Below are 52,876 nucleotides of genomic sequence, written 5' to 3'. Positions count from 1 at the left end.
CCCCCCCCCGGCGCGGGGCGTCGCTATTTCCGCAGGTGCCCCGTCGGCCGGGACTACGCGAATCCCGCATGCGCCCCGGCGTCCGGGACTAGGCGAAGTATTCCTGCACGTACCCGCGGGACGCGAGGCCGATCGCCTCGAAATGGCGCGCGAGTTCAACTTCCCCCTCGAAGAAGTCGATGCCCTCCTCGGGTTCCTCGTCGGCGGCCCGGGCGGCCGCCAGTTCGTCGAGGGCCGTCTGCAGTGCGTGGCTCTGCCATACCGAGACGCCGATGCCCGCGTACACGTAACTGGCGGGGGCCTCGTCCTCGTTGACATCGGCGTCACCATTGACCTCGCGCAGGTGGCGGGCGCATTCGATGGCGTCGAGTCGGGCGAGGTCGACGCCGCCGAGCTCGATGGCGGCACCGGGTTCGTCGGCGGCGAGTTCGATGAATTCCACTCCGCCGTCGCCGATGGAGACATGGACGAACGGTTCATCGAAGGTGATCCGCGATGAGCCGGGGGTCCGGGTGAAGTCCGGGCCCAGCACCGCGGCGACGGCATCGAGATCGTCGCCGAAGCGCACCATGCCGGTACCGGACGGGGTGGGGAACTCGACGCCTTCGAACGGGTGCAGAACGATCGTTTTCGCCATGATGGGTCTCCCTATTTGGAAATGTGGTTTTGCTTGCTCGTCGACCCTATCGACCGCGGTGACGCCCGGCGACCCGAGGTTTTCCACACGACGCGATTCATCCACAATCCGGGCTTTTCGACGGCCCTTCCGCAGTGCTGCAGCCGGCGTGCCCGGGCATGGTTCGGGGCATGGACGAGCAGACGACCGGTCCCGCCGGGCCGGAGGACGTGATCATCGCCGTCGGGGATCCCGAACTGGAGCAGGAGGCGGCGACGATCATCGCGGCGACCGGGCGGCGGGCGGTGCGAGTGGATGCGCCCGACCCCAGTGACGCGGCGTGGCGGCGGTGCGCGGCGATCCTCGTCGATGAGGGACGGGCGGTGGGGGTGCTCGACGTGGCGGAGGCGGGCGACGGCGCCCGGGTGGCCAGGGAGGGGCTGTACCTGCTGCATTCCGACGACGCCGATCCGCCCGATGAGGTGGCGCGGCGCCTGGGGTGCGGCGGCCCCGTGGCGTTGCCGTCGTGCGGCGCGGAGTTGGTGGGGTGGATCGGACGGCCGGGAGTGGTCGGGGCCGGTCGCGTGATCGCCTGCGTGCCGGCGGTAGGGGGAGCGGGGGCGTCGACGGCCGCGGCGGTGCTGGCGATGGCGGCGTCGCGGACGTCGGATGCCCTGCTCGTCGACGCCGACGAGTTTTCCGGAGGCGCGGACCTGCTGCTCGGGGCGGAAGCGGAACCCGGCGTGCGGTGGCCGGACGTCCGCGCCGAGGCGGGGGCGCTGGACGCCGGGGCCCTGTTCGGGGCGGTGCCGAGCGCACGCGTGCGCGGTGCGCTCGGCCGCGCCGGCGCCGGGTTCCTGCATGACGACGACGGCCCGGGCATCCTCACCGGCCCCCGTTCCCGCGCCGACGACGGGTGGTCGATCACCCCGCGTGCGGTGTCCGCCGTCGTCGATGCGGTGGTCGGATCCGGTGGTACCGCGGTCGTCGATCTGCCCGGTGCGGGCGCGATCGCCGAGGTCGTCGCACCCCGCGCCGACGTGTTGGCCGTCATCGTCCCCGCCACGGTGCGCGGGTTGGCCGCCGCCGCACGCCACGCCGCCGTGCTCCGGGGCATGGGCGGCGATCCCGTGGCCGTCGTCCGGTGGCCCGCACCGGGCGGGGTGACCATCGATGACGTGTGCTTCGCCACGGGCCTCGACGTCATCGCGGAGATGCCCCACCTCCGCGCCGTGCCCCGGGAAATCGAGGTGGAAGGGTTGGGGCGGAGCGTCGTCAAGCTCATGCGGTCCCTGGCCCCCGTCCTCGACGCCGCCGACGGCGCCCGCGCCGGGGACCCGGGCCGGGGATTGCGGTGATCGGAGTGGGGATCGACGCGGGGATCGACGCGGCACTGCTGGACCGGGTGCGGCGCAGGCTGGTGGAGTCGTCGGCGGGCGTGGGCGCCGATGAGATCGCGCGGGCGGTGCGGGAGGAGACCGGCGGCGTCGTCGGCGATGCCCAGTTGTTGGCGCTGCTGCGGACGTTGCGCGGGGAGCTCGTCGGCGCGGGGCCGCTCGATCGACTGTTGCGCATGCCCGGGGTGACGGATGTGCTGGTCACGGCGCCGGATGAGGTGTGGGTCGACCGGGGCGCCGGACCCGAACCCGCCGACGTGGGTTTCCGCGACGACGCCGAGGTGCGCCGCCTCGCCGTCCGGTTGGCGTCGGCGTGCGGGCGGCGCCTGGATGACGCGCAGCCCTTCGTCGACGGCCACCTTCCCGGTGGCGCGGGGGATGCGGGCGTGCGCGTCCACGCGATGCTGTCGCCGCCGGCCGATCGTGCGACGCTCATCAGCCTCCGCGTCCTGCGTCGGGCGTCCATGGGCCTCGATGACCTGGTGGCCTCGGGTTCGGTGGCGGGTGCGGCCGCGGACATGGCCCGCCGGGTCATCGCTTCACGACGTGCCTTCGTGGTCGTCGGAGGAACGGGCGCCGGCAAGACGACGTTGTTGTCCGCGCTGTTGGGGGAGGTGCCGCATCGCGAGCGGTTGCTGTGCGTGGAGGACACCCCGGAGCTGCACCCCGATCATCCGCACGTGGTCAAGCTCGTCGCACGGCCCCCGAACATCGAGGGGGCGGGTGAAATCACGCAACGCGATCTGCTGCGGCAGGCGCTGCGCATGCGGCCCGATCGGATCATCGTCGGCGAGATCCGCGGCGCTGAGGTGGTGGACCTACTCGCCGCGCTCAACACCGGCCATGACGGCGGCGCCGGGACCGTGCACGCCAACACCGCCGCCGACGTTCCCGCCCGATTCGAGGCGCTCGGGGCGTTGGGCGGCCTGGGGCATGCGGCGCTGCACGCACAGCTGGCGCCGGCCCTGCGGGTGGTGCTCGCGGTGGAGAAGGTCGCGGGCCGGCGGCGATTGGCGCAGGTCGGGGTGCTCGACGGCAATCCCGTGCGGGTGCGCACCGCCTGGCACCACCGCGACGGCGAGGGGGAGGCGATGGGGCTGTTCCGTCAACTGACCCGCGGGGCGGAGCAGGGACGCGGGGCGGAGCCGGGATCCGGGGAGGCGGCGTCATGACGCAGGTGTCCATGACCGCCGGTGCACTGCTGCTGGCCGCAGCGGTGTGGGGTTGGCCGGCTCCGTCCCCGCGGGACCGGATTCCCGAGTTGGACGCGGCGGCGGGGCGAAGCGGAAGCCGAGGGGGCGTCGTCACGCTTCCCGGATGGGCGTGGTTTCTGGCCGCGGCGCCGTTGTTGTTGGCCGGGCCTCATGTGGCGCTGGCGGCGGTGATGGTGGCGCGGACGGCGATGTCGTTGGTCGGCCAGGCCCGGAAGCGGCGGGAGTTGGATGCGGGAACCGCGTCTGCCGCGCGGGCGGCGGAGGTGCTGGCCGCGGACCTGCGGGCCGGGGCGACCCCGGTTGCCGCGTTGACCGCTGCGGCGGAGGAAGCCGGGCAGCCTCTGGCCGGGGCATTGGCGGAGGCGGCGTCGCGGGCCAGGCTGGGCGGGTCTGTCTCGGCGGCGTTGGAACGGGCGGTGGAGGACGCTCCCGCGATGCTGGAATTGCGCAGGCTCGCCGCCGCGTGGCGGGTGGCGGAGACCCACGGATTGCGGTTGGCCGACGTCATCGACCACGGGCGCGGGGACGTCGTGGCGCGCCGGGCGCACCGGTCGCGGACCGCCGCGGCGTTGGCGGGGCCGCGGGTGACCATGCTGATCCTCATGGCGCTGCCGGTGCTGGGCGTGGCCATGGGACAGGCGCTCGGGGCGGGACCGGTGGGATTTCTGTTCGCCGGGAGCCTGGGTGGTGTGGTGCTCATCGTCGGAGTGGGGCTGACCTGCGCCGGGGCGCTGTGGGGCAACCGGATTTTGGCGACGGCGGAGGGGACGCGATGATCCTCGCCCTGGTGCTGATGGCGGCGGCCGCGCTCGTGCCCACGGGGGTTCGGGTCGCCGAGAGATGGCCGGAGCTCGCCGCGGCCGACGGCGGGACGGCGGGCGCGGCGGGCGCGACGGGTGCGAAAGACGGGGCGGAACCGCTCGTGCGGTCGCACATCGGTCGATCCATCCGCCAGTGCATCCGCCGTCGATTCGGCGGGGGCGAGCGGGCGGCCGATCCGATGCGGCTGCTCGACGCGGCCTCCGCGCTGGACCTTCTCGCCGCCTGCTTGAGCGCCGGCATGCCGCCCGGGGAGGCGGCCTCCGCGACCGCGACCGCCGCGTCACCACGATTGTCGGGTCCGCTTCACGACGTCTCGATGCGCATGGCGCTCGGCGTCTCCTCGCCGTGGAAGGTGCTCGAGGACGAGCCCGAATTGTCCGATCTGGTGGCTCTGGCCAGGCGTTCCGGGGACTCGGGCGCGGCGATGGCGGCGGGCGTCGCCGAACTGGCCGTGGCGCGCCGGACGGAGGCGGGTGACGGGGCCGAGGCGACGGCCGAGCGGGCGGGCGTGCTCATCGCGGGGCCGTTGGCGCTGTGCTTCCTGCCGGCGTTCGTGGTCCTCGGGCTCATTCCGACGATCGCCGGCTTGGCCGAATCGATGCTCGGATCGCTGACGGTGGGGCCGACGTGAGGGGCGGGTGGGAAGCGTTGGCGCGGGGACCGCCGGGGAGACCGCGCCACCACCGCGGGCAACCGACGCGGCACGACATCAACCACGTCAACCAGCTGAAACACATCAATCCAACCAGGAGGAACCATGATCAACGTCGACCCGGACATCTGGCTCGAAAACCCCTACGACACCAATTCCCCCGCGGCCACCGCCACCGGCGGCACCGCCCGCTTCGGCGCACCCGCGATCGCCGACACCGCCGATCGGTGCTCGCAGACGTGCATGTGCGCCGATGCCGACGACTGCGCCGACACGGGAGGGGCGGAACGCACGTCGGACAATCCCGTCGCAAAGCTGTTCCGCACCATCCGCCGGCGTGCGATGGGCGTGGCCGTCGACGACCGTGGGATGAGCACCGTCGAATACGCCCTGGGCACGGTCGCCGCGGCGGCGTTCGGTGCGTTGCTCTACACCGTGGTCACCGGCGGCCAGATCACCGATGCGCTGACCGACATCATCGAGCGGGCGCTGAACACGCAGTGATCCGCCGCGTGCGTCGTCTGCTCGCCGACGATGACGGGCAGGCGACGGTGGAGACGGCCTTCGCCCTGTCCACGCTCATCGCCGTGCTGATGGTGGCGCTCGGGGCGATTGCGGTGGTGGCCATGCATGTGGCGGTCACCGACGCCGCCGGGCACATCGCCCGCGCGGAGGCCCGGGGCGACGTTGCGGCGGCTCAGTCGGCGCGCGGAGCCATTTCGGGTGCGGCGGTGAGCGTCACCACGAGCGGCGAGACCGTTCGGGTCACCGTCACCAAACGCCTTCCGCTTTACGACGTCGTCGGCCACGCGACCGCCCTGGTCGAAGAATGAGCCGGAAGGACATTCGCCCGTGGCCGGGTGATGAGCGCGGTTCGACGACGGTGACCGGGGCGTTCATCACCGCACTGGTGCTGACGCTGACGATGGCGGCCATCCAGGCGGGTGCGGTGCTGGTGGAACAGCGTCGGGCGGCCGTCGCCGCGGACCTTGCGGCGGTGGCGGGTGCGGTCGACGCGCAACGAGGGGGAGGAGGATGCGATGCCGCGGCCCGGATCGCGGCGGCCAACGGCGCGACCGTCGACGGTTGCGTCCGCGATGGCGAAGACGTGCAGGTCACCGTTGCGCGCGGGCAGCGGTCGGCCGTGGCGCGGGCGGGACCCGCGGAGTCGGCGGGACCCGAGGAATGAACGGGCCCCGAGGAAAGCTCGGGGCCCGAAGGAGGAAAGGAGGTGACGTTTACTCGACGGCGGCGATGGGCAGGTCGTGATCCTGGGCCCACCGCAGGACGGTGGCGCGCTTGCGGCTGCGCAGGTAATCGGCCAGCGACTCCTGATCCGTGGCGCCGGTGAGATCGTGCAGACGCGAGTGGAAGTGCGGCTCCAGGGCGGCGACGGCGACCCACCCGTCCTCGACCTCGTAGAGACCGTAGGTGGGCACGGCACCGCCGAGCAGACCACCCTCCGCCGTCATTCCGTGACGGTGGCCGGCGGCACCGGCGTCGGCGGCCTGACGCAGGCCGATGCGGGCGTGGCCGCCGTGACCGGTCTTCGCGCGACGCAGCAGCAGAGCCAGCGCGGCCGACACCGCGCGCTCCGCGCCGAGCAGATCGCCGAGCAGCACGCGCGGCATCGTCGGCGGCGCCAGCGTGCCCGCCGCGGCCTGGTACGTCAGGTCGTGGCCGGGATGCTCCGGGTCCTCGGAGTCGCCGACGATCTCCACGTGGCACAGATGCTGGTGCGCCTCGACCGCATCGGTGAGACCCATGCGCGCCAGCGCCGACGGGCGGACGGAGGTGATGAGGACATCGGCGCCGTCGAGAAGCTCGTTCAGACGCTCACGGCCCTCGGCGGTCTTGGCGTCTACGCGCTCGACGGTGACGTTGGCCGCCATCTCGCCGTACCAGGACGGGCACCACGTCTCCAGCGCATCGCCCACGGGCGGTTCGACCTTGGTGACTTCGGCTCCGAGCATCCCCAACCGGGCAGCCGCCCACGGGCCGGGGACGTTGACGGCGAGATTGAGGACCTTCAGGCCCTTCAGGGCGTTGGTGGGGATCTGGTCGGCGTCGATCATGTTTCCGGATACTAACGGTCGCATGGCCCGCCCGCCCGCGGATCGGCCAAAAGAAGGCGCCGTCGTCGGCGTCATTCCTCCGGTGCCGCCGGCCTCGTCCTTCCGACGACTCCGGCCTCAGCGCCTTCAGTTCCCTCCGGCGCCGCCGTCGGCCTCAGCCTTCCAGCGCCGCCGCCAGCCCCGACAACACCTTGATCGCGCCCGCCTTGTCCAGCGGCTCGTTGCCGTTTCCGCACTTCGGGGACTGGATGCACGACGGGCAGCCGGTCTCGCACTCGCACGCGGCCACGGCGTCGCGGGTGGCGCGGATCCACGCGGCGAAGGCCTCGAAACCACGGTCCGCGAACCCCGCCCCGCCCGGGTGGCCGTCGTAGACGAACACCGTCGGCTGGCCCGTATCGACGTGCAACGCGGTGGACACGCCGCCGATGTCCCACCGGTCGCACGTCGCCACCAGCGGCAACAGGCCGATCGCCGCGTGCTCCGCCGCATGCAGCGCGCCGGGCACGTCCGCGACGTCGACGCCCCACCGCCGCAGCACCGCCGGCGACAGGGTGTACGCCACGGCGCGGGTCTCCAGCACCTCCGGCGGATAATCCAGCTCCACCGAATCGAGGACCTCGCCCGACGGCAGCCGCCGCAGATACGACGTCACCCGGTGCTCCACCTCCACGTCCACCGACGCGACCTGGACGCCGGGCGCCACGTCGCGCACGACGTCAACCTCCAGAATCCGAATGTCGGTGTCCATCCGCGAATGCGTCGACCACTCCGGCTCCTCCGGGTGCGCCAGCGCCAGCAGCGAATCCAGATCGAGGTGGTCGATGACGAAACTCTCGCCCCGATGCAGGTAGACCGCCCCGTCATGGACCTGCTGCATCGCCCGGCCGACGTCGATCGTGCCCAGCAGCCGCCCGTCGGTGCCGTCGACGATGGCGACGTCCTGCCCACGCCCGCCCCGCAGATCCACGGCCTCGTGCGCGCCGGACATGCGCGGCCCCTCGTCGCGGTCGGTGGGGTACCAGCGGTCGCGGCGCTTGCGCAGCCAGCCATCCTCGGACATCTGCTTTGCGACGTCCACCGCACCCCATGCGGCCAGAACATCATCTGTGAGCGGCAATTCAACCGCCGCGCAGTAGACGTGGCCCCGCAAGACATGGGGGTTGGCGGGGTCGAAGACGGTGGCCTCCACCGGCCGACCCAACAGCGCGTAAGGATGGTGGACCAGGTAGGTGTCCATCGGGTCATCGCGGGCGACCAGGATCACCAGCGCCCCCTGGCCCCGGCGGCCCGCCCGTCCGGCCTGCTGCCAAAACGACGCGACCGTACCCGGGAACCCCGCCTGCACCACGGCGTCGAGACCGCCGACGTCGATGCCCAACTCCAGGGCGTTGGTGGTGGCCACGCCCAGCAGATCACCGTCGTCGAGGCGACGCTCGATGTCGCGGCGATCCTCGGCCAAATACCCGGCGCGGTAGGACTCGACGCGCTTCCCGATGTCGGCTCTCCCGCGCTTGTCCAACCGTTCGCGCACGCCCAGGGCGATGGTCTCCGCAGAGCGCCGCGACCTGGTGAATGTCAGCGTGCGGGCGCCGTCGTCAAGCAAATCAGCCATGATGTCCGCCGCCTCGACGGTGGCGGGACGCCGCACCGGGGCACCGTTTTCACCGGTCAGATCCGGCAGCAGCCCCGGCTCCCACAAAGCGATGGTGCGCTCGCCGACGGGGGCGCCGTCATCGAGCACCGACTCCACCGGCTCGCCGATCAAACGCGCCGCCTGCGCGGCGGGATCGGCCGTCGTGGCGGAGGCGAACACCACCGTCGGCTCGGCGCCGTAATGCCGCGCCATGCGCAGCAGCCGCCGCAACACCAGAGACACGTTCGCCCCGAACACCCCGCGATAGGCGTGGCACTCGTCGACGACCACGTACCGCAGCTTCCGCAGCACCCGCGCCCACCACTGATGCCGGGCCAGCATGCCGATGTGCAACATGTCCGGGTTGGTGAAGATCCAGCGTGCCCCTTCCCGAACCGCCCGACGGACATCCTTCGGAGTGTCGCCGTCGTACGAGGTTACGGCGACCGGATGAGGCCCCGCATCCGCCGGGCCGCCCGCGACCGGGGCGCCGGCCGCATCCGCCGAGCCGCCCGCGACCGGGGCGCCGGCTCCATCCGCCGGACCGCCCGTGCCGTCCGCGTCGCCGTCCCGCCCCCGCCGCACCGCGTCGACGGCGATCTCGCGTGCCGCAGCCAACTGATCCGCGCCCAGCGCCTTCGTCGGCGACAGGTACAAGGCGGTGGCCGTCGGATCGGCCATCAGCTCGGTGAGCACCGGCAGCAGATACCCCAACGACTTGCCCGACGCGGTTCCGGTGGCCACGACGCAATGCCGCCCCGTCCACGCGTGATCCGCCGTCTCGGCCTGGTGCGTCCACGGCGCGTCGATCCCCCGCTCCGCCAGCGCAGCCAACAGATGCGGCGGCACCCACGCCGGCCAATCGGTGGTTCGGCCGACGCGCGCCGGCAAATCCGCGATGTGCGTGACCGTCGCCCGGGGGTGGGCCGCAATTACCGGTTCGAGAAGTTCCCGCCCGAAACCATGCACCTGACCACCCCCTCCGTCATTTCGGCGGCCGCCGGGCCGCTCCGCTCACTCGTCGTCGCCTAACCCCGAAAGCAGAACATTCGGGCGATACGTGGCAGACTGACGGATTGAATCGTCGTCTGCATGGCGGCGCGCTCACGTCCAACAACCTAAAGGGGTACATCAACAATGGCACAGGGCACCGTTAAGTGGTTCAACTCGGAGAAGGGCTTCGGGTTCATCGCCCCGGCCGACGGAGGCAACGATGTCTTCGTCCACTACTCCGAAATTCAGGGTACCGGCTTCAAGACCCTCGAGGAGAACCAGCCCGTCGAGTTCGAGATCGGCGAGGGCCAGAAGGGCCCGCAGGCCCTCAACGTCCGCGGTCTCTAAGCGACGCATCCGAAGCGTCGCATCTACATCGGTTGTGGGCGTTCGCGCCTGAGCTGAACAGACGCCGGCTCCGCTGAAGTTCAAGCGGAGCCAACGGCCCGTCGTGGACGCCACCGCAAGGTGGCTTCACGACGGGCCGTCGTCTATTTCCGCGGCCCCCGAACCAGGACTCTCCGTCGCAGGTCACGCCCGGGTGAGGGGGGAGCGGCAGCCCCCGTGAGGGGGATTCCGGTCGCACCCCTACTCGACGATTCACCGTCCGGGCATGTGTACGGTGTCCCAATAGATTCAGGTGAAGGCATTGCGCCGGACCCGGGGCCCGGCACGAAGGGCCTCGAACCGACCCCGAAAGTTGCAGGGCAGATTCCAGGTGGCAGACGACAAAGCAAAGAAGCGACTCGTCATCGTCGAGTCGGCGACCAAGGCACGGAAGATCCAGCCGTACCTGGGCGACGACTACATCGTCGAAGCTTCCGTCGGCCACATCCGCGACCTCCCCCGAGGCGCCGCCGACATCCCCGCCAAATACAAGAAGGAACCCTGGGCCCGGCTCGGCGTCGACGTCGACCACGGCTTCCAGCCCCTGTACCTGGTCAGCCCGGACAAGAAGAAGAAGGTCACCGAGCTGAAGCGGCTGCTCGCCGGCGTCGACGAGCTGTACCTCGCCACCGACCCCGACCGCGAAGGCGAGGCCATCGCCTGGCACCTGCTCGAAGTGCTCAAGCCGAAGGTGCCCGTGCGCCGCATGGTGTTCCACGAGATCACCAAGCCCGCCATTCTCGAGGCCGCCAACAACACCCGCGAACTCGACCAGAACCTCGTCGACGCGCAGGAGGCGCGGCGCATCCTCGACCGCCTGTACGGATACGAAGTGTCGCCCGTGCTGTGGAAGAAGGTCATGCCGCGGCTGTCCGCCGGTCGCGTGCAGTCCGTGGCCACCCGAGTCATCGTCGAACGCGAGCGGGAACGCATGGCGTTCATCTCCGCCGGCTACTGGGACCTCGGCGCGACGCTGGACACCGGGTCCGAGCCCGTCGACTCCACCCAGCCGCGCATGTTCGACGCCCGCCTCACCGCCGTCGAAGGCAAGCGCGTCGCCGCCGGCCGCGACTTCGACGACCGGGGTCAGCTGAAGAAGCCCGAGGGCGTCACCGTCCTGCGCGAGGCCGACGCCCGTTCGCTCGCCGACGGCCTGACCGGAGCCACCCTGTCGGTGGCCTCCGTCGAGGAAAAGCCCTACACCCGCCGGCCGTACCCGCCGTTCATGACGTCGACGCTGCAGCAGGAGGCCGGGCGCAAGCTCCACTTCACCTCCGAGCGCACCATGCGCATCGCCCAGCGCCTTTACGAAAACGGTCACATCACCTACATGCGAACCGACTCGACGACCCTGTCGAAGTCGGGCATCGAGGCCGCGCGTCGTCAAGCCCGCGACCTGTACGGCCCGGAGTACGTCGCCGACGCTCCCCGGCAGTACCAGCGCAAGGTCAAGAACTCCCAGGAGGCGCACGAAGCCATCCGCCCCGCCGGCGAGCGCTTCGCCACGCCCGGCGAGCTGGCCGGAGCACTGGATGCCGAGGAGTTCAAGCTCTACGAACTGATCTGGCAGCGCACCGTCGCCTCGCAGATGTCGGACGCCCGCGGTACGTCGATGAAGGTCGTCGTCGCCGGCACCTCCGCCACCGACGGCGGCGCCCGCGAGGTGGAACTGTCCGCCACCGGCCGCACCATCACCTTCCCGGGCTTCCTCAAGGCCTACGTCGAGGTGTCGCAGCTCGGCGACGGACGCAACGTCGCCGACAACGCCGAACGCCGCCTGCCGCGCCTGGAAACCGGCCAGTCTCTCGGCGTCGACTCCGTCACCCCGGAGGGCCATTCCACGAACCCGCCGGCCCGCTACACCGAAGCGTCGCTCGTGAAGAAGATGGAGGACCTCGGCATCGGCCGCCCGTCGACGTACGCGTCGATCATCAAGACCATCCAGGACCGCGGCTACGTGTACTCGCGCGGCAACGCCCTGGTGCCGTCGTGGGTGGCGTTCGCCGTCGTCGGCCTGATGGAGGATTCCTTCGCCGACCTGGTCAACTACGACTTCACCTCCGACCTGGAAGACGAGCTCGACGAGATCGCCGCGGGCTCCGAGGACCGCACCCGCTGGTTGACCGGCTTCTACTTCGGCGACTCGGAGGAGCACGGTTCCGGCGGCGCCGACGCCATCGCCGCGCGCGGCGGCCTGAAGAACATCATCGACGTCAACCTCGAGGCCATCGACGCCCGCCGCGTCAACTCGCTGCACGTCTTCGACGACGCCGACGGAAACCCGATCGTCGTGCGCGTCGGCCGCTACGGCCCGTACCTGGAGCGCGTGCGCCCGGGCGCAGGCGAATCCGGCGCCGACCTGGTGCAGCGGGCCAACGTGCCGGAGTCGATGACCCCGGACGAGCTGGACCTGGAAACCGCCGAGAAGCTTCTGGCCATGCCGCAGGGCGGCCGCGAGCTGGGCCTGAACCCGGACAACGGCCGCATGATCGTGGCGAAGGACGGCCGCTACGGCCCATACGTCACGGAGATCGTCACCGACGAGGAGAAGGCCGGCGTCGAGGCCAAGGCCGAGCAGATCGTCGCCGAAGAGCGCGCCGCAGAGGACAAGCAGCGCGCGGCCGACGGCATGCGCAAGAAGAACTGGGAAACCAAGACCGCGGCGAACCAGAAGGCCAAGCGCATCGCCGCGATCGTCGAGGAGACCCTGAAGCCGAAGACGGCGTCGCTGTTCGCGTCGATGGAGCCGTCGACGGTGACGCTGGAGGAGGCGCTGAAGCTGCTGTCGCTGCCGCGCGAGGTCGGCGTCGACCCCACCGACGGCGAGGTCATCACGGCTCAGAACGGCCGCTACGGCCCGTACCTGAAGAAGGGGTCCGACTCGCGTTCGCTGGCGTCCGAGGAGCAGCTGTTCACGGTGACCCTCGACGAGGCCCGCCGCATCTACGCGGAGCCGAAGCGCCGTGGCCGCGCCGCCGCGAAGCCGCCGCTGAAGCAGCTGGGCGACAATGACGTCTCCGGCAAGCCGATGACGGTCAAGGACGGTCGTTTCGGCCCGTACGTCACCGACGGCACGACGAATGCGTCGCTGCGCAAGGGCGACAACCCGGAGACCCTGACGGACGCCCGCGCCAACGAGCTGCTGTCGGAGCGCCGCGCCAAGGAGGCCGCCACGGGTGGACCGGGGGCCAAGAAGACGGCCAAGCGATCGACGAAGAAGACGACCAAGAAGACCGCCAAGAAGGCCACCAAGAAGTCGACGAAGAAGACGGCCAAGAAGACCACCAAAAAAACGGCCAAGAAGACGACGAAGAAGCCGTAAAAGTCCGAAAGTCGTCGCGCCTCCGGGCGGTCCCGTTCCGCCGCCTACGAGCGGTCGGCCATGGTGGGGCGGATCGGCCGCGCCAGCTGGGTCATGTGCGTGCGGCCGCGGAGTTCGACGGACTTCAGGGACGTCCAGCGGGCCTGCTCGTCTTCGTTGGCCAGGCGGACGGTCGACGCCGTCGCGAGCACCTGGCCGGGGGTGTCCTTGGCCAGGTCGGTCAGTCGGGCGGCCTGGTTCACGGCGTCGCCGATGACGGTGTATTCGAAACGGTCGTGTGCGCCGATGTGGCCGGCGACGACCCGCCCGGCGGCGACGCCGATGCCGGCGGACAGCCTGAGGTTGCGCAGTTCCTGGCGCAGTTCGCGGGCGGCGGTCAGAGCGTGCCCGGCGGTGTCGTCGAGGGGCAGCGGGGCGCCGAACACGGCCAGCGCCGCGTCGCCCTGGAATTTGTTGATGATTCCCTTGTTGCGGTGCACGCAGTCGACGACGCGCTCGAAGAACTCGTTGAGCTCGCGGACGACGACTTCCGGCGGGTTCTGCACGGCGAAGGTGGTCGATCCGATGACGTCGACGAACAGCACCGCCACGAGGCGATCCTCGCCGCCCAGCGTCGGCTTCTCCTCCAGCGCCTTGCGTGCGACTTCCGACCCGACGTAGCGGCCGAACAGGTCGCGGACGCGTTGGCGTTCCTGGAGTCCGCGCATCATTTCGTTGAAGCCGGCCTGCAGGACGCCCATTTCGGATCCGTCGTAGATGGGCACGCGGGTGTCGATGTCGCCGCGGCGGACGCGGTTGACGGCGCCGGTGAGGTCGCGGATGGGGTCGACGATGCTCATGGCGGCGAGCATGGTGCCGGCGTATCCGGTGACGAGCGCGAGCACGGCGAGGGCGAGGATGGCGGGCAGGATGTCGTCGAGGTCGTCGGTGAAGTAGCCGAGGCGCTGCGCGAGGAACATCAGCAGGATGGCCACGACGGGCAGGCCGGAGGTGAGCACCCAGGTTTGCAGCAGGCGTTGGCCGATGGGCGGTTCGAGGGAGGAGTCGGGGGCCCGTCGCGCGAGTGCTTCGGCGGCGACGGGGCGGACGAGTCGTTCGGCGATGAGGTACGTCATCAGCGCCACGATGGCGCCGCCGAACACGGCGGTGATGACGACGACGAGGCCGAGCCTGGGGGAGTGGACGAGTGCGACGATGCCGAACACGAGCACTCCGACGCCCCAGATGATCGCGCCGAGTATCGCCTGGTAGGAGGGGATGCGCATGATCAGGTAGCGCACTCGCCGCGGGTCGTGGCGGTCGGGGTTGCGCTGCCATCGCAGCACGGGTTTGAACAGCAGCCAGGTGGTGCCGGTGCCGGCGGCGACGGCGGCGGCGAGGTAGACCACGAGTCCGATGAACGCGGGTCCGGGCAGTTCGGTGAATCCGGACAGTCCTTCCAGGGGCAGCAGGACGCCGAGGAAGAGCCCGACGCCTACGGCGCCGATGAGGTTGCACAGGAACACCGCCGCCGCGTACGCGGGCCAGGGCGTGCTGCGCAGCCACCGGAGGTTCCTCCACAACCGTTGCATGACGTCCACCTTATCGCCCCGGGCGGATGGGCGGGCCGGGTCCGGGTGGAGTCGACGGGAGGGTGGCTTTTTGCTTTGCGACGGTCGATCCGCGTCGCCAGCTATCGTGGTGCCCATGGAACAGGCCAGCGTTTTCGACCGTGTGACGGAATCGGGGGGCGTGCGGGCGACGTTGGTGGCCGCGGCACGTGCGGCGCGGGCGATCGTGCGCGCGGGGGATGACCCTGCGGCGCGGGCGGCGGCGGATCCGAAGGGGGAGATGACGCATTCGTGGTTGTTCACGGGGCCGCCGGGTTCGGGGCGGTCGACCACGGCGAAGGTGTTCGCCCAGGCGTTGTTGTGCACGGACCCCGAGATCGTCGGCTGCGGTCGCTGCCGGGGGTGTGAGACGGCGAAGGCGGGCACGCACGCGGAGATTCAGATCGCCGAGACCATGGGCGTGTCCATCGGCGTGGAATACACGCGCGAAGAGCTCGTCCGATGGGCATATGCGCTGCCCACGACGGCGGACTGGCGGGTGGTGATCATCAAAAAGGCCGATCGACTGACGCCCGAAGCCGCCAATGCCCTGCTCAAGGCGGTGGAGGAACCGCCGGCGCGCACCGTGTTCCTGATGTGCGCCCCGACGACGGATCCGGCGGATTTTTCGGTGACGCTGCGGTCGCGGTGCCGTCACGTGTACGTGCCCACGCCGACTTCGGAGGAGGTCGTCACCGCACTGAGGATCGAACATCCGGAGCTGACCGTTGAACAGGCCGAGTGGGCGGGCACCGTAGCCAACGGTCACATCGGGCGAGCCAAGAAGCTGGCCACCGATGAGGGGACGCGGGAGTGGCGCGGGCGGGCGCTGGATCTGGTGGAGGCGGTGTTCGATCCGGCCACGTCCTATCTGCGCACCCGTGAACTCGCGTCGAAGGCGGAGGCGGAGTCGAAGCGAAAAAACGAGCCCATCGAGGAAGTCGAGCTGGAGAAGCTGAGCAATGCGCTGGGCCTCGGTGCGAAGGGCAAGGGCGCGCAGGCGGCGACGCGAGGAGCGGCCAAGGAGATCAAGGACCTGGAGGCAGATCAGAAGCGCCGCCGGAAGCGGGACACGCTCGAATTCGTGGACATCGCGCTCATGGACATGATCGGGCTGCTTCGCGACGCCCTTTTGGTGTCCTCGGGAATCCCGGCCGATGGCGGCGATGCGGTGGCCGGCGGTGCCGGTGGCGGCGGTTCGATGCCCACACCGATCAATCCGGACCGTCGGCGCACGGCGGCGGAACTGGCGCGCCGGGTCCCCGCGGAGGGGCTGGTGGCGAGCATCGATGCCGTCATGGACGCCCGCCACGCGATGGCCCGCAACGTCCGCCCCGCCGTCGCCCTCGACGGAATGATGGGCGCGATGCAGGTGGCGTGCCGGGTGGGCCAGCGGTGACGCAGCCGTCGTAAAGCACACGCGCACGGGCCACGGCAACCGCGTTTGGCCCGGTAGGCGGCGGATTTTGGGGTGCGCGGGTGGTGCGATAGGATTTCGTCGGTAACCACGCGTGTCGTGGCGACTACGCCGCCTTAGCTCAGTCGGTAGAGCGCTTCACTCGTAATGAAAAGGTCGCGAGTTCGATTCTCGCAGGCGGCTCCACCAAAACCCCAGGTCAACCAGCCGGTTGGCCTGGGGTTTTCTCGTTTCCGCCGGACGGGGCCCGACGTGGCTGAGCTTGGGCCGTCAAACGCCGAAACCCGCCGCCCCAAGGGGAGGGGACGGCGGGTTTGCTCGGACGACGTGCGCGGCCCGCTCAGGGATGCGGGATCGCGATCACGGGGTGCGCGCCGGCATGGGCGGCGTTGAAGGGGCCTAGGCCTCTTCGTGCTTCAGGTTCAGCAGGTCGCGCTCCTCGAGGCCCTTCGGGAGCAGGAACAGCGCGATGAACGCCGGGATGGTCAGTGCGATGAGGTAGACGCTCACCTTCCAGGTGTCGCCGACGTACGTCTCGGTGGAGGAGGCGTCGAGAATCATCTGGGTGATCATCGGGGCGAACGCGCCGCCCAGGATCGCGCCGAGCGCGTAGGCGATGGACACGCCCGAGTAACGGACGTCCGCCGGGAACATCTCGGCGTACATGGCCGGCAGCGGGCCCAGCGTCAGGGCCAGCGGCAGCGCCAGGAAGGCGAGGGTGGCCAGGTAGATCGCCGAGTTGCCGGTGCCGATGAGGGTCCACATGAAGATCTCGCCGATGATCAGCAGCACGTAACCGATGATGAACGTGCGGGCGCGGCCGATCGAGTCGGAGATCATGCCCGACAGCACCATGAAGATCATCCAGCACACGCCGGCGACCAGGGTGCCGGTCCACGCCATCTCGGGGCTGATGCCGGGACCGCCGTTCTCCTTCGGGATCTGGGCGAACTTGCCGAAGAACGCGATGACCAGGTATCCCGGGGCCTGCTGGGCGGCGAAGATCAGCGCGCCCTGGATGACCTTGCGCCAGTGGTTCTTGAACAGCAGCGGCAGCGGTGCGGAACGCTCGGCGGACTCCGACTGCATGGCGCGGAAGACCGGGGACTCGTCGACGGCCCGGCGGATGAGGTAGCCGATGATGATCAGCACGAAGCTGAGCAGGAACGGAATGCGCCAGCCCCACTCCAGGTACGCATCATGGCCGATGGCGGCCTGGACGATGACGAGCACGGCGGTGGACAGCACCAGACCGGCCGGCACGCCGACCTGCGGCGCCGAACCGAACAGGCCGCGACGCTCCTTCGGGGCGTACTCCACGGCCATCAGCGCCGCGCCGCCCCACTCGCCGCCGGCGGAGATGCCCTGGATGATGCGGAGGAGAATCAGGATCAGCGGGGCCGCGATGCCCCAGGTGGCGTAGGTCGGCAGCACGCCGATGAGGAACGTGGCCAGGCCCATGCCGATGAGGGTGAACACGAGGACGCCCTTGCGGCCGAAGCGGTCGCCGATGTCGCCGGCGATGACGGCGCCCAGCGGGCGGAAGAGGAACGAAATACCCAGCGAGGCCCAGGAGATGATCTGGCCGACGGCGGCGTTCTCGCCGCTGGCCGGCTCGAAGAACTGGCTGCCGAAGATGAGGGCGGCGGCCTGGGCGTAAATGAAGAAGTCGTACCACTCGACGGTGGTGCCGATCAGCGTGCCCGACAGGACGCGCCGGCGCTGAGAGGTCTCAGCGGCGATGATGGACGTGGTCATGAAGTCTCCGGCTTTCGGATCTGTTCTGGCGCGGCGATCGGGCCGAACCAAGGTGGCGCCGGGGCGGCACTCTGGTGCGGTCCGAGTCCCCGCGAGAGGATTCGGGTGCGCGGTCGCGCCGGGCATACGGGATGCATCGGGGCGGCCGCGAAAGCGGGCGGCGCATGATCGCGTCGCAAGCGGGACGTATTTTTACACAGCGCCGCCGTCTCCGGCAGCTCGTCGGGTTTCCGGGAAGGCGAGGTTTCCAGGCGTCGGGGGTAGCGATTTCCGGTGATCGGCTGACCCCGGACGGGTACCTCCCGGGGTGTTTTCGGGCGACTCGGACATTGCCCCACGTGCCGGGGGTATTTGACGGGGGTGGGCGGGGTGCGGGGCGGCGGGGGCACCCGTTCGCCGACGCTCTCACTTACCTGCGGCGACGATTGGACGGGGTACGGCGGATAAGTACATAACTTTTCATTCAAAAGAAGATTTGGCGTGTGATTTTCGGGGCAACGGATGCTGGTGTGGCTGGTGTTGTGACGTCTATTACGGAATGGCAACGGCTGGATTGCGATGCGAGTTAGGTGCGTCACTTCATGGCTGTCGGGGGTGGGGAATGAATACCCCTATGCGGGGGTGGATCGGCTGGTGTTGACCCCCGGCCATGCCCGAACATCCACCGCGAAACGGCCCCGGTGAACCGCGCCCGGAAAGGACCGCGCGCCGGTTCAGCGTGCCGCGCGACGCCGATCACGCACGGGAGCAACCACCGGCCCGTCGGGTCGCTGCAGAATCTCGACGTTCGCGCCGTAGACCTCGGCGATGCGCTCGGCGGTGAGAATGTCCGCGGGGGCGCCGATGCAGGACAACGAACCGTCGTCGAGCAGGGCAATGCGATCCCCGTGCTGCCCCGCAAGCGTGAGGTCGTGCATGGCCGCGATGACGGTCAACCCGTGCAGCGCGCGAACTTCCTCCACCAGCTCCAGGACATCCTGGGCGTGGCCGATGTCCAGTGCCGAGGTCGGCTCGTCGAGCAACAGAACCGACGGTTCCTGGGCCAGCGCCCGGGCCAGCGTGACCCGCTGGCGTTCGCCGCCGGACAGTTCCGCCACGGCCCGATCGGCGAAACCGCCGAGTCCGAGCGTGTCCAGGCTGGCGTCGGTGACGCCGTAGTCGTCGGCGGAAAACGCCCCGACGTGCGGGTGGCGGCCCAACTGGACGTACTCGCGCACCGTCATCCCCTCCGGGATCACCGGCACCTGCGGCATCAGCGCCACCGTGCGTGCGAGCTTCCTGCGGCGCCGTGCGGCCCCGGGGGAGAAGGACCGCAGCGTGTGCAGCGCGCCCGAACCGCCGATGATGTCGTGGCCCGCCACGCTGATCGTCCCCGACTCGGGGGCGATGACCTGAGCCAGCGCAAGCAGCAGCGTCGACTTTCCGCAGCCGTTCGGGCCGGCCAACGTCAGCCAGCCGCCTGCGGGCACGGACAGCGACACCCCGGCCACCGCATCTCGGTCGGCTCCGTCGTAGCGCACCCGGACGTTGCGGCACCGCACCGCACCGTCGGTGCCGTCCGCGGGCGCGGGTATGTTTTCGGGCTCATGCTTGCCGACGTTCACCGACCGGCCCTCCCGGTGCGGCTGAAGCGGCGCAAGATGAAAAGGAAGAAAGGCGCGCCGACGGCCGCGGTGACCACGCCGACGGGCAACTCGGACGGCGCGAGGACCGTGCGGGCGAGCGTGTCGGCGAGCAGCAGGAAAATGGCGCCCCAGATCAGGGTCAACGGCAGCAGCAGCCGGTGTCCCGGCCCGACGACGAGCCTCAGCGCGTGCGGCACGATGATGCCCACGAATCCGATCAGGCCCGAGACGCTCACGACGGCGGCGGTGCCCAGCGTCGCCACGGCCACCAGGGCCAGCCGCGCCTTCCCGGGATCGACGCCGAGCATGCGGGCCTCGACGTCCCCGACGGTCATGACGTCGAGGACGCGCGCCGCGCCGACGACGGCCGCCCAGCAGATCGCAGAGGGCACCAGCACCAGGGCCACCGACTCCCAGCGCGTCACGCCGAGGTTGCCGAGCATCCACGAGTAGACGCGCTGGATCGTCTCGATGTTGCGCTGCTGGATGAACGTCTGCGCGGCATTGGCGAACGCCGCCACCGCCACGCCGGCCAGCACCACCACGGTCGCCGATCCGCCGTGCCCGACGCCGCGGCTGACCAGGTAGGTCGCGCCGACCGCGGTCACGCCGCCGATGAACGCGGCGGCGACCACTCCCGCCCCGCCGGCCCCGAACCCGACCGCGGCCCCGGAGACGACGGCCAGGGTCACGCCCAGGCCCGCCCCGGAAGACACGCCCAACAGGTACGGGTCGGCCAGCGGATTGCGGAACACCGCCTGATACGCCGCGCCGGCGATGGCCAACGTCGCACCGACGATGATGCCCATCGCCACCCGCGGCAGTCGGATGTTCCACAGAATCGCGTGGTCACGCGGGGTCAGTGCGTCGGCGCCGATGAGCTCGCGCGCGACGTCGGCGGGCGGCAGCCGCACCGCGCCGGTGAACAGCGACAGCAATGCGGCCGCGATGAGCAGCACCAGAGACACGGTGACGGCGACCACCGGGGAAGGGCGCTTCACGACGCTCCGCCGCAGCTCCTCGGTCACCGTGGTCATCGCGGGCACAGTCCCACGAGATCAGTTCGCCGCTGCGGGGACCGTGGCGTCGGAAAGCGCCCGGGCGATGTCGCGGAACAACTCCGGCAGACGCGGCCCCCAGCGCGACGCGAGGTCCTCGTCCAGTGCCGTGATGTTGCCGTTCTTCACCGCCGTGATCTGGTCCCACCCCGGGCGAGCCGCGACGTCGTCGGCGGTCATCGATTCGGAGGTGGCGTTGGCCAGGAAAATCAGGTCCGGATCGGCGGCGATGATCGCCTCGGCGTTCAGCTGCGGGTAGCCGGAGTCGCCCGTGGCGATCGAGGCCAGGCCGAACTCCCGGTACACCGCGCCCAGGAACGTGTGGTCCGTGATCGAGTAATGATCCGACGACACCTCGTGGTAGTACGTCAGCCCCGAGTCGCGCAGCTCGGCGGACACCGAATCGACGGCTTCCCCGATGTCCGCGGCCATGTCCTTGACCACCTCGGCCGCGTCGCCGACGTGGCCGGTGGCGACGCCGAGAGTTTCGATTTGCGCGTACGCGTCGCCGAGATCTTCGGCGGCGGGCAGCACCAGCACCGGCACCCCGACGGCGGCCATGCCCTGCGACAGGGAATCGTCCTGGCCGGAGACGATCACCAGGTCCGGATCATGGGTCAGCACCGCCTCGACGTTCGGGCGGTGGCCCGACAGGCCCTCCACCACCGGCGCTTCCGCGGGGTAATACGAGTACTCGTCGACGGCGACGACCTGATCGCCGGCGTCGATGGCGAACAGCGACTCCGTGGCGGAGGGGGAGAGGCTGACGATGCGCTCGGGGCGCGCCTCGATGGTGACCTCCTCGCCGGAACCGGCGGCGCCCGAGGCCACGGACACGGGGAAAGCCCCGTCGCCGTCGCCGCCGCCCGCGCCCGCGTCATCGTCTCCGTCCGCGCCGCAGGCGGTCAACGCCAGGGCGGACAGGAGAAGGCCGACGATGGCGGCCACCATGGATCGGAAACGCGGGCGGTCGGAGGTTCCGCCGCCGGTCAGGGGTTGCGTGAACATGATGCTCCTCGGGAAGCGAAGGGCGCGGGACGGCGCCACCGGATTCTCCGGGACGGGCCGGGTGATCGGCGGTCACGGTGGTCGTCGCCAAGCCTAGCCAAGCGCATCGGCGCATCGGCAGCCCCGAACGGGGCGGCGGCATCGGCAGGTGTCCGTAAATTGCGGTAATCGGATCGGGCAGTCGTAAGGTATGCCGCATGTCGCGTACCGAAGGAGCGGCCGCGCGCCGCAGCTCCATGCCCCAGTGGTTCCTGGTGGCCATCGCCGTGTTCGCGGTGGCCTGGGGAGGCAATCAGTTCACCCCGCTGATGGTGATGTACCGCCTCAACGGCGACCTCGACCTCGTCTTCGTCGATCTCCTTCTGTTCATCTACGCGCTCGGCATCGCGCCGGCGCTGCTGATCTCCGGCCCGCTGTCGGACCGCATCGGCCGCAAGCCGGTGATGCTGTCGGCGCCGGTGTTCTCCATCGTCGGTTCGGCGCTCATCGCCGCGGGCGAGACGACGGGCCCGCTGCTGCTGGTCGGCCGCGCGCTGTCGGGCGTGGGCGTCGGCATCGCCATGGCCGTGGGCGGTTCGTGGGTGAAGGAACTGTCGGACCCGCGCTTCGACGCGAAGGCGAAGTCGGCGTCGGGCGCGAAGCGGCAGTCGATGGCGTTGACGCTGGGCTTCGGCATCGGCGCGGGCATCGCGGGTTCGCTGGCCCAGTTCGCGCCGCTGCCCGGCCAGTTGCCGTACATCCTGCACATCGTTCTTACGGTGCCGACGATCATCGCCATGGTGGTCGTCCCGGAAACCCGTCAGTCGCCGCATCTGGCGGGCGGCCGGCGCGAGACGATCCTGCAGTCGCTGCGCACGCCGTCGGTGACGCACCCCCGCTTCCTGCTGGTCGCGGCGATGGTGGCACCGTGGGTCTTCGGTGCGGCGGGCGTGGCGTACGCGATCATTCCGTCGCTGATGCAGGAGGAGGTCGGCCAGCCGGTGTTCTTCTCCGCGCTGGTGACGTTCTTCGCGTTGCTGTTCGGCTTCGGCATCCAGCAGGTCGGTCCGCGCATCGCGTCGGACACGTCGGCCCGCGGTTCGCTGGTGGCCATGGGCATCGTGGTGGTGGGCATGACCCTGGCGATGTGGATGTCCGCGTCGCCGACGATCCCCGGCGCCATCGTCGCCGCGCTGGTGTTGGGCATGGGCTACGGCCTGTCCATGTTCACGGGCCTCAACGAGGTCCAGCGCATCGCCGGCCCGCGCGACCTCGCCGGCCTGACGGGCATCTTCTACTGCCTGACGTACATCGGCTTCGCGTTCCCGGCGATCCTGACGAAGCTGTCGGAGTCCATCGAGTGGATGACCTACCCGGTGATGCTCGGCGCCGGCATGGTCATCGCCGTCGCCATGGCCGCGGTCATCGCCGTCAATTCGCGACGCTGGCTGCCGCAGGACTGATTTCCCGCCGCTTTGCTTTGCGACGCCGACGTGCCCGGCCAGGGGCGTCGTAAAGCAAGGACAGTCGGCGTACCATGCGATGCATGCCAGCCGACATGCGAGATAACACCCCCACCACCGCCTTTCCGCCCAGCCGTGCGCTGGTGACCGGCGGGGCCGGGTTCATCGGATCGACTCTCGTCGATCGGCTGCTCGACGACGGCCACGCGGTCACCGTCGTCGACGACCTGTCGCACGGCCGGCTCGCCAACCTCGAGGATGCTCGGTCCACCGGCGCCGACCGCTTCGAATTCGTCGAGGCCGACGTCCTCGCCGTCGACTGGGACGAGCTGCTCGACCGGGTGCGCCCCGAGGTGATCTTCCACCTCGCCGCCCAGATCGACGTCCGCGAATCCGTCGCCGACCCCGTGCACGACGCGGAGCTGAACATCATCGGCACCATCCGCATCGCCGACGCCGCCCGCCGCCACGGCGTGCGCAAGATCGTGTTCACGTCGTCGGGCGGCTCGATCTACGGCACCCCCGACTCCTTCCCCGTCGGCGAGGACCAGGAGGTCCGGCCGCTGAGCCCCTACGCCGCATCGAAGTCCGCCGCCGAGCAGTACCTGAACATGTTCCGCCGCCTCTACGGCCTGGACTGCTCGCACATCGCGCCCGCCAACGTCTACGGGCCGCGGCAGGACCCGCATGGCGAGGCCGGCGTCGTCGCCATCTTCGCCCAGCGCCTGCTCGCCGGCGAGGACACCCGCGTGTTCGGCGACGGCGGCAACACCCGCGACTACGTTTTCGTCGGCGACGTCGTCGACGCCTTCGTCCGCGCGGCGGGCACGGCCGGGTCGGGGATGCGGTTCAACATCGGCACCGGCGTGGAGACCACCGACCGGCACCTGCACACGCTGGTCGCCGAGGCCGCCGGCGCCGACGACGACCCCGAGTACGCCCCCGCCCGACGGGGCGACGTGCCCCGGTCGGCGTTGGATCCGGCGCTGGCCGGCGAGGTGCTGGGGTGGCGGCCGCGCGTCGACATCGCCGAAGGGGTGCGCCGCACCGTCGACTACTTCCGCGGATAGGCCGGGTTCACGTCCTTCGCGCCCGCCACCCGCGGGTGAGCCGGGGCAGGGGGCTACTGCTCGGCGCGCTTGGCCTTCATCAGCTCCAGCTCGATGTTGTCCCGGAAAACCTGCTCCGGAAGGGCACCCGACACCGGCGTCGTGCCGATGACGAACTGCGGGGTGCCCTGCACGCCGATGCTGTGCGCATACGCCGTCGACTCCTGGACCGCCTTCTCCCACGTGCCGTCCTCGAGCTGCTCGCGGAACAGATCGATGTCCTCGACGCCGGCGGTGCGGGCGGCGTCGACCAGCTCATCGACCGTGAACTCCGGGTGCCCGTTGCCCTTGGCCACGGCCGCGTCGAACACCGCCTTCTGGAACTCCCAGAACTTGCCCTGCGCCGCCGCCGCACGACCCGCCTGGGCCGCCTGCGCCGCCGGCCCACCGGCCGCCGAATCGTTCCACTCGATGCGCAGCAAACCCGAATCGACGTAATCGGCGATGAGATTCGGCTGCGTGTCCACCGCGTAGCGGGCGCAGAACGGGCATTCGAAGTCGGAGAACATGGTCATCACCACCGGGGCGTCGAGGGCGCCGAGCGCGAACGGGTCGGCCTCGTCGCGGCGGTGGATGTTGGCGATGTCCTCCATCGTCGCCACCGCCGAGCCCTCGCGGGGACCGACGATGCCCGCATCGAACGTGCCGTCGTCTCCGGCCACCGGTCCGTCGAAGTTCTTGCCCGCCGACGCGCCCGCCAGGTTCACGTCGCCGCCGCCCGGGCCGAACGAGTTGCCCGCGATGAACGCCAGACCACCGACCAGCAGCAACAATGCGGCGAACCACACCCACAGCGCCGGCGGGACGGTCTTGAGGGAGCGGGTGTCGGTCTCCTCGTCGGCTGCGGCGGCGGTGGCCGCGTCTCCGTCGACCTCGGCGTCGGTGGCGGCGGTGGTCGTGTCGGCGTCGGCCACAGCATCGGAGGCCGCGTCTCCGCCGGCGGGCAAGGGATTGTCGTCGTGTGCGTCGGTGTCGGGAAGCGCGTCGTCGGATCGAGTCATGGCGCCCATTGTGCAGGGTGGTCGACGCCCACGCCGAACCGGGTCGTCGTCACGCGAAAAACGGGCCTACGCCTCCCGCGACGGCACCGTCCCCGTGGCACCGGGCATCGGATCCCGCGGAGCCACCGCCGTCTGCAGCGCGACGGCGCGGGCGAGCCGGGCATAGCGCAACTCCTGCTCGCGGAACCGGATGTACGAACTCACCGTCGTGAACACGAACGCCAGCACCAGCATGTACAGCAGCAGATCCGTGCCGCGCGACACGCCCACCCAGTTCGCCACCACGGTGAGGTCATCGGGCCGCACGATCGCCCACACGCACGCCGCGAGGAACACGAGGAACCCCAGCTTCACGCCGGCTTTCGCCCGCGCCTTCCGCCGGTTGGCCACGAAATACCAGACCAGGGCGACCATCGCCGCCAGCAGCAGAACCTGGATGATGTTCGCGGTCACGGGAGCCTCCTGGCGATGAGCGAGTCGGAGAGGATGTTGACGCCGTTGAACAGCGACTGGCCCTTCGACATCGAATATTCGGTGTACAGGATGTCGACGGGCTGCTCGGCCACGCGCCACCCCAACTCGTCCATGAGGTTGACGAACTCGGAGGCGTGGCTCATGCCGTTCATGCGCAGGTTCGTCTCCATCGCGACCTTGCGGTTGAAGGCGCGCAGCCCGTTGTGCGCGTCGGTCAGGCCCAGGCGGCGGGTCCGCGGCGACAGGGCGACGACGGTTTTCAGCACGATGCGCTTGATCAGCGGCACCTGGTCGTCGTCGGACTTCGGCCGCCCGAACCGCGTGCCGACGATGATGTCGACGGGTTCTTCGCGCAGCCGCCGCACCATGGCCACGACGTCCTTGACCTGGTGTTGGCCGTCGGCGTCGAAGGTGACGAAGTACTTCGCGCCGGCCTGGGCCCGTGCGTATTCGATGCCGGTCTGGATCGCCGCGCCCTGGCCGAGGTTGACCGGGTGGTTGACCAGGTGCGCGCCGGCGGCGTGGATTTCGGCGGCCGAGTCGTCGCGGGAGCCGTCGTTGACGGCGACGATGTTGGGGAAGGTTTGGAGGGCGTTTTCCAGCACGCCGCGGATGACGGTGGCTTCGTTGTAGCAGGGGACGATGAGCCAGGTGTCCGAAAAGTCGGTCCCGTCATCGTTGGGGGCTGCGCTGTGATCCATGATGGTGCCCATCGTAGTGCCCGAAAACGGTTTTCAGCGACGGCTCGCGCGGCGGTGGAACAGTGCGCGGTAGGTGCGCCGGAGCAGGCCGGTGGGCAGCAGCCGGAAGGCGGAGCGGGCGGCGAAGTTGAACGCGGCGCGCGGCCTCGACACCAGGCCCAGTTCCACCAGCGTCGCCTGCATGCGCCTTTCGGCGGCGACGATGCCGTCCGACCGCCGCCGGTCGAGCATTCCGGTGGTGCGGAAGCGGGTCAGCGGCCGGGGCAGGTTCACGAAGCGTGCGCCGTCGGCGAGCAGCCGCGCCCACAGGTCGTAGTCCTCCATGTACGGCGCATCGCGGTAGCCGCCGACCTTCTTCACGCGGGCGGTGCGGTACATGACGGAGGGGTTGTTGATCGGCGAGTTCATCCGCGCGTACGCCGCGATCTCGTCGTGCGTTTCGGGCAGCGCGCGGATGCCGGTGATCTCGCCGCCGAGGTCGTCGTCGAATTCGGCCATCGCGGTGCCGATGACGTCCGGTGCCGGGCCCGTGCTTGACGACGGGTCGGCGTGGCCGTCGGCGACCCGGAGTTGTTCCTCGAACCGGGTGGGTTCGGCGATGTCGTCGGCGTCGAGACGGGCGCACCACTCTTCGTCGATGAGGTCGAGGCCGCTTTGCGACGCCGGGCCGGACCCGCGGTTTTCGGGCTGCGGCCGGTAGTCGAGTTCGGGGTGGGCGGCGCGGTGGCGTTCGATGACGGAGTCGAGGCCCGGGGTCAGGGGGCCGTCGCCGATGAGCACGACCCGGCCGGCGGGCACGGTTTGGGCCCACAGGGAGTCCAGGGCCTCGTCGAGATGTCGTTGGTCGACGCGGTGGTAGACGGTCATCAACACTGCGAGGTCGGTGCGGGGGGCGTTCACGCCTTCACCTTAGGTTTGCGCGGGCGGCGGAGTGGGGGAGGACTGCGGCGGCGCGCCGGGGACCGGGCCGATGCCTCCGGCTGCGTCGTCGGCGGCGTCGGCGGCGACGGTGGCGACGACGGTGGCCTTGTCCGCCGGATCCTCGGGGGCGACGGCCCTGAGCACCAACAGGTGGAGGACGACGCCGAGGGTCGGGCCGACGACCAGGGCCAGCACGCTGCGCAGTTCCAAAGTGTCCGGGCCGAAGAGCACCGCCGTGGCGACGATCGTCGCCAGCAGCCAGCCCGCCAAGTACGCCCGGTGACGGCCGACGGCGAGGGTGACCGCGCCGGTGACCATGAGCACCGCGGTGAACGTCGCGCCCAGCGTCAACCCGGCGAGCGTGCGGCCGGGCACGAAATAGTCGGGCTTCAAGATGACCTCGAGGATCCACGGCCCGATCAGCCACGCCAGCGCCGAACCGAACACGCCGAAGGCGAACAGGGCGCCCAACGGCTTGGCCAGAGCGGCGAGCGGCCCGCCCGTGGAGCGGACGAAGTGGACGATGATGGCGTTCTGGAACTTCTCCAGGGGCATGAGCAACGGCGCGCGGGTCAACGTCACCGCGTAGGCGATGCCCGCGGCGGTGACCGCGCCCAGCACCCCGGTGCCATGATCGGCGCTGATCTTCACCAGCGTGGGGAACCCGGTCACCAGCACCGCCGACGCACCGGCCGCCCCCATCGCCGTGATCATCAACGGTACGAAACGCCGCACGGGCACGTCGGCGCGCGACGCCATCGCCCGCCGCGTCGCCGGCGACACCGCCGCCAACAACAGCCAACTGACCGTGCCGATCACCGTGATCCACAGCCACGCGACGAGACCCCACCCGAACCACCAGGCCAGCACGGCCGGCACGACGCGGGTGACGATGTCCAGGATGATCAGCGCCGCATACTGCCCCCACAACCGCGCACCAGACAACACGCCGGACACCGCCGCCTGCATGGCGTACATGGCCAAACCACCGGCCATGAGCAGCACCGCCGACACGTGCGCGTCATCGACGACCAGGCCGACCCACAACGGCCCCGACGCCGCGAACAACACGAACGTCACCGCGGCCACCCCGGCGGCCACGACCATCGGCCGCGCCCGCACCACCCGCCCGGCGTCTCCCGGGACGGGGCCGGAGGGCCCGTGCGACGGGCCGTCGTCACGCGCGGCCGCCGCCCCCACCGCCCGCGTGGTCTCCTGCATCAGGCCGCCGAGCACCCCCGTCATGGCGAAGAACAGGCCCCAATAGGCGACGAACTGCAAATTGACGTCCGTGCCCAACCCCCACGCCGACAAAAACAGGATGGCGAAACTGCCGACGGCGGCGACGAGAGTCGCCAGGGTCAACCACTTCACGGGCGCGCCGCCGGATCCACGGGAAACTCGGGCAGTTCCGTCTTGTTCACCCACGCATCGAAAATCGCGTCGAGGTGCGACGTGGTGATGCCCCGCTCCCGGCACATGCGGTTGGCCAGCGCCCGGAAATCGACCGCATCGACCACCGAATGCCGGTTCGTCGTCGCCCACGTGCGCACGAACTCGAAGAACACCTCGTCGCCGAACAACAACCGCAGCGCATGCACCGTGATGGCACCGCGCTTGTACAGGCGGTCGTCGAACATGTCGACCGGACCCGGGTCCGCGATGCGCAGGTCCTGGGGCTTGTCGACGAGCTCGTCGTAATGCTTCTTCGCGGACTCCTCCGCCGTCGGGCCGCCGTTGGCCTCCGCCCAAATCCACTCGGAATAACAGGCGAAACCCTCGTTGAGCCAGATGTCGCGCCACTGCGACAGACCCACCGAATTGCCGAACCACTGGTGCGACAGTTCATGGGCGATCAACCGGTTCCACGTGTCCTTGCCGTCGGCGTGATTGGCGCCGAAGATCGACAGCCCCTGGGCCTCCAGGGGAATCTCGAGATTGTCCTCGACGATGACCACCCGGTAATCCGGGAACGGGTACTCGCCGAACCGGTCGACGAAAAGCTCCAGCATCCTGCCCTGATCGCGGAAGTCATGTTTGACCCGCTGCACCAGATGCGCCGGCGCGTAGGCGATGACCGGCGCCACCGAACATGGCAGCTCCACCCGCGAGTACTGGCCGATCTGGATGGTGACCAGGTAGGACGCGATCGGCTCGGCGGAGGAAAACGTCCAGCGACGGCGCGAACCGCCGGCCTTCTGCGGCGGCGACGGACGGCCCGTGGCCACCACCGTGTACGGGGCGTCACAGGTCACGGCGATGTCGTAGCGCGCCTTCGTCTCCGGGTCATCATCGCACGGGAACCAGCTGGCCGCGCCGATCGGCTGCGAGGCGATGAGCGACCCGTTGGTCAGCTCCTCCCAGCCCAGCTCACCCCACTTCGACTTCACCGGGCCCGGATTGCCCGAGTACCGCACCGTCAGATTGAGGGTCTCCTCCGGCTCGAGCATCCGGTCGAACGTCACGCGCAGCTTCCGGCCCGACTGCCGCCACCGGGCGACGTCGACGTCCGAGTTGCGCACGTCGGTGTCCGCGTCGACGGAATCGACGCCGAGGACGTCGGCGAAATCGAGCGTCAGCCCCTCGATGTACGCGTTGACCTCGATGTGCAGCACGGCCGTCGCCTTGAGTCGGTTCGGGCCGACGCGGTAGTCGAGGTCCAGGTCGTAATGGTCGACGCGGAAACCGAGGTTGAACGGGATGCCGGTGTAATCGTTGGTCGGTCGCACGCCCCTCACTGTAAACGGGAGGCGGAACCGGGGCCGCCACGGCATCATCCCAGAGCCCTCCACAACCAGGAATGGATCAGCGCCTCCATGTGCGCGACCTGGGCGTTGTCGGCGGCGCCGGCGTGGCCGCCCTCGGTGTTCTCGTGGTAGTCGACGGGCTGTCCGGCCTCGCGCAGCAGCCACGCCAGGCTGCGGGCGTGGGCGGGATGGACGCGGTCGTCGCGGGTCGACGTGGTCACCAACGCCGGGGGATAGGGTCGGTCGTCGCGCCGGGCGATGCGCTGCACCGGCGACCACTCGCGGATCGCGGCGCCCTCGGTCCCGTCGTCGGGGTCCCCGTACTCGGCCATCCACGACGCGCCCGCCGACAGCCGGTGGTATCGCAGCATGTCGGCCAGCGGCACCTGGCTGACCACCGCGCCGACGCGCTCCGGATACGACGTCAGGGCCACGGCCGACAGCAGGCCGCCGTTGGATCCGCCCCGGATGGCCAGGGTGTCCGGCGTCGCGTAGCCGCGGGCGACGATGTCCTCCAGCACGGCGCGGTGATCTTCGTAGACTTTCCCGCGGTTGAGCTTCACCGCCGACGAATGCCACTCCGGCCCGAACTCGCCGCCGCCGCGCAGGTTCGCCTCCACGGACAGTCCGCCGCGGGCGAGCCAGCCCATGCCGCGCGTCGCCGAGTAGCCCGGCACGAGCGACACCTCGAAACCGCCGTAGGCGTGGACGAGGGTGGGGCGCGGCCCGGCCGCCCCGCCCGCCGCGTCGCCGGCATCGCCCTCGAAGTCCGACCCGGCCGAGTCGCCGCCACCACGCCCCTCACGCCCGCGGCGCCCGTCGTCAAGCAGTCCGGTGATGCGGTACGGAATTTTCGTGCCGTCGGCGGACGTCGCCCAGTGCAGACGGGTGGACATGCCGGTGGCGTCGAAGAAGGAGGGGGCGCGCCGGGCGACCCGCGGGGGCTCGTCGGCGCCGGACCGCGTCAGCCATAGCGTCGCCGGCTCCAGCGTCGACGATCCCGCCAGCCACAGTTCATCGTCGCGCGTGGGCGAGGTGCCCACCACCGACACCGACGCCGACTCCGGCAGCCCCGGGATCGTCCCCTCGGCCCAGTCGCCGATGGACAAGGGGACCAGTCGAGTGGCCACGTCGTGGAGCAGCGTCAGCACCAGGTGGTTCTTCGTCCACGCCACCGACTGCAGCGACGTGTGCGCGTCGGGGGTGAACAAGGTGCGGCAGTCGCGGTTGCCGCCGAGCCATTCGTCGACGACCGCGACGGCGAGGCCGCCGGCCGGGACGCCGTTGAAGTCGGTGCGGGGCATGAGCAGCAGGTATTCGCGATGCACGCTCACACGGCAATCATCGGGAACCTCAATGATTTGCAGGCCCCCATCAGTTCGGATGAAGCGCCGGGACCGGTAGAAATCGATCGCCCGCTCCACGAACAACCGCTCGAACCCCTCGGTCGCGTCGAACCACCCGCCGACGGCGACGTCGTCGTCATGCCCGGAAAAGATCAGCTCCGCCTCGTCCAACGCCGTGCCGCGCCGCCATGAAAACACCTGCTTCGGATACCCCGACGCCGTCAGACTGTCCGGCCCCATGTCGGTGCCCACGAGAATTTCGTCGCGGCCGACCCACGACACGTCCGACTTCGCCTCCGGCAGCTCGAACGGCGACTCCGCCACGAACTCGAGGGTTTCCAGGTCGAACTCGCGGACCACCGACGCGTCGGCGCCGCCCCGCGACAGATGCACCAGGGCGCGGTCGTAGTCCGGGTACCGGCACTGCGCGCCCTTCCACACCCAGTTCTCGCTTTCCGACGACGCCAACGCATCGACGTCGATCAGAACCTCCCACTCGGGCTCCCCGGACAGAAACGACTCCAACGACGTGCGCCGCCACAACCCCCGCGGATGCTCGCCGTCGCGCCAGAAGTTGTACAAGTGCTCGCCGCGGCGGACGGGGTAGGGGATCCGGGCATCGGTGTCCAACGCGGCGAGAATCTCCCGCTCCAGCTCATCGCGGGACGAATCGCCGTCGAAAAGCGACTCCGTCTCCCGGGTGCGCGCCCGGGCCCACTCCAACGCACGCTCGCCCTCGATGTCGTCGAGCCACTCGGGCACGCCGTCGGTCGGCAGGAAACGCGCGGCGAAGGCGCCGGTGCCGCCATCGGAGTCGGCGCCCGAGCCGTCGTCGGGGCTGGGGTCGGCAAAGGAAAACACCATGACCCGAATGTAGGTCATCCGCCCGCAGCCACCGGAGGAACCGAACGAAAAAGGGCCCCGGCGGATGTCCACCGGGGCCCGAAGCGCACGGTCGCGCGCGACGACCACCTGGTCGCCGCCTCATCGCCGCCTAGTTGTACAGCACCTTGGAGAACAGGACATCCCAGGAGTCGTGCAAGTCATCCTGCCAGTAGCCCCACGAATGGGTGCCGGCGTTGCCCAGATCCCAGTGCGCCTCGATGCCCAGCGAATCCAGCTTCGCCTTGAACACGTTGGTGCAGAAGTTCGTGCCGCCCTCGATGGCCGACCCCGTGGTGCGCTGCGCGATCAGCTGCATCTCGTCGTCGACGTTCGGGTGCGCGGTGGTGTCCCACTCGCCCCACAGGCCGGTGCCGTTGGAGATGTACATCTGCTGGCCGGCCAGCTTCTCGGCGTTGACCAGCGGATCGTTGTACGTCCAGACGTCGCCCGGACGCGGGCCCCACATCTGCTCGCCGGTCAGTCCCTTGCGGTCGAGGACCAGCTGGATCGCCTGCGCGCCGATTTCGTCGGAGGTCTGGGCGCAACCCGAGAAGGAACCGATGCCGTCGTACAGGTCGGGGCTGTGCTGCGCGAAGTTGAGCACCGACGTCGCCGACATCGACATGCCGATGATGCCGCGCTTGCCGTTGCCGCCGATCTGCGCCTCCAGGGCCTCCGGCAGTTCCTTGGTCAGGAAGGTCTCCCAGGTCTGCTTGCCCACCGGGGTGTGTTCGTCCACCCAGTCGGTGTAGTAGGAGAACTCGCCGGACTGGACGATGACGACGTTGACGTCCTTGTCGGAGAAGAAATCGATGATGTCGGTCTGGTACAGCCAGGACGCCTTGCCCTCGCCGCCGTCGGCACCGTTGAGGACGTACAGCGTCGGGCGCGGCGCGTAGATCGCGTCGCCCTCCAGGCCCTTCGGGTGGATCCACACCAGCGGCACCGCACGGTCCATGGACACCGAACCCGCCCAGACTTCCTTGACGTTGTCGTGGCCGCGGATCAGGTCGCGCCAGTGCGGGTTGGCCTTCTCCAGCTCGCCGATGGCGACCGGGGCCGGGGTGACGCCCGCAGCGTCGGCGATCGGGGTGGCCACCGGGTTCGCGGCCGGCTGCTCGGCCGCCGGCTGGGCCAGGGACGCCGGGGCCATGGCGACGGGCGCCAGGGCGACCATCGCGGCGGCGGTCGCCGACATGAGGCGGGTGCGGGTCTTCTTCATCGTGAGCTCCATGAGGCCGGGCGGCCTGATCGAATGCCGTGCGAAAGCTGCGCGCCGAATCGGCGGCGGCTTAGGCGAGGCTGTTGTGCGTAAATCACATGGCAGGTTACCCCAGGGCGGGTCGATGCGAAACCCGGCGAGCGCAGGTGGATCGGCCTTTTCCCACACGTGGCGGGGGTCACATGATTTGGAATCCCGGTTGTGAACTGGTGTTACGCGTGTGAAAATTGCGACTAGAGTGATTTGGGGTTGGTGGTGAAGAGGTTCGCCGGGGGCACCCGCCCTCCCGGCAGTCACCCCGGTTCCGCCCCGTCTTCGCGACACAACCCGCCGAATCCCCGTACAACATCCCTCCCGAAAAGGACCGTCATGCTGCCCCACGAATCCTTCCTCATCGACCTGTTCGAGACCCTCGGCATCAACGTGAACGGTGGGTCGTCGTCGATCGCCGACATCCTCATCGCCCTCGGCATCTTCTAGATCCCGTTCGCCTGGGTCCGTCGCCGCCTCGGCATCTGTCAGGTTCCGTTCGGCGTCCCCGGGATCTCCCAGACCCCACTCGCCAGGATCCCGTTCGACGCCCGATCCGCCCCCGCGCGCTTCCACCGGGATGACTGTCGCCACGACCGCGCGTACCCTTGTCTTCGTGGCTGAACATTATGATCTCGTTGTCCTCGGCGCCGGTCCCGGCGGATACGTCGCCGCCATTCGCGCCTCCCAGCTCGGCTTGAAGGTCGCCGTCGTCGAAAAGCAGTACTGGGGCGGTGTCTGCCTCAACGTGGGCTGCATCCCCTCCAAGTCGCTGTTGAAGAACGCCGAGGTGGCGCACATCTTCAACCACCAGGCCAAGACCTTCGGCATCTCCGGCGACGTCTCCTTCGACTTCGGCGCTGCGCACGACCGCTCCCGCAAGGTGTCCGCGGGCATCGTCAAGGGCGTCCACTACCTGATGAAGAAGAACAAGATCGACGAGGTCGACGGCTGGGGCGAATTCAAGGACGCCAACACCATCGTCGTCACCGACGGCAAGGACGAGGGCACCGAGCTCACGTTCGACAATGCCATCATCGCGACCGGCTCCGTCGTCCGCTCCCTGCCGGGCGTCGAACTCGGCGGCAACATCGTCTCCTACGAGGAGCAGATCCTCTCCGCCGACCTGCCCGACTCGATGGTCATCGTCGGCGCCGGCGCCATCGGCATGGAGTTCGCCTACGTCCTGGCCAACTACGGCGTCGACGTCACCATCGTCGAGTTCATGGACCGCGTCCTGCCGAACGAGGACGAAGACGTCTCCAAGGTCATCGCCAAGGAATACAAGAAGCTCGGCGTCAAGCTCATGACCGGCCACAAGACCACCTCGATCGTCGACAACGGCGACTCCGTCGAGGTCAAGGTCGAGGCCAAGGACGGCGGCGACGAGCAGACCCTGACCGTCGACCGCGTCCTGGTCTCCATCGGTTTCGCGCCGCGCACCGAGGGCATCGGCCTGGACAAGGCGGGCGTCGAGCTCGGCGAGCGCGGCGAGATCACCATCGACGACTACATGCGCACCAGCGTCGACCACATCTACGCCATCGGCGACGTCACCATGAAGCTGCAGCTGGCGCACGTGGCGGAGACCATGGGCGTCATCGCCGCCGAGCACATGGCCGGCCATGAGACGGCCGTCATCGAGGACTACCTCAACATGCCGCGCGCGACGTTCTGCAACCCGCAGGTCGCCTCCTTCGGCAAGACCGAGGCGCAGGCGAAGAAGTGGGCGGAGGAGAACGACCGCGAGATCACCGTCTCCACCTTCCCGTTCTCCGCCAACGGCAAGGCGCAGGGCCTGGCGGAGGCCACCGGCTTCGTCAAGCTCGTCGCCGACGCCGAGTACGGCGAGCTGCTGGGCGGCCACATGGTCGGCGCCAACGTCTCCGAGCTCATGCCGGAGCTGGTGCTGGCCCAGAAGTACGAGCTGACCTCCGAGGAGATCGGCCGCGCCACCCACATCCACCCGACCATGTCCGAGGCGATGAAGGAAGCCGCAGAGGGCCTGATGGGCAAGATGATCAACCTCTAGTCCGGATCTTTTCCGGCGTCGGCGCCGGGTCGCGGGTGTTCCCCGTGGCCCGGCGCACGGCTTTTCGACGGTCGTGTCCGTCCGAACCGGTGCGTCCCGCTGACCACCCCTCCGCCAAACCACGGGGTCCAAACTGCGGGGTCGGTCATTTTTCGGCGCTAAACCACGGGGGCGATACGGACCCCGTGTTTTAGACCCCGTGGTTTGGGTGAAGTGGTTTGGGTGAAGTGGTTCGGACCCCGTGGTTTGGGTGCGCGACGGGCCGACGGTCAGTAGGCGCGCGGCGGTCCGACGGTCAGTAGGGCGCGCGACCGGCCGGCCGTCAGTAGGGCGCGACCGAAGATCGGTGCGCGTTGACGTCGATCGCACGGTGAATCGGCGGGAACGCACGCTGTGGGCAATCGTCGCGGCTGCACACGCGACAACCCGCCCCAATCGGCGTCGCCGCCTTCTCGTCGTTGATGTCCAGGCCCTCCGAATAGACGGTGCGGTGAGCGTGCCGGGCCTCGCAGCCCAAACCGATCGCGAACGTCTTGCCCGGCTGGTTGTACCGGGCGGTGTGATGCTCCACGGTGCGCGAAATCCACAGGTAAGAGCGTCCATCCGGCATCACCGCCACCTGCCGCATGATCTTGCCCGGGTACGAGAACGTCTCATAGACGTTCCACAGCGGGCACGTGCCACCCGAATTGGTGAAGTGGAACCCCGTCGCCGACTGCCGCTTCGACATGTTGCCGGCGCGGTCCACCCGCACGAACGTGAACGGGATGCCCCGCAGGCTCGGTCGCTGCATCGTGGACAGGCGGTGACAGATGGTCTCGTAGCCGACGCCCGCGTGTCGAGCAAGAAACTCGATGTCGTACCGGTTCGCTTCGGCCAGCGCATGGAACTTCTCGTACGGCAGGATCAACGCCCCCGCGTAATACGTGGCCACGCCGCGCAACGCCAACGCCCGCGAATCGCTGGACGTGAAATGCCCCTCGGAGACCTCCTCCCGGATCAGATCGCCGCACTCGAAGTAACCGAGTTCCGTGGCCATGCGGAACGCCCGCTGACCGGCGGACAGCCCGCGGGCCAAATCCAGCTCGCCGGTGTCTGGGTCGAAATGGTGCTGGGTGTTGCCCATGTCGGAGCGAGTGCGGATTTTCACCCCGTGCTCGTCCCGCAGCCGACGGGCGAGAATCTCCTCGACGTCCCTGTCGTCGTCGGTCGTGCCCAACTCCCTGGCCAGGCTCTCCGCAGCCAAATCAACCGAGTCGATGTAGTTCTGCCGCGAGTAGAAGTAGTCGCGCACTTCCTCGTGAGGCATGGTCAACGCCCGCGACGCCGCCCCGGGCGAATCCCCGTGGAAATTCCGGTCGTCCGTGGCCAGCGACAACTTGTCCGTGACGTTGCGGTACCGACGGTGCACATGCACCATCGCGCGGGCGATCTCCGGGTGATTGCGCACCATGTCGGAAATCTCCTGCAGATCCACGGGGGCGGGGCAGACTTCCTTGTCCAGAACCACGTCCTGGACCTCCGCGAGCAATCGGGAATCGTCGTCGCGGGAAAAGAACGTCGCATCGACGCCGAAGGTCTCGGTGATCTTCAACAACACCGGCACGGTCAGCGGACGGACGTCATGCTCGATCTGGTTCACGTAGCTGGCGGACAACCCCAGCGCCTGTGCCAGCGCCGCCTGGCTCATGTCCCGTTCCCGACGCAGCTGCCGGAGCCGGGAACCCACATACGTCTTGGCCATGAATCAAGGTTAGCAGCGCTGGCAAAATCGGAACCTCAATCGGTTAACTCTGCCAAGTAATGTTCTGGGCAGGCGGACAGTGCGCCGTCTGGCTCGAAGTGCTTCGGCCTTGGGCGGGATTCGCCGGGCGTGCGGCCGGCCCGCGGCCATCGTTCCAAGTCGCCCAAACACGGAAAAACCGCCCAGGAAAAACCTGGGCGGTTGTTCACGATGGCCACGCGGCGACCCGATCAGGGCCGCCACGCCGTTCCAAGCGTTTCAGTGGCCCGTCGTCAAGCAACGGGAACCGAAAGGCTTACTTGAACTGGCCCTCCTCGGTGGAGCCCTTCAGGGCGGTGGTGGAGGAGTTCGGGTCGACGGTGGTGGCGATGCGGTCGAAGTAGCCGGCGCCGACCTCGCGCTGGTGCTTGACGGCGGTGAAGCCACGCTCCTCGGCGGCCTTGAACTCGCGGTTCTGCAGGTCGACGAAGGCGGTCATCTGCTCGCGGGCGTAGCCGTACGCCAGGTCGAACATGCCGTAGTTCAGGGCGTGGAAGCCGGCCAGGGTGATGAACTGGAACTTGAAGCCCATCTTGCCCAGCTCGTTCTGGAACTTGGCGATCTCGTCGGCCTCGAGGTGCGCCGACCAGTTGAAGGACGGGGAGCAGTTGTAGGCCAGGAGCTGGTCCGGGTACTCGGCCTTGACGGCCTCGGCGAACTGCTTGGCCAGCTCGAGGTCCGGGGTGCCGGTCTCCATCCAGATCATGTCGGCGTACGGAGCGTAGGACTTGGCGCGCGCGATGCAGGGCTCGATGCCGTTCTTGACGCGGTAGTAGCCCTCGGCGGTGCGGTCGCCCTCGATGAACTTCTGGTCGCGCTCGTCGACGTCGGAGGTGATCAGGGTGGCCGCCTCGGCGTCGGTGCGCGCGATGATGACGGTCGGGGTGTTGGCGACGTCGGCCGCGAGGCGAGCCGAGGTCAGGGTGCGGATGTGCTGCTGGGTCGGGATCAGCACCTTGCCGCCGAGGTGGCCGCACTTCTTCTCGGAGGCCAGCTGGTCCTCCCAGTGGGTGCCGGCGGCGCCGGCCTGGATCATGGCCTTCTGCAGCTCGTAGACGTTCAGCGCGCCACCGAAGCCGGCCTCGCCGTCGGCGACGATCGGCAGCAGCCAGTTGTCGACCGAGGTGTCGCCCTCGATGCGGGCGATCTCGTCGGCGCGCAGCAGAGCGTTGTTGATGCGGCGGACGACGGCCGGCACGGAGTTGGCCGGGTACAGCGACTGGTCCGGGTAGGTGTGGCCGGCGAGGTTGGCGTCACCGGCGACCTGCCAACCGGAAAGGTAGACGGCCTTCAGGCCGGCGCGGGCCTGCTGCACGGCCATGTTGCCGGTCAGGGCGCCCAGGGCGTTGATGTAGGAGTCGTCGTCGACGTTGACGCCCTCCCAGAGGATCTCGGCACCACGGCGAGCGAGGGTGTTCTCCTCGACGACGGTGCCCTGGAGCTCCGCCACCTGCTCGGCGGTGTACTCGCGCTTGATGCCCTTCCAGCGGGGGTTCTCGTCCCAATCCTTCTGGATTTCCTGGGCGGTACGGGCCTTGCCGACGTTCGACATATCCGGGTCACTTCCTTAAGTAACGTCTGGGATCCGGAACCGTCCGCGACGCTCGATGCAGGGCGAGGCTTTCGGCATCCGGGATTGCGAGTGCACGACGGAAACGGTCGTCTCCCGGTGGAGTGCGCGATCGGGCGGAGAAAACACCCAATGTGCGGCCTGGACGACTGCCCGCTTTCGCGTGCCTTGATACCCATCATGGGGTAATTCGCCCGTTCCGTCAAGGAAAGGGGGTTGCGAATTTCAGTGGGTTTTTCCGGCGAACCTGCAAATGTTGCAAAGCGCGGGATGTGGCGCCCGTCACCGACTTAACCGCAGGTAGGTGCCCATGGGAGTGTGACGAACCACGTCGGGCATGGCAAAGGGGTGAAGGTCACCCCCCCGCTTTGGGGTGGCGGGCCCTCGGGTGCCGCCATGGCCCGCCTTCTTCGCGGTGCTTCCCGTCATGCAACGGGGAACGGCGTTCGGGGGTGATCCGGTCGCGGAAAAGACCCCATGGTCAGGGCCCATTCCCGAAACCCGAACGGGTGGATCGTCGATTCGATCGCCATCACCGGCCCCCGACCCCTCGTGGCCTCCGCGTATGCGTGAATCCGCGTGGCGCTTCGGCCATCCGACCGCATACAACGGTGCCGCGCGAGACGCGCATCACATATGGTTGTTGCATCGCCAGCGGAAGGCGGACCGACGCAGCGGCTCAAGCCGACCAGGCGCCCGAAAGGCGGCCACGTCGGCCCGTCGTCAAGCGAGACCCCGTCATCCCGACGGCCACACTTTCGCGACGCGCCCGCACAGGGCGTGCGGCGAGCGTGACAACGAACCCTGAATTTAGGAGAGCAATGACTGAGCGCATCACCGCCGGCGGCCTGCAGGTCGCCAAGGTCCTCTACGACTTCGTCAACGACACCGCCCTTCCCGCCGCCGGCATCGAAGACAAGGACGCCTTCTGGCAGGGCTTCGGCGACATCGTCGAGAAGTTCACCCCGCGCAACGTCGAGCTGCTGGCCAAGCGCGACGAGCTGCAGGCCAAGCTCGACGATTACTACCGCGAGAACCCGGGCCAGCAGGACATGGACTCCTACGTCGCCTTCCTGAAGGAGATCGGCTACCTCGTCGAGGACCCGGGCGAGTTCCAGGTGACCACCGCCAACGTGGACGCCGAGATCACCTCCACCGCCGGCCCGCAGCTGGTCGTGCCCGTGCTCAACGCCCGCTTCGCCATCAACGCCGCCAACGCCCGCTGGGGCTCCCTCTACGACGCCCTCTACGGCACCAACGCCATCCCCGAGGACGGCGGCGCCGAGAAGGACACCCCCGGTTACAACAAGGTCCGCGGCGACCGCGTCATCGCCTGGGGCCGCGACTTCCTGGACAAGGCCGTCCCGCTGCTCGAGGGCAGCCACGCGGACGTGACCTCCTACGACATCGTCGACGGCCGCCTGCTGGCCACCATCGACGGCAACCAGGTCGGCCTGCGCGAGCCCGAGGTCCTCGTCGGCTACACCGGCGACGTCGCCAACCCGGACTCCATCTACCTCAAGCACAACGGCCTGCACATCCAGATCCTCATCGACGCCGAGTCGCCCGTCGGCAAGACCGACAAGGCCGGCGTCAAGGACATCGTCCTGGAGGCCGCGGTCACCAACATCATGGACCTCGAGGACTCCGTCGCCGCCGTCGACGCCGCCGACAAGACCCTCGGCTACACCAACTGGCTGGGCCTCAACGTCGGTGACCTGAAGGTCGAGTTCGAGCGCAAGGGCAAGACCCTGACCCGCGAGATCAACGACGACCGCACCTACACCGACCTCGAGGGCAACGAGCAGAAGCTGCACGGCCGCTCGCTCAACCTCGTCCGCAACGTCGGCCACCTGATGCAGAACCCCGCCATCCTCGACCGCAACGGCGAGGAGATCTACGAGGGCATCATGGACGCGGTCATCACCCCGATCTGCGCCATCCCCGGCCTGGACCAGGACAACGCCCGCAAGAACTCCCGCACCGGCTCGATCTACATCGTGAAGCCGAAGCAGCACGGCCCGGAGGAGTCCGCCTTCACCAACGAGCTGTTCGCCGCCGTCGAGGACCTCCTCGGCCTGGAGCGCAACACCATGAAGGTCGGCCTCATGGACGAGGAGCGCCGCACCTCGGTGAACCTCGACGCCGCCATCAAGGAGGTCTCCGAGCGCGTGGTGTTCATCAACACCGGCTTCATGGACCGCACCGGCGACGAGATCCACACCTCCATCCAGGCGGGCCCGATGTTCCGCAAGGCCGTCCAGAAGACCGCCCCGTGGATGCTGGCCTACGAGGACAACAACGTCGACGCCGGCCTGGCGCACGGCCTGCAGGGCAAGGCGCAGATCGGCAAGGGCATGTGGGCCATGACCGAGCAGATGGCCGAGCTGCTGGAGCAGAAGATCGGCCAGCCGAAGCAGGGTGCTTCCACCGCGTGGGTCCCGTCCCCGACCGGCGGCGTCCTCCACGCCACCCACTACCACGAGGTGGACGTGTTCGAGGTCCAGGACAAGCTGCTCACCGACGGCCGCCGTGACACCCGCGAGGACCTGCTGACCATCCCGGTCGCCGCCGCGAAGGCCGGTGACCCGGGCGCCGACTGGTCCGACGAGGAGAAGCAGAACGAGCTGGACAACAACTGCCAGTCGATCCTCGGTTACGTCATCCGCTGGGTCGAGCAGGGCGTCGGCTGCTCCAAGGTTCCGGACATCAACGACGTCGACCTCATGGAGGACCGCGCCACGCTGCGCATCTCCTCGCAGACCCTGGCGAACTGGCTGCTGCACGGCGTCGTGTCGGAGGAGCAGATCATCGACTCGCTGCAGCGCATGGCCGAGGTCGTCGACCGTCAGAACGAGGGCGATGACGCCTACCTGCCGATGGCCACGGACTTCGAGAAGTCCATCGGTTTCCAGGCCGCCAAGGAGCTGATCCTCAAGGGCACCGAGCAGCCGTCGGGCTACACCGAGCCGATCCTGCACCGCGCCCGCCTGGAGTTCAAGAAGCGCGAGGGCATCGACCAGGACTAGTCCCCGCTAATCCCCGTCGGCCTTCGGGCCTTCGGGCCTTCGGGTCGGCGCGACCGGCCCGGCCCCGGCCCGATCGTGGCTTCCGGCGCCCCCGCCCCACCCGCATCTTCGCGGCGTGGGGCGGGGGCGTTTCGCGTGCTCGGGTAACGATTCGGCGGCGAATTCGCGGAGCCCTCCCGCCCACGTCGCGCGGCTGCCGTCAGCCGCTAGGCTGGTGAACCGAATGACACGCCCGCAGCCGGTGGCGTGTCGACCGCGACACCACGAGGAGACCGTCACATGGGAGCCCACCAGTCCGGCGTGACCGACCCCGCGCGATTCGGGGCGGTGCTGTTCGACTTGGACGGGGTGCTCACCCCGACCGCCGACATTCATGAGCGGGCGTGGGGCGACATGTTCCGCGCCTTTTTCGAGGAGCACGGCGCCGAGCCCTACACGGACGCCGACTACTTCGAGCATCTCGACGGCCGTCGCCGCGACGAGGGGATCCGGGCGATGCTCGCGTCGCGCGGCATGTCGCTTGACGACGGTTCGCCTTCCGACACCGAGGCCGACGACACCGTCACCGGTCTGGGGCTGCGGAAGAACGCGGATTTCCTGCGCAGGGTCGAAGCGGGCGTGGTGCCCTACGAGGGGTCGGTGAAGTTCCTCGAGCACCTCGAGGCCGTCGCGGCGGGGGAGGGGAAGGGTTTCCCGAAGCTGGCGGTGGTCAGCTCGTCGCGCAACGCCCGCCCGGTGCTTCGGGCCGCGGGGCTGCTGGAGCGCTTCGAGGTCATCGTCGACGGCAACGTCGCCCATGACCTCGGGCTCGACGGCAAGCCCGCCCCGGCGATGTACCTGTACGCCGCCGAGCAGCTGGGCGTGCCGGCCGCCGAGGCGGTCGTCGTCGAGGACGCGATCTCCGGCGTGCAGTCCGGGTCGGCCGGCGACTTCGGGCTGGTCGTCGGCGTCGATCGCGGTGCCGGCCACGATGCGCTGCTCGCCGGCGGCGCCGATGAGGTGGTCGACGATCTCGCGGAGCTGATCCGATGAGCCACGACGACAAGACGAAGGACTCCGCCACCATCACGGCGGACGCGATCGACGCGGCGGGCGGCGCGAACACCGGCTCGTCGCAAAGCGAAACGACGCCGAGGAGCCGGGCCTCCGAGGAACGTCGCCGCCGACGCCGCGAATTCGAACCCACCCGCGCCGACATCCACCACCACCTCGTCGACGCCGAGGGCCTGATGGACCGCGACATCACCCCCGTCGACGAATGGCGCCTGATCGAAACCAAGCCCGGCGGCATGCCGCTGGGCGTGTCCGAGACCCTGTTCGCCCTGTCCAACGGCTACATCGGCATGCGCGCCAACCCGCCCGAGGGACGCGACTCCGCCGAACACGGCACGTTCATCAACGGCCTGCACGAAACCTGGCACATCCGCCACGCCGAAGACGCCTACGGCCTTGCGCGCGAGGGGCAGTCGATCATCAACGCCCCCGACTCCAAGGCGATGCGCCTGTACATCGACGACGAACCGCTGCGCCTGGGCAACGCCGAAGTCCACGACTACGAACGTTCCCTCGACTTCCGCGACGGCCTGCTGCGCCGCCGCTTCAACTGGCGCACCCCGGGCGGCAAGCAGGTCCGCGTCACCAGCGACCGCATGGTCAGCTTCCAGGAAAAGCACGTCGCCGTCATGTCGCTCGAAGTCGAACTGCTCGACTCCGACGCCGCCGTGGTCATCAACTCGCAGATCCTCAACCGCCAGGACGGCGAGGACGAATACCACGACGCCGCCGCCGCCCAGGGTTCCGAACTCGACCCCCGCCGCGCCGAAACGCTGGAGGACCGGGTCCTCAACCCGACGTTCCAGGCCGAGGGCGAGGAGCGGTCCACCCTGGCGTTCCGCTGCGCCCGGTCCGGCATGACGGTCGCCTGCGCGATGGACCACCGGTTCACCATCACCACCCCCGACGGCAGCGACCCATACCTGGAAATCGACCAGCGCACCGAACAGGACTCCGCGCAGATCCTGTACCACGTCAACGCGCCGAAGGGCTCGATCATCCGGCTCGAGAAGTTCGTCTCGTACCACTCGTCGCGCCACGTCCGCGGCGAGGAGCTGGCCTTCCGCTGCGCCCGCACCCTCAACCGCGTGCGCCGCATCGGCCTGCGCACCCTGCAGGAAAACCAGCAGGAATGGCTCGAACGGTTCTGGGAACGCTCCGACGTCGTCGTGCACAACCAGCCGGAGATCCAGCAGGCCGTGCGCTGGAACATCTGGCAGCTGGTGCAGGCGTCGGCCCGCGCGGAAATCCAGGGCATCCCGGCCAAGGGCATGACCGGCACCGGCTACGGCGGCCACTACTTCTGGGACACGGAGATCTACGTCCTCCCGTTCCTGTCGTACACGTCGCCGGCGTTCGCCAGGAATGCGCTGCGGTTCCGCTGGGACATGCTCGACGCCGCCTGGGAACGCGCCGACGAGCTCGCCCACGACGGCGCCCTGTTCCCGTGGCGCACCATCAACGGCCTGGAGTCCTCCGCCTACTACGCGGCCGGTACGGCGCAGTACCACATTGACGCGGACATCGTGTACGCGCTGATGAAGTACGTCTACGCCACCGGCGACGTCGAGTTCCTGCTGCGCGAGGGCACCGACCTGCTGTTGTCGACGGCGCGGTTCTGGATGTCGCTGGGCTTCTTCGACCCCGATCGCGCGGAGTTCCAGATCCACTCGGTGACGGGCCCCGACGAGTACAACACGGTGGTGAACAACAACCTGTACACCAACGTGATGGCGCAATATAACCTCACCGCCGCCGCCGACGTGCTCCGCCAGATGATGACCGAGCGTCCGGAGGCCTTCCGCGAGATCTGCCACCGCTACAACCTCGAGGTGTCGGAGATCGAGGAGTGGGAGGAAGCCGCGGCCAAGATGTACATCCCGTTCAACGAACGGCTCGGCATCCACCCCCAGGACGACCAGTTCCTGCTGCGCAAGCGCTGGAACCTCGACGACCCGGAGGTCGGGCCGAAGCGTCCGCTGCTGCTGCACTACCATCCGCTGACCATTTACCGGCACCAGATCATCAAGCAGGCCGACGTCGTGCTGGCCCTGTTCCTCATGGGCGACAAGTTCACCCAGGAGGAAAAGCGCGCCGACTACGACTACTACGACCCGTTGACGACGGGCGACTCGTCGCTGTCGGCGGTCGTGCAGTCGATCGTGGCGGCGGAGCTGGGCTACGGCGACAAGGCCATCGATTTCTTCATCCGCGGCCTGTACGTCGACTTGGCGAACCTGCACGGCAACGCGGCCGACGGGGTCCACGTCGCGTCGGCGGGTGGCGTGTGGCAGTCGCTGGTGTACGGCTTCGGCGGTTTCCGCGACTACGACGGGGAGTTCAGCATCGATCCGCAGCTGCCGGACGAGTGGGACGGCCTGACCTACCGCGTCACCATCCACGGTTGCCGCATGCGGGTGACGGTCCGCCGTCGCACGGTGGAGGTCGTCGTGGAGGAGGGCGAGCACGCGCTCGGCCCGATCAACATCGCCGGCCATGAGGTGATCGTAGGGCATGAGCCGCTGACCATCGTCGTGGGCGAACGCGAGGAGCACGAGCCGGCGAAGGAATAGGGGACGTCCGGTGCGAAAAGCTTTCTAAATAGCACCATCGACGTCGAAAAGCCAGCCCTGGGCGGGCGGAATCCGGGATTCCGCCCGCTTTTTGCTTTACGACGGCCCGCGTGCCCGATACCGGGTGTGAATGGTAGGGAATTATGCGCGGAAAACCTGCGAAAATCCACAAATCTGAGAGTTGCCTAGGGTGGGGGTGCCGAAACCTGTGAAATTCCTCACCCAGATGGGGGATAAATGGTGACGGTGGGCTCAGTGACTTTAAAGTGAACGTGACACTGGAGGTGCCATGACTGTTACAAGTTCCAACCGTGACGCGATCGCGCACGGAAAAATCACTTTTGAGCCGCTGCGTGAGCGGCCCAAGTTCCCGTCCTGGGCCCTGAAGCTGATTATGGCCGTCACCGGCGTGATCTTCGGGCTCTTCGTCATCGTCCACATGCTGGGCAACCTGAAGGTCTTCGCGGGCGCGGGCGACTTCAACGCGTACGCGGCGTTCCTGCGCTCCGTCGGCGCCCCGGCCGTCCCGGAAGAGGGCGTGCTGTGGATCTTCCGCATCGTGCTGCTCGTCGCCGTGGTCCTGCACGTCTACGGCGCCTTCGCGCTGCACGGTCGTGCCCGCCAGTCCCGCGGCAAGTTCCGCCGCCAGGGCATGGTCAACAGCTGGAACACGTTTACCGCCCGCACGATGATCATCACCGGCATCGTTCTGCTGGCGTTCATCATCTTCCACATCCTGGACCTGACCATCGGCGCCGCCGTGGCCCCGGCGGACTTCGTCCACGGTGAGGCCTACGCCAACCTCGTGGCCTCGTTCTCGCGGCCGGCCGTCGCCATCTGGTACATCATCGCCCAGCTGGCGCTGCTGCTGCACCTGTCCCATGGCCTGTGGACCGCCACCAGCGACCTCGGCATCACCGGCGCCCGCTGGCGCAAGGTCCTGCTGTTCCTGTCCGGCCTCATCCCGCTGCTGGTCGTCGTCGGCAACATTGCCATCCCGGTGGCCGTGCTCACCGGCGTGGTCAGCTAGGTCGAGAAGGGTATTCGATAATGACGAACACTGAAATGCAGACTGGCGCCACCGATTTCAAGGCGCCCGAGTCCGTCGTCGACGGCGTTGTCATCGGCGGCGTGCTCGGCGACAACTCGCCGGGCGACAAGGCCCCGATGCGGGATCACTGGGAGTACCAGAAGGACCACTACAACCTGGTCTCCCCGCTGAACCGCCGCAAGTTCCGCATCCTCGTCGTCGGCACCGGCCTGTCCGGTGGCGCCGCCGCGGCCGCCCTGGGCGAGCTCGGCTACGACGTGAAGGCGTTCACCTACCACGACGCCCCGCGCCGCGCGCACTCCATCGCCGCGCAGGGTGGCGTGAACTCCGCCCGCGGCAAGAAGGTGGACAACGACGGCGCGTACCGCCTGGTCAAGGACACCGTCAAGGGCGGCGACTTCCGTTGCCGCGAGAACGACTGCTGGCGCCTGGGCATCGAGTCCACCCGCGTCATCGACCACATGAACGCCATCGGCGCGCCGTTCGCGCGCGAGTACGGCGGCGCCCTGGCCACCCGTTCCTTCGGTGGCGTGCAGGTCTCCCGCACGTACTACACCCGTGGCCAGACGGGTCAGCAGCTGCAGCTGTCGACCGCCTCGGCGCTGCAGCGTCAGGTCGGCCTGGGCAACGTCGAGATGTTCACCCACAACGAGCTCGTCGACGTCATCGTCGCCGACGGCCGTTGCCAGGGTGCCGTCATGCGCAACCTGATCACCGGCGAGCTGACGGCCCACACCGCCCACGCGGTCGTGCTGGCCACCGGCGGTTACGGCAACGTGTACCACATGTCCACGCTGGCGATTAACTCCAACGCGTCGGCCATCATGCGCGCGTACGACCAGGGCGCCTACTTCGCGTCCCCGTCGTTCATCCAGTTCCACCCGACCGGCCTGCCGGTCAACGCGCACTGGCAGTCCAAGACCATTCTGATGTCGGAGTCCCTGCGCAACGATGCGCGAATCTGGACCCCGAAGAAGAAGGGCGACGACCGTCCGGCCAACGACATCCCGGAGGACGAGCGCGACTACTTCCTGGAGCGCCGCTACCCGGCCTTCGGCAACCTGGTTCCGCGTGACGTCGCGTCCCGCGCGAACGCCCAGCAGATCAACGCCGGCTACGGCGTCGGCCCGCTGAACAACTCCGTGTACCTGGACCTGCGCGACGCCATCGAGCGCCTGGGCAAGGACACCATCAAGGAGCGCTACTCGAACCTCATCCAGATGTACGAGGAGGCCATCGGCGAGGACCCGTACGAGGTCCCGATGCGAATCGCGCCGACCTGCCACTTCACCATGGGTGGTCTGTGGAGCGACTTCAACCAGATGACCTCCATCCCGGGCCTGTTCACCGGCGGCGAGTGCTCCTGGACGTACCACGGCGCGAACCGCCTGGGCGCCAACTCGCTGCTGTCCGCTTCGGTCGACGGCTGGTTCACCCTGCCGTTCTCCGTGCCGAACTACCTCGGCCCGCTGCTCGGCCAGGATCGCCTCTCCGAGGACGCCCCCGAGGTCGCCGAGGCCATCGACCGTGCTCGCACCCGCCTGGACAAGCTGATGAGCATCGGCGGCACCCACGGCGCCGAGTACTTCCACCGCCAGCTGGGCGAGGAGCTGTACCGCGTGTGCGGCGTCGCCCGCAACAAGGAGGATCTGGCCGAGGGCCTGGAGAAGATCCGCGAGCTGCGCAAGCAGTTCTGGTCCGACCTGTTCATCCCGGGCAACCCGGACGAGATGAACCAGCAGCTCGAGTACGCCAACCGCGTCGCGGACTACCTCGACCTCGGCGAGCTCATGTGCGTCGACGCCCTGGACCGTGACGAGTCCTGTGGCGCGCACTACCGCGAAGACCACATCGACGAAGAGGGCGAAGCCCAGCGCGACGATGAGAACTGGTGCTTCGTCTCCGCGTGGGAACGCGGCGACAACGGCCCCGCGTGGGATCTGAAGAGCAACACCCTGATCCGCCACGCCGAGCCGCTCACGTTCGAGGCCGTCCCGCTCATGACAAGGAACTACAAGTAATGAAACTGCACCTTGAAATCTGGCGCCAGGCCGGTCCGCAGACCGAGGGGCACTTCGAAAGCGTCGACGTCGATGACGCCGTCGCCGAGATGTCCATCCTGGAGCTTCTCGACCACGTCAACTCCAAGTACGTCGAGTCCGGCAAGGAGCCGTTCGCGTTCGCGTCCGACTGCCGCGAGGGCATTTGCGGCACCTGTGGCTTGAACGTCAACGGACGTCCCCACGGCCCGGGCAAGAACACCCCGACCTGTCAGCAGCGTCTGTTCCAGTTCAAGGACGGCGACACGCTGAAGATCGAGCCGATGCGCTCCGCCGCGTACCCGGTCATCCGCGACATGGTCGTCGACCGTTCCGCGCTGGACCGCGTGATGGAGAAGGGCGGCTACGTCTCCGTGTTCCCGGGCACCGCCCCGGACGCGGACACGCTGCACGTCAACCACCAGACCGCCGAGCGCGCCCTCGACCACGCCGCCTGCATCGGCTGCGGCGCCTGCGTCGCCGCCTGCCCGAACGGTGCCGCGCACCTGTTCACCGGCGCGAAGCTGGTGCACCTGTCGCTGCTGCCGATGGGCAAGCAGGAGCGCGGCAAGCGCGCCACGAACATGGTCGACGAGATGGAGACCAACTTCGGCCCCTGCTCCCTGTTCGGCGAGTGTGCCGACGTCTGCCCGGCCGGCATCCCCCTCACGGCGGTTGCCGCGATCACCAAGGAGCGGGCCCGTGCGGCATTCCGCTCCAAGGACGACTAAGCTGGGAACCCATTAACCGGGGCCTCAGGAAGGATTAAGAAATGGCTACGTCCACCGCCAAGCGCTACCGCGGCGAAGAGCACTTCGTCGACGGCTACGTGCCGCAGAGCTTGAACGCCGAGTACTCGTCCCTGCACCGCTCCGCCACTTGGATCGGCGCCGGTATGTGGCTCGCGTCGCTCGCCGCATGGGGTTGCTTCATCTTCGGCCTGGCCGTGTCGGGCATGGACACCACGTCCGCGCACGAGGTCGGCGCCGTCGCCTTCGGAGAGCCGGGCTACACCCCGCCGCTGGGACAGGACTTCAACCCGTCGCTGTTCCTGTGGGGCGGTCTGATCGCGGCCATCGTGATGGACGTGGCCGGCTTCCTCCTCATCCTCAACGGTCGCAAGCAGTACCTGGCGTACCGTCGCGAGTTCGGCGGCCACCACTAAGCCCCGCTGAACTAGGCCGGACCTGGTCCGGCACCTCCCGGGCGCGCCCCCGTCACCGCTTCATGCGGCGGCGGGGGCGCGCCCCTTTTGACATGTTCGGGCAAGATCCCCGCTCCGGGGACGGGATCCGATGGGGCGGAACCCCGCGTGCCCAAGCGATCCGGGTGAAGGGCCATAATCGAAGGCATGCCAGCCCACGCACAACCCAATGCCACCGACGGCCCCCAGGTGGGCGTCGTCACGCACGAGGCGCCGAACACCACCGCGCCGGAAGGCAACCGCCTCGCCGTGCCCGGGCCCTCGCCGGAAACCGAAGCGCGGAAACGCCGCGAACTGCGCAACGCCAAGGCGTTCGCCACGGGCCTGCTGATCATCGCGACGCTGACGTACCTGGTCTGCCGCTGGCTCGAAGCCGACGCGACCTCCAACGGCGAGATCCCCGCGGCCTGGATCGGCTACGTTCGCGCGGCCAGCGAGGCCGGCATGGTCGGCGCGCTGGCCGACTGGTTCGCCGTCACCGCCCTGTTCCGGCACCCCATGGGCATCCCCATCCCGCACACCGCCATCGTCCGCCGCAAGAAGGACCAGGTCGGGCGGTCGCTGGCCAGCTTCATCGGCGACAACTTCCTCAACCCCGCGCTGGTGGTGGAGAAGGTCCGGTCGCTGGAGATCACCGACCGCGTCGGATCGTGGCTCGTCGAACCGGGTTCGGCGGACAAGGTCTCCGAACGCGTGGGCACGTTCGTCGGCAACGTGCTGGAGGCGGTCGATCCGGCGGACGCGGAGGCCGTGATCAAATCCGCCGTCGTGGACCGGCTCGCCGAACCGCAGTGGGGCCCGCCGGCGGGGCGGATCCTGGAGCAGCTCATCGAGGAGGGGCGCACCGAGCCCATCGTCCAGCAGCTGTCCGAATGGCTGCACCGCAAGGCGAAAACCAGCCAGGGGCTCATCGACTCGATGGTCGGCGACCGAGCACCGTCGTGGGCCCCGCAGTTCGTCAACGACATGATCGGTGAACGCGTCCACCGCGAGGTCGTGGAATGGACGTGGCACGTGAAGTCCGATCCGGACCACGAGGCGCGACAGGCGCTGCGCCGCGGGCTGAAGAAGCTGGCGCACGACCTGCGGGAGGACCCGACCACCATGGCGCGCGTCGAGGGCCTCAAGGCGGACCTGCTCGGTTCGCAGGCCGTGGTGGCCGCGCCGGGGGCGATCTGGAAGTCGACGGCCGAGTCGCTCATCGAATCCGCCCGCGACCCCGAGTCGCTGCTGCGCCGCAAGATCGCCGAGGCCGCCGAGCGCTACGGGCACCGGCTCAACGGGGACGCCGAACTGCGCGCGTCGATCGACGACCGCATCGAAAAGGGCGCGACGTTCCTGGCGGAGAACTACGCCGGCGAGATCACGTCGATCATCTCCGAAACGGTGGAGCGCTGGGACGCCGATGAGGCGTCGGAGAAGATCGAGTTGATGGTCGGTCGCGACCTGCAGTTCATCCGCGTCAACGGCACCCTCGTGGGATCGCTGGCCGGGTTGGCCATCTACACGTTCTCCACGCTCATCTTCGGCGGGTGACGCCGGGGCGGGGGAATCGGGAACATTGCGCTGACGTGGAACGTTGGTGGTACGTAGACTGGCGGCGACGGCTATTCACCGAGGAGCAGAGATGACCGATCACGACGGCACCGACGGACACGAGGGGCCGACGCACCACGCGGCCCGCAACGAACGCGACGAAAAGCTCGGCCAGGCCCTGGATCTGGTCAAGACCCCGTTCTACGCATGGATCGGCGCCGGCGTGCGCACGGTCGAGATCCTGGGCGACATCGGGGCCCGCGTGCGTGCGGAGGAGGAGTCCCGCGACGGTGTCGCGGATGTGCGTGACGACGCCGACGCGGATGCGGAGACGACCGCGGGCAAGGAAAGCGGGGGCATCGCCGAGGGCGTGGCCGGCCGCGTGCGCGATGCGCGCCGGAAGGTCCGGGACCTGGGCGACAACGCGGGCGAGCAGTCCCGCGAGGCGTTCCTCAAGGCCCTCGAGGCGGCGCAGGAGGCGTTCAACGACGCCGTGTCCAAGGCGCAGGCCGGCGGTGACCGCGCCTTCGCTTCCGCCCAGGCCCTGCCGGACGATGTGGCGGCGCGCGCCGAGCAACTCAAGCCGGAGCAGCTGCGCGCCATCGCAGACGGGTACCTGGAGGCGGCCTCGAAGATCTACCGCGAGCTGGCGGCCCGTGGCGAGCGGGCCGTGGACGACGGCGTGAACGTGGCCAAGGAGCGCGGTGCCTCGCTGGGCGCCGGTTTCCCGGGTGCGCGCGCCGCGGGCGACGACGAGGGTGAGGCGAAGGACGGGGCGAAGGGTTCCGGGCGCGACGCCGACCCGGTTTCCGCGATCTTCGGCAAGCTGCCGTTCGCCGGTGCCGCCGCCGAGCGGGTGGCCGGCTCCATCGAAGACGTGGCCCGCGAGACCGTGAAGCCGCTGCAGGACGCCGGCCAGGAGTTCCTGGGGCGCTTCGACCAGGAGAAGGTCGCGACTCAGGTGGAGTCGCTGCTGCACCAGGCCGCCGACATCACCGAGCAGTTGCTGGGCGCCCTGCGCGCCGAGGACGCCGCCTCCGGTGTCGCCGCCGACGGTGACGTGGTGGATGCCGATGCGGACGTCGTCGACGGGGAGGTCGTCGCCGAGGCTGCCGACGAAGGGGCCGCCGATGCGGAGGAGACCATCGCCGAGGCCGACGAGGCCGTGGCCGACGCCGCCGATGAGGCCGCTGCGGAGGGCTCCGACGATGCCTCCGAGGACGGCGACGCCGCCGACGAGTCCGCGGAGGACGACGCCGACCGATGATCATCGAGATTTACAAGTGGATCGAGATCATCTTCCGCATCGGTCTGCCGATGCTGGTGGCCGTCGCGGCCATCATCGGGTTGATCATGGTCCTGACCACGCGCGCCGACGCGTTCGACGCCGCCGACCGCAAGAGCAAGGGCGTGTGGGCCGGCTTGCTCGGCGGTTCCGCCGTGTTCCTTGCGTTTCCCATGATCGGCTGGATGATGCTCGGCATCCCGATCATCGCCGCGATGGTGATCACCGGCATCTACTGGCTGGACGTGCGGCCGCAGATCCGCGGCATCCTGGA

The 52,876-nt window shown here is 69.1% G+C and carries 41 protein-coding genes and 1 tRNA gene (1 of these 42 only partly in view); 24 read left to right on the top strand and 18 right to left on the bottom strand.

The annotated features are described in order from the left end of the window. Window positions 1-88 precede the first annotated feature (88 nt). Window positions 89-637, bottom strand: a complete 549-nt coding sequence (locus tag HMPREF3121_RS06135; protein WP_070520991.1) for a hypothetical protein — start codon at window positions 635-637, stop codon at window positions 89-91. 170 nt (window positions 638-807) lie between these two features. Here HMPREF3121_RS06135 and HMPREF3121_RS06130 point away from each other — a divergent pair, with 170 nt between their 5' ends. The 7 genes from HMPREF3121_RS06130 (at window position 808) to HMPREF3121_RS06100 (ending at window position 5,890) form a co-directional block, all read left to right on the top strand. Then, window positions 808-1,974 carry a CpaE-like family protein gene (locus HMPREF3121_RS06130; protein ID WP_070520989.1) on the top strand — a complete coding sequence of 389 codons (1,167 nt, stop codon included), beginning with the start codon at window positions 808-810 and terminating at the stop codon, window positions 1,972-1,974. After that, entirely contained in the window at window positions 1,974-3,185 is a 1,212-nt protein-coding gene (locus HMPREF3121_RS06125; RefSeq protein WP_070521053.1) for a TadA family conjugal transfer-associated ATPase, read from the top strand. The genes HMPREF3121_RS06130 and HMPREF3121_RS06125 overlap by 1 nt, the downstream gene beginning before the upstream one ends. Continuing rightward, complete coding sequence (locus HMPREF3121_RS06120; RefSeq protein WP_083291335.1) at window positions 3,182-4,003, top strand: type II secretion system F family protein; 822 nt, start codon at window positions 3,182-3,184, stop codon at window positions 4,001-4,003. Before HMPREF3121_RS06125 ends, HMPREF3121_RS06120 begins: the two co-directional genes overlap by 4 nt. Beyond that, window positions 4,000-4,680 (top strand): type II secretion system F family protein, encoded by a 681-nt coding sequence (locus HMPREF3121_RS06115; RefSeq protein WP_070520986.1) that lies wholly within the window; start codon window positions 4,000-4,002, stop codon window positions 4,678-4,680. Before HMPREF3121_RS06120 ends, HMPREF3121_RS06115 begins: the two co-directional genes overlap by 4 nt. 363 nt (window positions 4,681-5,043) lie before the next feature. Beyond that, window positions 5,044-5,205 (top strand): DUF4244 domain-containing protein, encoded by a 162-nt coding sequence (locus HMPREF3121_RS12875; protein ID WP_224371992.1) that lies wholly within the window; start codon window positions 5,044-5,046, stop codon window positions 5,203-5,205. 8 nt (window positions 5,206-5,213) lie between these two features. After that, complete coding sequence (locus tag HMPREF3121_RS06105) at window positions 5,214-5,534, top strand: TadE family type IV pilus minor pilin (RefSeq protein WP_141743001.1); 321 nt, start codon at window positions 5,214-5,216, stop codon at window positions 5,532-5,534. Continuing rightward, the gene (locus HMPREF3121_RS06100; protein WP_070520977.1) at window positions 5,531-5,890 is read left to right on the top strand and encodes an Rv3654c family TadE-like protein; all 360 of its coding nucleotides are present in this window, start codon (window positions 5,531-5,533) and stop codon (window positions 5,888-5,890) included. The genes HMPREF3121_RS06105 and HMPREF3121_RS06100 overlap by 4 nt, the downstream gene beginning before the upstream one ends. 49 nt (window positions 5,891-5,939) lie before the next feature. Here HMPREF3121_RS06100 and HMPREF3121_RS06095 read toward each other — a convergent pair whose 3' ends face one another. Both HMPREF3121_RS06095 and HMPREF3121_RS06090 read right to left on the bottom strand, forming a co-directional pair. Continuing rightward, window positions 5,940-6,776, bottom strand: coding sequence for a CoA transferase (locus HMPREF3121_RS06095; RefSeq protein ID WP_070520974.1), 837 nt, complete (start codon window positions 6,774-6,776; stop codon window positions 5,940-5,942). A gap of 154 nt (window positions 6,777-6,930) precedes the next feature. Further along, window positions 6,931-9,381: a Zn-binding domain-containing protein gene (locus tag HMPREF3121_RS06090; RefSeq protein WP_070520971.1), complete on the bottom strand. Its 2,451-nt coding sequence runs from the start codon at window positions 9,379-9,381 to the stop codon at window positions 6,931-6,933. A 168-nt stretch (window positions 9,382-9,549) separates the two neighbouring features. On the opposite strand from HMPREF3121_RS06090, the gene HMPREF3121_RS06085 reads away from it, so the two are divergent. Next, a complete protein-coding gene (locus HMPREF3121_RS06085) occupies window positions 9,550-9,753 on the top strand; it encodes a cold-shock protein (protein WP_070520969.1) in 204 nt (67 codons plus the stop codon). A gap of 370 nt (window positions 9,754-10,123) precedes the next feature. Further along, a complete protein-coding gene (gene topA / locus HMPREF3121_RS06080) occupies window positions 10,124-13,114 on the top strand; it encodes a type I DNA topoisomerase (RefSeq protein ID WP_070520966.1) in 2,991 nt (996 codons plus the stop codon). 44 nt (window positions 13,115-13,158) lie between these two features. Here the strand turns inward: topA and HMPREF3121_RS06075 are convergent, their stop codons facing one another. Beyond that, the gene (locus HMPREF3121_RS06075) at window positions 13,159-14,685 is read right to left on the bottom strand and encodes an adenylate/guanylate cyclase domain-containing protein (RefSeq protein WP_070521049.1); all 1,527 of its coding nucleotides are present in this window, start codon (window positions 14,683-14,685) and stop codon (window positions 13,159-13,161) included. A gap of 115 nt (window positions 14,686-14,800) precedes the next feature. On the opposite strand from HMPREF3121_RS06075, the gene HMPREF3121_RS06070 reads away from it, so the two are divergent. Together HMPREF3121_RS06070 and HMPREF3121_RS06065 are read left to right on the top strand one after the other, a co-directional pair. Beyond that, window positions 14,801-16,102: a DNA polymerase III subunit delta' gene (locus HMPREF3121_RS06070; RefSeq protein WP_070520964.1), complete on the top strand. Its 1,302-nt coding sequence runs from the start codon at window positions 14,801-14,803 to the stop codon at window positions 16,100-16,102. A 128-nt stretch (window positions 16,103-16,230) separates the two neighbouring features. Then, window positions 16,231-16,306 (top strand) — tRNA-Thr (locus tag HMPREF3121_RS06065). A gap of 213 nt (window positions 16,307-16,519) precedes the next feature. On the opposite strand, the gene HMPREF3121_RS06060 is transcribed toward HMPREF3121_RS06065, so the two are convergent. The 4 genes from HMPREF3121_RS06060 to HMPREF3121_RS06045 all read right to left on the bottom strand — a co-directional run bounded on the left by HMPREF3121_RS06060 (window position 16,520) and on the right by HMPREF3121_RS06045 (window position 21,569). Then, complete coding sequence (locus tag HMPREF3121_RS06060; protein WP_070520962.1) at window positions 16,520-17,878, bottom strand: MFS transporter; 1,359 nt, start codon at window positions 17,876-17,878, stop codon at window positions 16,520-16,522. Window positions 17,879-18,591: 713 nt separating this feature from the next. Then, window positions 18,592-19,452 (bottom strand): ABC transporter ATP-binding protein, encoded by an 861-nt coding sequence (locus tag HMPREF3121_RS06055; RefSeq protein ID WP_070521046.1) that lies wholly within the window; start codon window positions 19,450-19,452, stop codon window positions 18,592-18,594. A 26-nt stretch (window positions 19,453-19,478) separates the two neighbouring features. Continuing rightward, window positions 19,479-20,540, bottom strand: a complete 1,062-nt coding sequence (locus HMPREF3121_RS06050) for a FecCD family ABC transporter permease (protein WP_070520959.1) — start codon at window positions 20,538-20,540, stop codon at window positions 19,479-19,481. A gap of 21 nt (window positions 20,541-20,561) precedes the next feature. Beyond that, entirely contained in the window at window positions 20,562-21,569 is a 1,008-nt protein-coding gene (locus HMPREF3121_RS06045) for an ABC transporter substrate-binding protein (protein ID WP_246816087.1), read from the bottom strand. Between the two features lie 197 nt (window positions 21,570-21,766). Here HMPREF3121_RS06045 and HMPREF3121_RS06040 point away from each other — a divergent pair, with 197 nt between their 5' ends. Further along, entirely contained in the window at window positions 21,767-23,011 is a 1,245-nt protein-coding gene (locus tag HMPREF3121_RS06040) for an MFS transporter (protein WP_070520957.1), read from the top strand. 83 nt (window positions 23,012-23,094) lie between these two features. Next, window positions 23,095-24,081, top strand: coding sequence for an NAD-dependent epimerase/dehydratase family protein (locus tag HMPREF3121_RS06035; RefSeq protein ID WP_275440887.1), 987 nt, complete (start codon window positions 23,095-23,097; stop codon window positions 24,079-24,081). 53 nt (window positions 24,082-24,134) lie between these two features. Here the strand turns inward: HMPREF3121_RS06035 and HMPREF3121_RS06030 are convergent, their stop codons facing one another. From HMPREF3121_RS06030 to HMPREF3121_RS05995, 8 genes are all read right to left on the bottom strand, one after another. Next, complete coding sequence (locus HMPREF3121_RS06030) at window positions 24,135-25,121, bottom strand: DsbA family protein (RefSeq protein ID WP_209654305.1); 987 nt, start codon at window positions 25,119-25,121, stop codon at window positions 24,135-24,137. A gap of 66 nt (window positions 25,122-25,187) precedes the next feature. Next, on the bottom strand, window positions 25,188-25,574 hold the full coding sequence (locus HMPREF3121_RS06025; protein ID WP_070520949.1) for a DUF2304 domain-containing protein: 387 nt from the start codon (window positions 25,572-25,574) through the stop codon (window positions 25,188-25,190). Further along, complete coding sequence (locus HMPREF3121_RS06020) at window positions 25,571-26,296, bottom strand: glycosyltransferase family 2 protein (protein ID WP_070521039.1); 726 nt, start codon at window positions 26,294-26,296, stop codon at window positions 25,571-25,573. The genes HMPREF3121_RS06025 and HMPREF3121_RS06020 overlap by 4 nt, the downstream gene beginning before the upstream one ends. 33 nt (window positions 26,297-26,329) lie before the next feature. After that, the gene (locus tag HMPREF3121_RS06015; RefSeq protein WP_246816086.1) at window positions 26,330-27,196 is read right to left on the bottom strand and encodes a glycosyltransferase; all 867 of its coding nucleotides are present in this window, start codon (window positions 27,194-27,196) and stop codon (window positions 26,330-26,332) included. A gap of 9 nt (window positions 27,197-27,205) precedes the next feature. Further along, window positions 27,206-28,591 (bottom strand): polysaccharide biosynthesis protein, encoded by a 1,386-nt coding sequence (locus HMPREF3121_RS06010; protein ID WP_070520946.1) that lies wholly within the window; start codon window positions 28,589-28,591, stop codon window positions 27,206-27,208. After that, the gene (locus tag HMPREF3121_RS06005) at window positions 28,588-29,991 is read right to left on the bottom strand and encodes a M1 family metallopeptidase (RefSeq protein ID WP_070521032.1); all 1,404 of its coding nucleotides are present in this window, start codon (window positions 29,989-29,991) and stop codon (window positions 28,588-28,590) included. Before HMPREF3121_RS06005 ends, HMPREF3121_RS06010 begins: the two co-directional genes overlap by 4 nt. Beyond that, window positions 29,991-32,174: a prolyl oligopeptidase family serine peptidase gene (locus tag HMPREF3121_RS06000; protein WP_083291338.1), complete on the bottom strand. Its 2,184-nt coding sequence runs from the start codon at window positions 32,172-32,174 to the stop codon at window positions 29,991-29,993. Before HMPREF3121_RS06000 ends, HMPREF3121_RS06005 begins: the two co-directional genes overlap by 1 nt. A 130-nt stretch (window positions 32,175-32,304) precedes the next feature. Next, on the bottom strand, window positions 32,305-33,417 hold the full coding sequence (locus HMPREF3121_RS05995) for an alpha/beta hydrolase (protein WP_070521029.1): 1,113 nt from the start codon (window positions 33,415-33,417) through the stop codon (window positions 32,305-32,307). A 646-nt stretch (window positions 33,418-34,063) separates the two neighbouring features. Between HMPREF3121_RS05995 and lpdA the strand changes: the two genes are divergently transcribed. Beyond that, a complete protein-coding gene (gene lpdA / locus HMPREF3121_RS05990; protein ID WP_210387252.1) occupies window positions 34,064-35,479 on the top strand; it encodes a dihydrolipoyl dehydrogenase in 1,416 nt (471 codons plus the stop codon). A 322-nt stretch (window positions 35,480-35,801) separates the two neighbouring features. On the opposite strand, the gene ramB is transcribed toward lpdA, so the two are convergent. Together ramB and aceA are read right to left on the bottom strand one after the other, a co-directional pair. Next, window positions 35,802-37,223 (bottom strand): acetate metabolism transcriptional regulator RamB, encoded by a 1,422-nt coding sequence (ramB, locus tag HMPREF3121_RS05985; RefSeq protein ID WP_070520940.1) that lies wholly within the window; start codon window positions 37,221-37,223, stop codon window positions 35,802-35,804. Between the two features lie 295 nt (window positions 37,224-37,518). Then, window positions 37,519-38,814, bottom strand: coding sequence for an isocitrate lyase (aceA, locus tag HMPREF3121_RS05980; RefSeq protein ID WP_070520938.1), 1,296 nt, complete (start codon window positions 38,812-38,814; stop codon window positions 37,519-37,521). An 839-nt stretch (window positions 38,815-39,653) separates the two neighbouring features. On the opposite strand from aceA, the gene HMPREF3121_RS05975 reads away from it, so the two are divergent. The 10 genes from HMPREF3121_RS05975 to HMPREF3121_RS05930 all read left to right on the top strand — a co-directional run. Beyond that, window positions 39,654-41,861: a malate synthase G gene (locus HMPREF3121_RS05975; RefSeq protein WP_070520935.1), complete on the top strand. Its 2,208-nt coding sequence runs from the start codon at window positions 39,654-39,656 to the stop codon at window positions 41,859-41,861. A 279-nt stretch (window positions 41,862-42,140) separates the two neighbouring features. Then, entirely contained in the window at window positions 42,141-42,893 is a 753-nt protein-coding gene (locus tag HMPREF3121_RS05970; protein ID WP_070520933.1) for an HAD family hydrolase, read from the top strand. A gap of 197 nt (window positions 42,894-43,090) precedes the next feature. Then, complete coding sequence (locus tag HMPREF3121_RS05965; RefSeq protein WP_246816088.1) at window positions 43,091-45,487, top strand: glycoside hydrolase family 65 protein; 2,397 nt, start codon at window positions 43,091-43,093, stop codon at window positions 45,485-45,487. 289 nt (window positions 45,488-45,776) lie between these two features. Further along, window positions 45,777-46,517 carry a succinate dehydrogenase cytochrome b subunit gene (locus HMPREF3121_RS05960; protein ID WP_070520930.1) on the top strand — a complete coding sequence of 247 codons (741 nt, stop codon included), beginning with the start codon at window positions 45,777-45,779 and terminating at the stop codon, window positions 46,515-46,517. 20 nt (window positions 46,518-46,537) lie between these two features. After that, complete coding sequence (locus HMPREF3121_RS05955) at window positions 46,538-48,559, top strand: fumarate reductase/succinate dehydrogenase flavoprotein subunit (RefSeq protein ID WP_070520927.1); 2,022 nt, start codon at window positions 46,538-46,540, stop codon at window positions 48,557-48,559. Further along, window positions 48,559-49,308: a succinate dehydrogenase/fumarate reductase iron-sulfur subunit gene (locus tag HMPREF3121_RS05950; RefSeq protein ID WP_035119922.1), complete on the top strand. Its 750-nt coding sequence runs from the start codon at window positions 48,559-48,561 to the stop codon at window positions 49,306-49,308. Before HMPREF3121_RS05955 ends, HMPREF3121_RS05950 begins: the two co-directional genes overlap by 1 nt. A gap of 41 nt (window positions 49,309-49,349) precedes the next feature. Beyond that, window positions 49,350-49,742, top strand: coding sequence for a hypothetical protein (locus HMPREF3121_RS05945; protein ID WP_070520924.1), 393 nt, complete (start codon window positions 49,350-49,352; stop codon window positions 49,740-49,742). Between the two features lie 186 nt (window positions 49,743-49,928). After that, the gene (locus HMPREF3121_RS05940) at window positions 49,929-51,317 is read left to right on the top strand and encodes a DUF445 domain-containing protein (protein WP_083291330.1); all 1,389 of its coding nucleotides are present in this window, start codon (window positions 49,929-49,931) and stop codon (window positions 51,315-51,317) included. Between the two features lie 91 nt (window positions 51,318-51,408). Further along, a complete protein-coding gene (locus HMPREF3121_RS05935) occupies window positions 51,409-52,584 on the top strand; it encodes a hypothetical protein (RefSeq protein WP_070520921.1) in 1,176 nt (391 codons plus the stop codon). Further along, window positions 52,581-52,876: the 5' portion of a DUF2516 family protein gene (locus tag HMPREF3121_RS05930; protein ID WP_070520918.1), read on the top strand. It continues 22 nt past the right edge of the window; 296 of the gene's 318 nt are visible here — the first part of the coding sequence; its start codon is at window positions 52,581-52,583; its stop codon lies off the right edge, out of view. The genes HMPREF3121_RS05935 and HMPREF3121_RS05930 overlap by 4 nt, the downstream gene beginning before the upstream one ends.

It is taken from the genome of Corynebacterium sp. HMSC11E11, assembly GCF_001807025.1.
In the GTDB taxonomy this organism is placed as follows: domain Bacteria; phylum Actinomycetota; class Actinomycetes; order Mycobacteriales; family Mycobacteriaceae; genus Corynebacterium; species Corynebacterium freneyi.
This window is presented reverse-complemented; position numbering and strand designations above follow the sequence as displayed.

What these genes read in the sequence shown, in the direction of transcription:
- HMPREF3121_RS06040 (WP_070520957.1), top strand. Translation starts at nt 21,767, where the DNA reads ATGTCGCGTACCGAAGGAGCGGCCGCGCGCCGCAGCTCCATGCCCCAG.
- HMPREF3121_RS06030 (WP_209654305.1), bottom strand. Translation starts at nt 25,121, where the DNA reads ATGACTCGATCCGACGACGCGCTTCCCGACACCGACGCACACGACGAC.
- HMPREF3121_RS05935 (WP_070520921.1), top strand. Translation starts at nt 51,409, where the DNA reads ATGACCGATCACGACGGCACCGACGGACACGAGGGGCCGACGCACCAC.
- HMPREF3121_RS06115 (WP_070520986.1), top strand. Translation starts at nt 4,000, where the DNA reads ATGATCCTCGCCCTGGTGCTGATGGCGGCGGCCGCGCTCGTGCCCACG.
- HMPREF3121_RS06045 (WP_246816087.1), bottom strand. Translation starts at nt 21,569, where the DNA reads ATGTTCACGCAACCCCTGACCGGCGGCGGAACCTCCGACCGCCCGCGT.
- HMPREF3121_RS05970 (WP_070520933.1), top strand. Translation starts at nt 42,141, where the DNA reads ATGGGAGCCCACCAGTCCGGCGTGACCGACCCCGCGCGATTCGGGGCG.
- HMPREF3121_RS05995 (WP_070521029.1), bottom strand. Translation starts at nt 33,417, where the DNA reads ATGAAGAAGACCCGCACCCGCCTCATGTCGGCGACCGCCGCCGCGATG.
- HMPREF3121_RS05965 (WP_246816088.1), top strand. Translation starts at nt 43,091, where the DNA reads ATGGACCGCGACATCACCCCCGTCGACGAATGGCGCCTGATCGAAACC.
- HMPREF3121_RS06070 (WP_070520964.1), top strand. Translation starts at nt 14,801, where the DNA reads ATGGAACAGGCCAGCGTTTTCGACCGTGTGACGGAATCGGGGGGCGTG.
- HMPREF3121_RS05945 (WP_070520924.1), top strand. Translation starts at nt 49,350, where the DNA reads ATGGCTACGTCCACCGCCAAGCGCTACCGCGGCGAAGAGCACTTCGTC.
- HMPREF3121_RS06095 (WP_070520974.1), bottom strand. Translation starts at nt 6,776, where the DNA reads ATGATCGACGCCGACCAGATCCCCACCAACGCCCTGAAGGGCCTGAAG.
- HMPREF3121_RS05950 (WP_035119922.1), top strand. Translation starts at nt 48,559, where the DNA reads ATGAAACTGCACCTTGAAATCTGGCGCCAGGCCGGTCCGCAGACCGAG.
- HMPREF3121_RS06005 (WP_070521032.1), bottom strand. Translation starts at nt 29,991, where the DNA reads ATGCCGTGGCGGCCCCGGTTCCGCCTCCCGTTTACAGTGAGGGGCGTG.
- HMPREF3121_RS12875 (WP_224371992.1), top strand. Translation starts at nt 5,044, where the DNA reads ATGGGCGTGGCCGTCGACGACCGTGGGATGAGCACCGTCGAATACGCC.
- HMPREF3121_RS05960 (WP_070520930.1), top strand. Translation starts at nt 45,777, where the DNA reads ATGACTGTTACAAGTTCCAACCGTGACGCGATCGCGCACGGAAAAATC.
- HMPREF3121_RS05955 (WP_070520927.1), top strand. Translation starts at nt 46,538, where the DNA reads ATGACGAACACTGAAATGCAGACTGGCGCCACCGATTTCAAGGCGCCC.
- HMPREF3121_RS06130 (WP_070520989.1), top strand. Translation starts at nt 808, where the DNA reads ATGGACGAGCAGACGACCGGTCCCGCCGGGCCGGAGGACGTGATCATC.
- HMPREF3121_RS05940 (WP_083291330.1), top strand. Translation starts at nt 49,929, where the DNA reads ATGCCAGCCCACGCACAACCCAATGCCACCGACGGCCCCCAGGTGGGC.
- HMPREF3121_RS06120 (WP_083291335.1), top strand. Translation starts at nt 3,182, where the DNA reads ATGACGCAGGTGTCCATGACCGCCGGTGCACTGCTGCTGGCCGCAGCG.
- HMPREF3121_RS06135 (WP_070520991.1), bottom strand. Translation starts at nt 637, where the DNA reads ATGGCGAAAACGATCGTTCTGCACCCGTTCGAAGGCGTCGAGTTCCCC.
- ramB (WP_070520940.1), bottom strand. Translation starts at nt 37,223, where the DNA reads ATGGCCAAGACGTATGTGGGTTCCCGGCTCCGGCAGCTGCGTCGGGAA.
- HMPREF3121_RS06075 (WP_070521049.1), bottom strand. Translation starts at nt 14,685, where the DNA reads ATGCAACGGTTGTGGAGGAACCTCCGGTGGCTGCGCAGCACGCCCTGG.
- HMPREF3121_RS06085 (WP_070520969.1), top strand. Translation starts at nt 9,550, where the DNA reads ATGGCACAGGGCACCGTTAAGTGGTTCAACTCGGAGAAGGGCTTCGGG.
- HMPREF3121_RS06060 (WP_070520962.1), bottom strand. Translation starts at nt 17,878, where the DNA reads ATGACCACGTCCATCATCGCCGCTGAGACCTCTCAGCGCCGGCGCGTC.
- aceA (WP_070520938.1), bottom strand. Translation starts at nt 38,814, where the DNA reads ATGTCGAACGTCGGCAAGGCCCGTACCGCCCAGGAAATCCAGAAGGAT.
- HMPREF3121_RS06100 (WP_070520977.1), top strand. Translation starts at nt 5,531, where the DNA reads ATGAGCCGGAAGGACATTCGCCCGTGGCCGGGTGATGAGCGCGGTTCG.
- HMPREF3121_RS05975 (WP_070520935.1), top strand. Translation starts at nt 39,654, where the DNA reads ATGACTGAGCGCATCACCGCCGGCGGCCTGCAGGTCGCCAAGGTCCTC.
- HMPREF3121_RS06050 (WP_070520959.1), bottom strand. Translation starts at nt 20,540, where the DNA reads ATGACCACGGTGACCGAGGAGCTGCGGCGGAGCGTCGTGAAGCGCCCT.
- HMPREF3121_RS06035 (WP_275440887.1), top strand. Translation starts at nt 23,095, where the DNA reads ATGCCAGCCGACATGCGAGATAACACCCCCACCACCGCCTTTCCGCCC.
- HMPREF3121_RS06020 (WP_070521039.1), bottom strand. Translation starts at nt 26,296, where the DNA reads ATGGATCACAGCGCAGCCCCCAACGATGACGGGACCGACTTTTCGGAC.
- HMPREF3121_RS06000 (WP_083291338.1), bottom strand. Translation starts at nt 32,174, where the DNA reads ATGGTGTTTTCCTTTGCCGACCCCAGCCCCGACGACGGCTCGGGCGCC.